Consider the following 57,671-nt stretch of genomic DNA (forward strand, 5'->3'; position numbering starts at 1 on the left):
CGCCTACCCCGCGCCCGCCGCAAGCGTGCCGGTGGGTATCTGATCGCCCCGCGCGCCCCGTCGGCCCCCCCCGCGACTGGGGGTCGCCGACGCGTTCAGTCGGTCTCGGCCGCCCGGGCCGCGAGATTGGCCGCGACCTCGGCCTGCCAGTTCTCGTTGGCGTGCGTGGTGTCGACCTCGAACTCGAAGCGCGCCGTCATATCCGGGGTGATGTCGGCGACGTCCACGTAGAACTGTTCGTACCAGCGGCGATGCTGGTACACCGGGCCGTCCTCCTGGGTCAGGAGGGGATTGTCGATGCGGGTCTTGTGTTTCCAGATCTCCACGTCCTGCAGGAAGCCGACGCCGAAGCTCTTGCCGAAGGCCTTGGCCAGCTTCTGCGACTTCTCCGGCGGCAGGCCCTCGATGCGCTGCACGCTCACACCCCACTGCAGCATGAACGAATCGTGGGTGACCGGATAGTGGCAGTTGATGAGCGCCACCTCCACGGTGTTCTCGCCGAAGTCGTTGTGCAGATAGTTGATCATGTACGACGGCCCGAAATACGAGGCCTCCGAACGCAGCAACTGCATCTCGGTCGAGTAATTCGAGGACGTGTGCACATCCGGGCGGCCCTTGGAATGCAGGAACTGGGTCGCCACGTGTCCTTCGAACACATTCTTGAAGAACACCGGGTACGCGTAGTGGATATAGAAGAAGTGCGCCATATCCACGTTGTTGTCGATGATTTCGCGGCAGTGCGCGCCCTCGATGAGCAGTGAGTTCCAGTCCCAGTCGCTCCACTGCTCGGTGCCCATGCCCTCGATGTGCGGGATGGCGACCTCCGGCGGCGGCTTGTTGCCCTCCGGGTCGTTCCAGACGAAGAACTGCCCGTTCTCCTCGCAGGTGATCCAGGACCTGGTCCGGGCCAGCGGCGGCACCCGGCGCGCGTAGGGGATCGCGTCGCATTTGCCGTCCCCGCGCCAGCGCCAATCGTGGAACGGGCAGGCGATGTTGTCGCCCTTCACGCTGCCGTAGGCGAGGTCCGCTCCCATATGACGGCAGTAACCGTCGAGCGCGTTGAGTTTCCCGGTGCTGTCGGCCCAGATGACGAGCTTGGTACCGAAGGCGTTGACGGAGTGCGGTTCCCCGTCGCGGAAACTCTCCGCCAACCCCAGGCAGTGCCAGCCGCGTGCGAAACGCGTCATCGGCTTGCCGACATCAATGGTCCGAACGTGCGCGGAGCCTGTCATTCCCCGAGATTAAGCATGTTCGCTTAAATAGACAAGGGGTGATGTCGGCCCCGCGCCGATCAGGCCGCGGGCTCGGTGAACCGGCGGACAACGACTTTCGCGGTCCGCAGCAGTCGCTCGGCCACGGCCAGCCCGGGTTCGATGACCGCGGCCACGGTCCGGTCCTCGGTCGCCGTCACGGCCGCGGTCACGTCCATCGCCTCCATGGTCAGCGCGTCGAAGGCGGTGCCGGGGGCCGGTTCCACGATGCGCCCGCCGCGACCGGCGACCAGGCGCTCCACCCGCGCGGCGAAGGCGTCGAAGGCCGCGCGCTCGGTGTCGGACTGCGCGGTGGCCGCGCAGGTGCGGGCATCGCCGTGCAGGGCGAACAGTTCCACCAGCAGCGGCACGTCCGCCCCGGCCCGCTCCCGCTGAGCGCGCGCCTTGGCGTCGTCGGCCAGGCGCTCGATGGTCCCGGCCTGCCGGGCGATCACCCGCGCGAGATCCTCGACGCGCTCGTTGATGCTCGCCACCGCGGGCTCGATCCCGGGGGTTACGGGCGGTGCGATATCGGCCGGCTGCTGCACGGGAAACTGATCGGTGGTGGGTTCGCTTGCGCTATCGGAATTCCCGGTCACGGCGGCGGGTTCGGTCATGCTCGAAACCTTAATCCCGGGTGTCGGCGGTGGCTGCTACGATCGCCGCCATGGGGGTCTTCGGTATTGACCTGGGCACAACGAATTCGGCTATCGCGCGGATCGACGCTGACGGCCGTCCTGATGTCCTGATCGGCATGAACGGGGAGCCAACGGTTCCCTCGGTGGTCCTGTTCGCCTCCGCGAACGATCATGTGGTGGGCGAGGGCGCGCGGCGCCAGGCCCGCCTCGATCCCGAGCACGTCTGCGCGCTGGTCAAACGGCGCATGGGCGACGCGGATTGGCGTTTCGTGGCACACGGGCAGACCTGGTCCGCGCCCGCGGTGTCCTCCCTGATCCTCAAGAGCCTGGCCGCCGACGCCGAATTCGGCGGCGGCGAGACAGTCTCACGCGTGGTCATCACCGTGCCCGCCTACTTCGGCGACGAGGAGCGGCGCGCCACCATCCAGGCCGGCACCTACGCCGGATTCGACGTGGCGGGCGTGCTGTCCGAACCCATCGCCGCTGCCCTGTCCTACGGTTTCGGCCGCCTCGACGGCAGCATCGACATCGGCAAGGGCGGCCCGCGCGAGACCGTCATGGTCTACGACCTGGGCGGCGGCACCTTCGACGCCACCGTCATCGAACTGTCCGACCGCCGCATCTCGGTGCTCTCGGTCGAGGGCGATCACCAGCTCGGCGGCGCCGACTGGGACGAGCGCATCGCCCTGCACCTGTCCCAGCAGTTCTGCGCCGCCAACCCCGACGCCGAGGATCCGCTCGACGATTCGGCCGGTTCGCAGATGCTGGTGCTGGCCGCCGAGCGCGCGAAGATGGAACTCACCGACGCCGAGAGCACCGAGGTCGTGGTGGCGCACGACGGCGTCCGCGCCGTCATCACCCTGACCCGTGCCGAGCTCGAGGCGATGACGGCCTCGCTCATGCGGCGCACCGTCGATCTCACCCGGGCGTGCCTGGCCGCGGCCGGGCAGCGCGGAGTCCACAAGGTCGACAGACTGCTGCTGGTCGGCGGATCCTCGCGCATGCCCATGGTGGCGCGCGAACTGCAGCGCGAACTCGGCCTCGTCGGCGAGCTGCGCGATCCGGATCTCTCGGTGGCCCGCGGCGCGGCGCTGTACGGGGAGAAGCTGGAGATGGAACGGCTCGTCCTGGCCGATCTGGTGACCCGCGGCCGCCTGCGCGACGGCTCGGAACTGCGCGAGGCCGATCCCCGGGAACTGGAGCAGTCCGTGGCGCGGGTCGCGGCCTCGTTCGGGCAGCCGGTGGCCCTGGTGCGGCGCATGCTCGAGATCCAGGTCGACACCGTGGTCTCGCGCGGGTTCGGCGTGCTGGCCCTGGACCCGTACAACGGGCTGGCCGCGAGCTGGCTGGTGCATCGCAATCAGACGCTGCCCATCAAGGTGCGGCGTTCGTACGGCACCGTGCGCACCGATCAGGACCAGATCGAGCTGACCATCGTCGAACAGCAGGGGCAGGCCGCCTCGACCCGCCCCGAGGATTCGAAGATCCTGGTGGAGGGCAAGATTCGCGATATCCCGCCCGGGTACGAGGCGGGTAGCGAAGTGCGGGTCACCTTCGAGATGGGTTTCGACGGCGTCCTGCACGTGACCGCGTACCACGTGGACGCCAAGATGCCGCTGGTGCTCTCGGTGCAGACCGGGGCCACGTTGTCCCAGGCCGACGTCGCACGGGAACTGGATCAGCTGCAGCGCACCCGCCGCCGGGCCGTCTGAACGACGAACCATGCACGCCTTCGACCCGAACGACTATCGCAAGCGAGTGCTGGCCGCGGTGGAACGCCGCGGCGGCATCGACTCCTCGGATCCCTTCGAGCTGTACGACATTCCGCTCGAGGAGGCCGAACAGCTCACCGACGCGCAGGTCGGCGCGCGCCTCGACGAGGTGTGGGCCTTCTGGCAGAAGCAGCGCGACCATCCCAAGTACCGGGTGCTGGTCGGGTTGCTGGTCGACGGGCACGAGGAGCGTTCGTATCCGCTGCTGAGCGCGGCCTCGCGGCGCGTGGAGGCCGAGCAGGTGCGGCGCACCCGCGACCGGCGCGACACCGAGCGCTACGAGATGCTCGACAGCGCCATCGAACGACTCGTGCAGCGGCACGGCGGAATTCCGGTCGGCAAGATCGCCGGGCTGGAGGATCTCGGCAAACTCGGCGGGCTGGACCCGAAGGAGATCGAGGCGCGCCTGCGCAGGCACCGCCGGATCGAGGACGCCGCCGCGCCCGCCCCGGCCGCGCGCACCAGCGAGATCAGTGCCCAACGGCGGCAACAGATTCGCAAGCTCCTGGCCGAATACGAGCGGCTGCTGCCGGGTGATCCGGTGCCGACGCTGCTGGTGCTGCTGCGCCTGGATTTCACCAAGGCGCACGAGACCGGCGAGATCCGCCTGCGCGCCGAGGCGTTGCGCAGCCGCACCCGGGAACTTCCGCCCGGGCGTATTCGCGTGGTGCTCGACGAACTGCTGGTGCACATCAGCGATGTGCTCGAGGCCGGCGGCGCCATCGTCGACGACTACCTGGCCGCGATCGTCGAGGACGTGACCGAGGCGCTGCGCCCGCAGGTGCGGGCGGCGGTACTGGTCGAAGACCATTTGGTGGCGGGCGATTTCGAGTACCTGGTGGGTGAGGCCATCACCGCCGGGCTGGACCGCGTCGCCGCCGAGAAGGTGATCATCGGTCTGGCGACCGAGCTCGGGACGACCGTGGAGGGTCGCGAGCGGGGCGTGGATTCGATTCCGGGACACCGGGGTTCGAGCTCCGCTGGATCCTCCGCCGGCACGGGCGCCGGTTCCGGGCGCTACACCCACCCCGGGCGCGGCACGGGTTCGGCGTCGCGCACCCCGATCACCCCCGCCAGCGGCAGAACGCCCACCGGCCCGCCCGTCCGGGCCTGGGAGGAGCCGCTCAAGGCCGCCCGCGCCGCCCTGCGCGCGGGCCGCCCGTACGAGGCGTCGCAGCGGGTGGACGAGGCCAAGCTCGCGGTCGGCGGCGACAGCGCCGGGAACACCGCGGTGCGCCCCGTCGCCGAGGAGGTCGACCGCATCCTGGCCGAGGCCGCCCTGCGCTGGCGCTCGGCCGCCTCCGGCTGCGGTGGCAGACGCTACGTCGACGCCCTCGAACACCTCGAGTACCTGACCCGCTCGGCCTCGGACGTGCCCAACCCGGACGGCCGCGGCCCCCGGCTCGAGCAGCTGCTCGCCCAGGCGCGCAACGCGATGGCCGAGGCCGACCGGCTGTTCGCCGCGGCTCCCGCCGCGCCCGCAGCCGCCCGCGTGCGCGCCCTGCTGTCGGTGCTGGACCTGTGCGCCGATCACACCGGCGCGACCGCGGCCCTGGCCGAGTTGCCGGTCGACGCCCCCGGCCGCGTGTCCGCGACCCGCAAGCCCGACGGCACCGTCGAGATCGCGTGGTCGCCCTCGGTGACCGAACAGGTCGAATACCGGGTCACCCGTTTGCAATCCGACGGTTCCTGGCGCGTGGTGGGCCGCACGCGCGGCACCGCGCTGGAGGACGGTGGCGCGGGCACCGGCCCGGTACCCGTCTACGGGGTGGTGGCCTCGATCTCCGGGCGCGCGTCGGAGATGAGCCGCTCGGACGGTCCGGCCGTCGAGCCGAACCGGTCGTCCACGGGATCGCACGCCTCGAACTCCGCTCGCACCGACGCCGCGCCGGCCACGGCGAACGCGTCGTCCCCCGCGGCGACGGCCACGCACCCCGGCCCGTCGCCCGCCGCCGCCCGGACGGGCGGGTTCGGCGCCGGTCCGCACGGTTCGCCCACCGGGTCCCCGTCCTCGGACACCCCGAGCGGCATGCCCGCCGTGCGCGGCCTGACCGCGAACGCGGGCCTGCTGACCTTCGAATGGCCCGCGGGCGTCACCGAGGTCATGGTGGTGGCCCGCGCCGATGCGCCGCCCACCGATCCCGACGATCCGGCCGCCGCGCGCAAGTGGAAGGTTACCAACACCCGCTACCAGATCGACGGCGGCGCGAAGCTCCCCGCTGACGTCCCCCGCCCCTGCCACGTCGCCGTGGCTTCCTGCCGCCGCGAGCCGACCGGAACCCTCACGGTGGCAGCCGGGTTCGCCCCCGCCGCGCGCGTCCACATCACCGTCTGAGGCGCGCCGGATCCGGGCGATCTCCGCGCGGGATGCTCCCTGCCCGCGAGTGCGCGGCGGGGGCGTGGGAATCTGTTCTGGATCGGTGCTGTTGCTGCGAGGACCGTTCGTGAACAGGAAGGCGGAGCTGGGTGATTCCGAAACTGGTTGCGGTGAGCGACATCCATGTCGGTCATCAGGGCAACAAGCCGGTGGTCGAGGGTATTCGCGCGGACTCACCCGAGGATTGGCTGATCCTCGCGGGGGACGTGGGGGAGAAGACCGACGACTTCCGGTGGGCCCTGGAAACGCTGCGCCGGCAGTTCGCCAAGGTCATCTGGGTGCCGGGTAACCACGAATTGTGGACCACCGCAAAGGATCCCGTGCAGATGCACGGCGCCGGGCGATACGACTACCTGGTCTCGATCTGCCGTGACGTGGACGTGCTGACCCCCGAGGACCCGTTCCCGGTGTGGACCGGCGCGGGCGCGGAGGAGTTCGGCGGCGCGGTCACGCTGGTGCCGATGTTCCTGCTCTACGACTACTCGTGGCTGCCGGAGGGCACCGTCACCAAGGCCGCCGGCCTGGCGCTGGCGCGCGAGCGCAACGTGGTGGCGACCGACGAGTTCCTGCTCTCGCCCGAGCCGTACCTGACCCGCGACGCCTGGTGTCACGCGCGGGTGCAGTACACCAAGCGCCGCCTGGACGCGCTGCCCGCCGACACCCCGGTGGTCCTGATCAACCACTTCCCGCTGCTGCGCGAACCCACCGACATGCTCTGGTACCCGGAGTTCGCCCTGTGGTGCGGCACCGACCTCACCGCCGACTGGCACACCAGCTACAACGTGGTCTGCTCGATCTACGGTCACCTGCACATCCCGCGCACCACCTACTACGACGGCGTCCGCCACGAAGAGGTCTCCCTCGGCTACCCCCGCGAGTGGCAGCGCCGCGGCCTCCCCGAGCAGCTCCTGCGCCAGATCCTGCCCGTCCCCGACTACGGCGACACCCTCAACGAGTGGGGTGGCCACTTCAAGATCACCCCCGAGATGGCCGAGGCCGCCGCCAAGATGCGCGAACAGGCCCAGCGCCGCCGCGGGCTCTGACGTCCGATCGCCGTGCCGGTCGGCTGCCCGATGTCCGCGTCGCCTTCGCGCCGGCGGCACGCGGCAGGCAAGGAGGACTCGATCCGACCACGTCCGGGGCCGCGTGACGGTCCGCGCGCGTGCCGCCGCCAACCGTGCCGGACGCCCCGCGTGAACGCGGACCCACGCGCGCACCTGTACACAGAGCACGCGCGGTGTGGCCGGCAGGGCCGGAGCGATCGGGATTGGCAGAGCGGCTGACTCTTGATCAGCGGGCTGGTCGGACCCGGCCGCAGTGGGCAAGGGGCTGCCGCGCAGCCGGTTTCGCGGCCCTGCTGTGCGATCGAGTGCCGGCCGCCGCCGGGCGTGATCGCGGCCCGGGTCGGCGATCACCGATGCCGCACGATTCGGTGGTGTTGCGGTGGTGTTGCCATCCGGTGCGGGGCCGTGCACGGGCCCTCATCAGCGGTGATGATGGGGAAATGCGGGATGTGCTCGAGGAACTGATCGACCGGGTCCGGGGTGGGCCGGTGGTCCTCGCGCGGGTCGTCGGGGTGACCGGGGCCGGGCCGCGGGCGGTGGGGGCGAGCATGGTCGTCACCGGGGACGGGGAGGTCATCGGGTCGCTGTCGGGCGGGTGCGTGGAGGCCGCGGTCGTCGAGTCGGCCGCCATGGTCCTGCGCGACGGGGTGGCGGTGCTCGAGCGGTTCGGGATCGCCGACCCGGACGGGATGGCGATCGGGCTGACCTGCGGCGGGGAGATGGAGGTCTTCCTCGAGCGGGTCGACGAGCATCGGCTCGCGCTGCTCGAGGCGCTGGCCCGGGAGATCGAGGCGTGCCGCCCGGTAGCGGTGCTGACTTCGCTTGCGGGCGAACCGGAATGGCGCCTGCTGTCAGATCTGCCCGAGTCCGACGGCGCACCTGAACCGCCCGGACCCCGGTCCATGCCGGCAGCCGTACCGCGCGACGCGATCAAGATGGCGCGGGCCGGGCGCACCGGGACCATCGGGTCGGACGAGTGCGAGGTCGGTGACCTGCCGTCGCGGGCGTTCGTGCAGAGTTTCGGGCCGCCCGCGCGCATGATCCTGGCCGGGGCCAACGACTTCGTGCGGGCGTTGAGCAGGCTCGGGAGCCAGCTCGGGTACCGGGTCACGGTGGTCGACGCGCGCGAAACCTTCGCCACCGCAGCGCGATTCCCGGCGGCGGCCGAGGTCGTCGTGGACTGGCCGCATCGGTATCTGCGGGCCGAGCACGCGGGCGGGCGGGTCGACGCCCGCACCGTGGTGCTGGTGCTCACCCACGACGCCAAGTTCGATGTGCCGCTGCTGGCCGAGGCGCTGAGCCTGCCGGACCTGGCCTTCGTCGGCGCGCTGGGCTCGCGGCGCACGCACGCCGACCGTACGGCGCGCCTGATCGCCGCGGGCGTCACCCCGGATCGCCTGGCGCGCTTGCGAAGTCCGGTCGGCCTGGACCTCAACGCCACCACCCCGGACGAGACCGCGGTCTCCATCGTCGCGCAGATCATCGCCGAGGCGGGCGGGGCGACCGGCCGCCCGCTGGGCGCGCTGGACGGTCCCATTCATCACTGAGCACGGTCGCGTCCAACCGCCGAACGGGCTCGCGCATCTTGGCGGGCAAGGCCCCGGTTCGGGGGTGCGCGGCGGTCCCGGCCGGGCCGGTAGGCTCGTCCGGGCAAGTAGCGGTGCGATCAGGAGGCGGTCATCGAAGAGCGGGCAGTCGCGGCGGAATCGGCGCGCATTCTCGGCAGGATCCTGCCCTCGGGCGTCGCGTCCGCCGAGCTGGTGGTGTATCCGGAGGATCTGAAGCCGCACCCGAGCGAAGAGCACCTCATCGCCAAGGCGGTGGAGAAGCGCCGGCGCGATTTCATCGGCGCCCGGCACTGCGCCCGCCAGGCGCTGACCCAGCTCGGTGAGCCCGCCGTGGCCATCGGCAAGGGCGAGGACGGCGGACCGCTGTGGCCGCGCGGCGTCGTCGGCAGCCTCACCCACACCGACGGCTACAAGGCCGCCGCCCTGGGCCACAGCCTGCGCTTCCGGTCCATCGGCATCGACGCCGAGCCGCACGCCGCGCTCCCGGACGGCGTGCTGGATTCGGTGAGCCTGCCCGCCGAACGCGCCTGGCTGCGGGCGGCGCTGCAGGCCACCGACCTGCATCTGGATCGACTGCTGTTCTGCGCCAAGGAAGCCACCTACAAGGCGTGGCGGCCGCTCACCGGCCGCTGGCTCGGCTTCGAGGACGCGCACATCACCTTCGTCGTCGACAACGAGAACGCCGACGGCGGCGCGGGCACGTTCCACACCGAACTGCTCATCCCCGGGCACACCACCGACGGCGGCGCGGCCCTGCAGACGTTCGACGGCCGCTGGGCGATCTCGGACGGTCTCATCCTCACCGCGATCGTGGAGGCCTGATGGGCGAGCGCAAGCCCCCGCTCGTCGACGCGCTGGGCGGACTGCTGATCGTGGACAAGGACGGTGGCTGGACGAGCCACGACGTGGTCGCCAAGAGCCGAAGGCTGTTGCGCACCAAGAAGGTCGGCCACGCGGGCACCCTGGACCCGATGGCCACCGGCGTCCTGGTGCTCGGCGTGGAACGGGCCACCAAGATCCTGGGCCAGCTCATCCTGACCACCAAGGCGTACACCGCCACGATCCGCCTCGGGCAGTCGACGATCACCGACGACGCCGAGGGCGAGGTCACCGACACGACATCGGCCGCGCACCTGACCGATGCCGACATCGCCGCGCGCGTAGCGGAATTGACCGGCGACATCCAGCAGGTCCCCGCCACCGTCAGCGCCATCAAGGTCAACGGCGAGCGCGCCTACGCCCGCGCTCGCGCCGGCGAGGACGTGCAGCTCGCGGCCCGCCCGGTCACCGTGAGCCGCTTCGACATCCTCGAACGCCGCGACATCGACACCGGCACAGAACAATTCGTCGACCTGGACGTGGAGGTGGAGTGCACCTCCGGCACGTACATCCGCGCCCTGGCCCGCGATCTCGGTGAAAAGCTCGGCGTGGGCGGCCATCTCACGGCCCTGCGCCGCACCCGCGTGGGCCCCTTCACCCTCGAACACGCCCGCACCCTGACCGCCCTGGAAGCTGCAGCCGAGGCCGGGCAACCTCTCCTGAGCCTGGACATCGACGCCGCGGTCCGCGCCGCCTTCCCCCTGCGCGAGGTCGAGGACAAGCAGGCCGACGACCTCCGCAACGGCCGCTGGCTGGACCCGGTCGGCATCCCCGGCGTCTACGCCGCCGTCGACGCGCAGGGCAACGCGATAGCCCTCCTCCAGGAGAGCGGCAAGCGCGCGTCGTCCGTCATGGTCGTCCGCCCGGCCAACCTCTGAGCCCGGCGCAACGCGACGGGGCGGGTCGCCCATCGTCTCCGAGGCGGCTCGCCGCCGCGTGCTCCAGGACCGCTTGCCCGACGGCCATGTGACCGCGCGCCGTCCCCGGGAAATTCCCTGTCATGCTGTGCGGCAGTGGATTACACCGCGCGCCCGACCCCGGTCGAGGCCCCGTCTCCGCCTGCCCGAGCCGGGGTGCCGTCTACTCCGGCGGTGCCGCGCGACGCGATGCGACGGAGCCTTCCCGGGAAGCGGTTCCGTGGGGCGCCGGGGCCTTCGATGTCAGGGCGAGCTGTCTGTGGCATCCGCGCGCAGCGGTTCGAGCGCCCCGAGCAGCGCGCCCACGCAGATGTCACGTAGCACCGGCCGGGGGCACGCCGGGGTCTCGAGCCACTCCACCGTCAGGACCCGCACGAAGGTCAGCCAGCTCATCAGGACCGTCGAAGTCAGTTGGCGGGCGGGGCCTTCCACGCCCAGCACGTCCAGCAGGCGTTCGCGCAGCTCGCTCAGTTCGCCGGTGATGATCGACTGAATCGTCGGGTCGGCGGCCAGCAGGCGGTTCGCCACGATCACCGTGCGGGCGTTGGCCTCGAAGTAGTCGAAGTGCACATCGAGGCCGGCGGCGAGCTGCTCGGTGAACGGCAGCGCCGGATCGAGAGTGGTGTCCACGAGCAGCTGTGCGGTGGCCTGCCGGTACACGGCCGCGAAAAGGTCGGGCTTGCTGGGGAAGTGGCGGTACAGCAGTGCCCGTGACACCCCGGCCGCGGCCGCCACGTCCTCCATGAGCACCGTCGGATAGTCGCGCTCGGCGAACAGTCCCGCGGCGGCGTCCACGAGCAGGCGGCGGCGTTCCTCGGGCGGCAGGCGGCGGCGGGTCATCGCGCCAGCTTAGTTGACGCGTGTCTACTAGCGTCGTAGCCTCGGTTAGTAGACGCACGTCTACTAACCACGTGGCGTCCACCCAAGCCCCGGAGGTTCGCATGAACGCAACGGCCGACACCGTCACGAACACCGCCCCCGCGTGGCCGCACGCGACCCTGAAGTGGATGAGCCTGATCGTCGGATACGCCTGCGTCGCAATCGGTCTGGCGCACCTGGCGATCGGGGAGGCGGCCGTGCCGGACATGGGCCCGGCGGCCGCGACGCCGGACAGTCAGAGCCGCTTCTTCGGCGCGGTCTTCGTCGGCTACGGACTGGCCTGGATATGGGCGGTGCGCGGCCCCGTCATCGATACCCGGGCGGTGCGCTGGCTCGCCGGCATCTTCCTGCTGGGAGCGCTCGGCCGCTTCCTGTCCGTGGCGGTGTACGGCTGGCCGCACCCGTTCATCCTGGCCCTGACCGCCCTGGAGGTGCTGCTGCCGCCGCTGTACATCCGGCTGGCCATACTCGAAGACCGCCGTTCGGCGCAATGATCTCCGAGCCACTGGAATTGGGGGCATCGCCCTCGTTGCGCAGAGCGCGCGCCATACAGATAACTCGGTATGAACAGCTATGGCAAGCGAATTATGCAGTCGGCGTTCGCGATCGGTGTCGTTCTCGCTGCCGCGGCCTGCGAGCCGGATACCGGCGGTGGCCCGGTCGTGGTGAGCACCCCGCCCGATTCCGCGCAGTCGGCCTGCGCGGTACAGAACGTCGTCAAGGACCTGACGATCGGTGACTGGCAACGCGATGCCACCGCCACGGTCAAGGACTGCGACGGCACGTGGGCGTTCATCAGCTGGGATTCCCCCGGCGACAGCGCTCGCATCGTCCACCGCGACAACGGCAAGTGGGCCGACTACGTGATCTTCCCGCACGACACCTGCTGGAGCGAGGCCGCCGCGGCCGGAGCGCCCGCCGAGACCATGCGGCAGTACTTCTCGGCCTGCTGACCCACCGGGAGTCCGCGCCGGCCTGCCCCCGCAAGGGCTTCCGGCGCGACGCGGGGGCGCGTTCGACGACGCCGCCCCATCGGCCCGCCGTTCGGCGTGGCGGGCCGATTCCCCGCGATCGCGATACACGCGCGAGCGTGCCCGTTCATCATGTCGATGACCATGTTCGGGCGAGTGTCGCTGTCGGAAAGGGGTATTGCCGAGGTAATTCCGGGTCCCCGGACCGGCGACGGACCGGCATCGGGGGCGGCTCCAAGGACGGTTGCGATGTACGTTTCCAGGTTTGTACAGGCAGTGCTCACTCTCGGTGTCGTGGTGGCCGCCACGGCCTGCGGCACCACGGACCCGCCGTCGGGTGACGGCACGACCTCGACGGTGAGCGTCACCGAGACGGCGCCGGTGACCTCGTCCGGCTCCGGCGCGCCGACCACGCCGGGGGCGCCCGGCGCGCCGAACACCTGGTCGCTCACCTCGGTCTCCAAGACCACTGCTCCGCCGGGCGGCCAGCCGACCACCCCGGCCAACGGCGCGGTCGCGATCCGCACCGCCACCCTGGGCGGCACCGCGATTCCCTATGTGCCGGTGCACCTGCGGCTCTACCGGCCCTGCGATCCGGCCACCCACGATCTGCCCGAGGGCACCCCGGAGAGCCAGCGCTGGGACGCGGTGACCGACATCGACGGCCAGGCCGTGTTCTCGGTTCCGGTGGGCTGCTACCGCTTCGGCATGGATCCGCCCGTGGGCACCAACCCCGCGCCGGAGGGGCTGCACACCCTGTTCGTGGAAACGGCCGGGCAGGTGGTGAACGGCCGCTTGCGATTCCAGGATCCCGCGCCGCAGCCGCTGTGCGCGTCCCAGGCCATCGTGCACGATCTGGCGGTGGAGGAGGGCCTGCGCAAGGCGACCCCGACGGTCACCGACTGCGACGGCTCCTGGGCGGTCATCTCCTGGAACGTGCCGGGCGACAGTCAGCGAATCGTGCACCGCGGCACCGATTTCGGCTGGAAGAACTACGTCGTCTTCCCGCACCAGGTGTGCCTGGACAAGGCCAAGACGGACGGCGTCCCCGCGCCGCTGCACAAGTACTTCTCACCCTGCTGACCGGCTCGGCCCCGAACCGACACCTGAGCCGCCTACAGTGCATGGGTGGTCGAATTGCGGCAGTTGCGGTACTTCGTTGCGGTGGCCGAGGAACTGCACTTCCGCCGTGCCGCGGAACGCCTGTTCATCTCGACCCCCACGCTGAGTCAGCAGATTCGGGCCGTGGAGCGAGATGTGGGCGGGCCGTTGCTGATTCGCGGTTCGCAGGGGGTCGAGCTCACCGCCGCCGGTGAGGTGCTGCTGAAGGCCGCCCGGGGCGTGCTCGAGGCCGCGGAGGCCGCGATGCGCGAGACCCGGGCGGTCGCCGATCCCGAACGCGCCCTGCTGCGCCTCGGACTGGTGAACGGGGCCCCGCGCTGGCTGGCCACGCGCATCGAGACGCTGCTCGAAACCCGCGAACCCGGTGCGCGCGTTCGGCTCACCGGGGGACCGGCCACCGATCAGCTACGCCTGCTCGACCGCGAGGACGTGGACGTGGCGGTGTTGCGCCTGCCGGTCCGCCTGCCCGATCACCTGGTGTCCACGCCGCTGGCGGCCGAGGAGCTCGGCATCATCATGTCGCGCGAACACCCCCTGGCCGCCGGTGCGCACATCGAGCCCGCCCAGCTGCGCGACCGTGAACTGATCATGTTCCCCCGAAACACCGCCCCCGAGTTGCACGACAGCCTGCTCGCCCAGTTGCGCGACCTCGGCGCGGCCGTGATGCTCAGCGCGCTGGCGGTCGGTCAGGCGCAACTGCTCGCCCTGCTGCCGCTGCGCCCCGCGGCGATCGGGCTCGGCTCGGCCCGCGCGGCCGCGGCGACCCCGGGCCTGGCCTGGCGACCGCTGCGCCCCCGCCCGCTGACCATCACCTACATCGCCGCCTGGCGTCCCGCCGCACGCAACTCGGTCCTGCACGCGCTCGCGGAAGCGCTCACCGGCGGCTGTCAGCCCGCCCCGTGATCCATTGTCGGGCAACGCGGTTCGGTTGACACCGGATCAAAAGGGGCGCGCGGGTGCAGGTGCTTGCCGCCCGGGTACCGGCGAATATCCCGCCGCGTGAGCAACGCGCGGGGGACTCAGTTCTCGCTGGTGAGCCAGATCGCCTCGGCCGCGATGCTGCCGAGGTCGATCGTGCGCTCCTGATCCACCCGCACCGCGATCGTTCCCGCGAAATCGCGCCGCTCCACCACCGCGATCGGGGTGTCCAGGGCGATCCCGAGCGAGTCGAAGTACCGCAGCATGGCCGGATCGGAATCGGAGATCCGCGCCACCCGGCCGGATTCCCCGTCGCGGAAGTCGCTGAGCTGGCGCGCGGGCGGGGTCGGCACCGCGCCGTCCACCGAGGGAATCGGGTCGCCGTGCGGATCCCGGTCGGGGTAGCCGAGTTTGGCGTCGATGCGCGCCATCAGGGTCTCCGACACCGCGTGCTCGAGCACCTCGGCCTCGTCGTGCACCTCGTCCCAGCCGTACCCGAGTTCGTTGACCAGGAAGGTCTCGATGAGCCGATGCCGGCGCACCATGGCGACCGCGGCCTTGCTGCCGTCCTCGGTGAGGGTGATCGCGCCGTAGCGCGCGTGCTCGACCAGACCCTGGTCGGCGAGTTTGCGGACGGCCTCGGAGACCGTCGAGGCCGACACGCCGATGCGCTCGGCCAGCAGTTTGGTGGTGACCTTCTCCTGCGGCGACCACTCCTGCGCGGTCCAGATCACCTTCAGGTAATCCTGGGCGACCGAGGACAACACGGGGGCGACGCTGTTCGCGGTGGCGGCGGTGATCGCGGCTTCGGAAGGCGCGGACGGATCGGCCAGCTCGCGGCGCGTGGCGATGTCTCGTTTTCCGGGCACGTACTCGAGCTTAGGCATACCTGGTCCGGTTTCACACATTGGCGCGCCCGCTGGTAGATCAGCTGCGAGGCGCGTGTGAACGGGCGGTGACGGGCGTGGCGTCCACGTGAACTTCCGGGCCGTCCGGGTATTCGACCGAGGCGAGAATACTGTCTGTGACGCGCTTTGCGTAGGCTTCCGGTGTGCAGAGATGGCGAAGTCTCGATGAGATGCCCGCGGAGTGGGGCCGATGCGTGCTCACGATCGGGGTGTTCGACGGCGTGCACCGCGGTCACGCCCAGCTCATCAGCCGTGCGGTGAAATCCGCTGCGGTCCGGGGTGTTCCGTCGGTGCTCATGACATTCGATCCGCACCCGCTCGAGGTGATCCGGCCGGGCTCGCATCCGGCGCAGCTCTCGACGCTGCCGCGCCGCGCGGAGCTGGCCCGGGAACTGGGCATCGACGTCTTCGTGGTCATGCCGTTCACCCGCGAGTTCATGAAGCTCACCCCCGAGCAGTACGTCGAAGAACTTCTCGTGAACAAGCTCCATGTCTCCGAGGTCGTGGTCGGGGACAACTTCACCTTCGGCAAGCAGGCCGCGGGCACCGTCGAGACCATGCGCGAGCTGGGCGGTCGCTACGGCTTCGACGTGGACGCGGTGCAGCTGCTCGGCGAGCACGCGGTCACCTTCTCCTCCACCTATATCCGTTCCTGCCTGCTCGCCGGTGACGTGGCCGCGGCCGCCGAGGCGCTGGGCCGCCCGCACCGGGTCGAGGGCGAGGTCGTGCACGGCGACGGGCGCGGGCGCGGGCTCGGTTTCCCGACCGCCAACGTGAACCCGGTCCCGCACAGCGCGATCCCGGCCGACGGCGTCTACGCCGGCTGGTTCACCGTGCTGGACGAGCCCGGCGCGGTCCGCCGCCCGGCGGCCATCTCGGTCGGCACCAACCCGACCTTCGAGAGCGGCCGAAACCGCACGGTCGAGCCGCACATCCTCGATTTCGAGGGCGATCTGTACGGCAAGCACGTCGCGGTCGACTTCGTCGAGCAGTTGCGCGGCATGCGCCGGTTCGAGTCCATCGAGGAACTCGTCGAGGCCATCGGCGCCGACGTGGACGAGGCCCGCAAGGTGCTCACCGCGGACGCGGCCGAGAACGGCGTCGCGCGGAACCAGGCCGCCGAGCGGTAGCTCGCGCCCGGACCCGATTTCCGGTCCAGGTCAGCGGTCCGGTACCCTGGCTCGTCGGGTTTGCTGCGGTCCGCGGCGGCGCCCGCCCGGGTTCGTCCCGGTCCTTCGAGCGCGGACTGAGAAATCAGGAGTGAATCAGTGGCGTTGACCACCGAGCAGAAGAAGACCATCCTGGCCGAGTACGGTCTGCACCCGACCGACACCGGTTCCCCGGAGGCGCAGATCGCGCTGCTGTCCAAGCGGATCGCCGACCTGACCGAGCACCTCAAGAAGCACAAGCACGACCACCACACCCGGCACGGTCTGCTCGCGCTGATCGGTCGTCGTCGTCGCCTCTCGAAGTACCTGCAGGCCAAGGACATCAACCGCTACCGTTCGCTCATCGAGCGTCTCGGCCTGCGTCGTTGATCGTCGCGACACCACGTCGCTGATCTTCGTGACACCCGTGTCGCACGTGTGCGACACGACGGGCAGTTTTCCCCGCCTGGGCGGGGACGAGCCCATGACTACCTCGGGTAGTTGACGAACCGGCCAGCGGGGAGGCATAGAATCTCCTCGTTGGCCTTTCGTGCATCTGGTGAACGCTGCCCGATGCACGCCAACAGAGCCGTATGCACCCGTCGCGTGGCGTCGGTCTTCGGTAGTGGCTTTTCGGCGCGCAAGCAAGAGGATGAACGAACGCGCCGCCGGAGAGCTTCGATCGATGACCGCCTCTGCGTCGCCGTTTCCAGCCCCGGAACAGCCGGGGGGAGACGGCCGGGTGTGCGCCCGGTGGCCAGGAGGGCCGCCGCGCGCCCGAGCCGGGTACTGCTCACCCCCTGTCAAGGGGACACAACAGCCGGGATCGCCCCTGTGCACGGCACGGGCGCTCGAACTCGGCGAAGACGAGAGGTTGAGAGAAGAGAATGACCGAAACAGTGACCAGTTCCGCCGCCGAGGTCGAGCCCGGCGTATTCGAGTCCGTCGCCCTGATCGACAACGGCAGCTACGGCACTCGCACCATCCGTTTCGAGACCGGCCGCCTGGCCAAGCAGGCCGCCGGCTCCGTCGTCGCCTACCTGGACGACGAGACCATGCTGCTGTCGGCGACCACCGCCGGTAAGCACCCCAAGGACCAGTTCGACTTCTTCCCGCTGACGGTGGACGTCGAGGAGCGCATGTACGCCGCGGGCCGCATCCCCGGCTCGTTCTTCCGTCGCGAGGGCCGTCCCTCCACCGACGCGATCCTGACCTGCCGCCTGATCGACCGGCCGCTGCGCCCGTCCTTCGTCGACGGCCTGCGCAACGAGATCCAGGTCGTCGTGACCGTCATGTCCCTGGATCCCAAGGACCTGTACGACGTCGTGGCCATCAACGCCGCCTCCGCCTCGACCCAGCTCGCGGGCCTGCCGTTCTCCGGCCCCGTCGCCGGTGTGCGCGTCGCCCTGATCGGTGACCAGTGGGTCGCGTTCCCGACCGTCGAGCAGCTCGAGGGCGCCGTGTTCGACATGGTCGTCGCCGGCCGCGTCGTCGAGGGTGACGTCGCGATCATGATGGTCGAGGCCGAGGCCACCGACAAGGTGCTCGCCCTGGTCGCCGACGGCGCCACCGCGCCGACGGAAACCGTTGTGGCGCAGGGCCTCGAGGCCGCCAAGCCGTTCATCGCCCGCCTGTGCAAGGCGCAGTCCGACCTGGCCGCGCTCGCCGCCAAGGAGACCGCCGAGTACCCGGTCTTCCTGCCGTACCAGTCCGACGTGTTCGAGGCCGTGCTCGGCACCGCCAAGTCGGAGCTGAACGAGGCGCTGTCCATCGCGGGCAAGCACGAGCGCGAGGATCGCATCGACGAGATCAAGCTCGATGTGCTCTCCAGCCTGGCCGAGACCTTCGAGGGTCGCGAGAAGGAGATCGGCGCGGCCTTCCGCTCGGTCACCAAGAAGCTCGTGCGCCAGCGCATCCTGACCGACGGCTTCCGCATCGACGGCCGCGGTCTGGCCGACATCCGCGCCCTGTCCGCCGAGGTCGCGGTCGTGCCGCGCGCCCACGGTTCGGCGCTGTTCGAGCGTGGCGAGACCCAGATCCTGGGCGTCACCACCCTGGACATGGTCAAGATGGCGCAGCAGGTCGACTCCCTCGGGCCCGAGACCTCCAAGCGCTACATGCACCACTACAACTTCCCGCCGTACTCCACCGGTGAGACCGGCCGCGTGGGCTCGCCCAAGCGTCGCGAGATCGGCCACGGCGCCCTCGCCGAGCGCGCCCTGATGCCGGTGCTGCCGTCGCAGGAGGAGTTCCCGTACGCCATCCGTCAGGTGTCGGAAGCGTTGTCCTCCAACGGTTCCACCTCGATGGGCTCGGTCTGCGCCTCGACCCTGTCGCTGCTGAACGCCGGTGTGCCGCTCAAGGCCCCCGTCGCCGGTATCGCCATGGGCCTGGTGTCGGACACCATCAAGAACGACAAGGGCGAGGACGAGGTCCGCTACGTCGCGCTGACCGACATCCTGGGCGCCGAGGATGCCTTCGGCGACATGGACTTCAAGGTCGCCGGCACCCCGGAGTTCGTGACCGCGCTGCAGCTGGACACCAAGCTCGACGGCATCCCGTCGCAGGTGCTGGCCGGTGCGCTGAACCAGGCCAAGGACGCCCGTCTGACCATCCTGGATGTCATGGCCGAGGCCATCAACACCCCGGACGACATGAGCCCCTACGCTCCCCGCGTCACCGCGATCAAGATCCCGGTCGACAAGATCGGTGAGGTCATCGGGCCCAAGGGCAAGGTCATCAACCAGATCACCGAGGAAACCGGCGCCAACATCTCGATCGAGGATGACGGCACCGTCTACGTCGGTGCGACCAACGGCCCCGCGGCGCAGGCGGCGATCGATCTGATCAACGCCATCGCGAACCCGCAGCTGCCGAAGGTCGGCGAGCGCTTCCTGGGCACGGTCGTCAAGACCACCGCCTTCGGCGCGTTCGTCTCGCTGCTGCCGGGCCGCGACGGCCTGGTCCACATCTCGAAGCTGGGCAACGGCAAGCGGGTCGCGAAGGTCGAGGACGTGGTGAACGTCGGCGACAAGATCCGCGTCGAGATCGCCGACATCGACAACCGCGGCAAGATCTCGCTGGTTCCGGTCGACGAGGACGCGGACACCGCGGACACCGCTGTCGCCGCCGAAGTCGCGGCCGAGTGATTGTCGGTTCTCTGACGTAAGGTTCTGTGGCCCCCTGCTCCGGAAACGGAGCAGGGGGCCACGAGCTTTCGCGGATTCGCGAAAATATCGGTCATCGCTCATGCGGGTTGGGAAGCATGGTTCGGAAGAAGGACACTCCACTGTCGGGTAAGAGTTCTGCGTTGGTCCGCTCCGCCGCCGAGGCGCCGTTCGCCGATACCGGCGTGCGGAAAACCGTGCTGCCCGGCGGGCTTCGGGTGGTCACCGAGCACGTGCCCGGGGTCCGCTCGGCCTCCATCGGGGTGTGGGTCGGGGTCGGTTCCCGGGACGAGGGTTCCTCGGTCGCGGGCGCCGCGCACTTCCTCGAACACCTGCTGTTCAAGGCCACGCCCACCCGGTCGGCGCTCGATATCGCGCAGTCCATGGACGCGGTCGGCGGTGAGCTCAACGCCTTCACCGCCAAGGAACAGACCTGCTACTACGCGCACGTCATCGACGAGGATCTGTCGATGGCCATCGATCTGGTGACCGACGTGGTGCTCAACGGCCTGTGCCGGGCCGAGGACGTCGCGGTCGAGCGCCAGGTCGTGCTGGAGGAGATCTCCATGCGCGACGACGACCCCGAGGACATGGTCGGCGACGCCTTCCTGAGCGCGCTGTTCGGCGATCATCCGATCGGCCGCCCGGTCATCGGCAGCGTGGAGTCCATCGAGACGATGGGCGCGGCCCAGCTGCGCTCGTTCCATCAGCGCCGGTACCGCCCGGACCGCATGGTGGTCGCGGTGGCGGGCAACATCGAACACGAGCACACGGTGGAGCTGGTGCACCGCGCCTTCGCCGCCCGGCTCGATCCGGTGCGCGAGCCCGCGCCGCGGCGCGAGGGCAAGTTCCGCCCGCGCGCCGATCCGGAGCTGATCCGCATGTACCGCGACAGCGAGCAGGCGCACCTGGTGTTCGGCACCCGCGCGTTCGGCAGGCACGAGGGCCACAAGCGCTGGCCGCTCTCGGTGCTCAACACCGTGCTCGGCGGCGGGCTGAGTTCGCGGCTGTTCCAGCGTATTCGGGAGGAGCGCGGCCTGGCGTACTCGGTGTACTCCAGCGTCGACACCTTCGCCGATACCGGCGCGTTCTCGGTGTACCTGGGCTGCCAGCCCGAAAACCTCGGCCAGGTGGCCAAACTCGCGCGCGATGTGCTGAAAGATGTTGCCGTGAACGGCATCACCGATGCCGAATGTGCCCGCGCCAAGGGTTCCCTGCGCGGCGGGCTGGTGCTGGGCCTGGAGGATTCGGGCTCGCGCATGAACCGCATCGGGCGCAGCGAACTCAGCTACGGCAATCACCGCAGCGTCTCGGAGACCCTCGCGCGTATCGACGAGGTGACCACCGACGAGGTGTCGCGGATCGCCGCCACGCTGCTGTCGCGGCCCTTCGGCGCGGCGGTGGCGGGACCGTACCGGCGCAACCGCGACCTGCCGGCCGTGGTCCGGCGGCTGGTCGAATAGCGCGTAAAGCGTGCAAAGGCCGTGTGCCGCAACCGGCTCGGGTTGCGGCACACGGCCTTTTCGGTGCGATGAGCCCGACGGGTTCGGGCTCGAATCCGACCGCGGCGACGGGGCCGTTGTGCGGCAGGTCGAGGCACATCGCGCGGGGTGACGTCCCAACCTCGCCACCCCGACGCGTTGGGCCGGGATCCCATCCGGCCCAACGGAACCCGGCGTCAGTGCACCTGGCGACCGGTGGCGTCCCAGTACTTCGCGCGCAGATCGCGCTTGAGGATCTTGCCCGCGCCGGACACCGGTAGGGCGTCGACGATTTCGATCGTGCGCGGGGCCTTGTAGCCCGCGATCAGGGCCTTCACGTGCTCGCGCAGGTCCTCGGCGGTCAGGCTCGCGCCCGGCTGGCACACGATCACCGCGTGCACCCGCTCGCCCCATTCCTCGTCCGGCACACCGATGACCGCGCAGGCCGCGACGGCGGGATGCCCGGCGACCGCGTTCTCCACCTCGGCGGAGTACACGTTCTCGCCGCCGGTGACGATCATGTCCTTGAGCCGGTCCACGATGTAGACGTAGCCCTCGGGGTCCATGTAGCCGCCGTCGCCGGTGTGCATCCAGCCGTCCCGCACCGCGGTCGCGGTCTCCTCGGCCTTGTTCCAGTAGCCGAGCATGACGTGCCCGCCGGCGACGGTGATCTCACCGACCGTGCCGCGCGGCACCTCCGCGCCGTCGGCGTCGACGATGCGAATCTCGCTGTGCGGCGCCGCGCGACCGGCCGAGCGCAGTTTGCCCGCGGCGTGATCGGCCGGGCCGAGCAGGGTGGCGATGGGCGCGAGCTCGGTCATCCCGTACGCCTGGGTGAAGCCGGCCTGCGGGAACGCCTTCATCGCGCGTTCGAGTACGGGCGCGGAAATCGGTGAGGCGCCGTACATCACGTGCTCGACGCTGGACAGGTCGTGGTCACCGATCGCGGGGTGGTCGGCCAGCACCTGGATCATGAGCGGCACCAGCACGGTGTCGGTGACGCGATGGGTCTCGATGGCGGACAGCACCGCGACGGGGTCGAACATCGGGATCATGACGTGGGTGCCGCCGAGCATGAGCGCGCCGTACCAGCCGGCCAGATCCGCGAGATGGAACATGGGCGCCACGTGCAGGAATCGCCCGCGCGGGGCGAACAGGAAGCCGCTGGACACCCCGCCCAGCGCGGAGGTCGCGAGGTTGTTGTGGCTGAGCATGACGCCCTTGGGGAAGCCGGTGGTTCCGCCGGTGTAGAACACCCCGGCCAGGGCCTCGCCGCCGCGACGGGCGTCGGGAATCGGGGTGGCGGCCGCGATCAGCTCCTCGTAGGCGAGCAGTCCCTCGGGGGTCGGCTGCGCGCCGCCGTGAATGACCGCGCGCAGTTCGGGACAGCGCTCGGTGATGGCGGGCACCATGGCCGCGAAGGCGTCGTCGACCACGAGCACCTCGGTGCCCGAATCCCGCAGCGAGTACGCGATCTCGTCCGGGCTCCAGCGGGTGTTGACCGGATTGAGCACGGCGTCGGCCCACGGCACCGCGAGCAGGTACTCGTGGTAGCGATCGGAGTTGAGCGCGAGCATGGCCACCCGGTCGCCGGACCCGACCCCCAGCTCACGCAGCGCGCCGGCGAACCGCGCGACGCGGTCCTTGGTCTCGGCGAAGGTGCGGGTGCGGTCGCCGCAGATGGTCATGGGCGCGTCGGGGTGCTGCTGGGCGCCTCGGTGCAGGCCCTGGGTCAAGTACATCGGGATCCTTCGTCGAACAGCGATGGTCGGTGTGACGAGTATCGCCGCGGGGGTGTGACCTGGGCCATGGAGAAGGAGCCGGACTATGACTTGTCCGTTTTGTTGGTTTTTCCAAAGGGTGGACGTAGCCTCGGCAGTGCTATGACAGCCGCCAGGGATGCCTCGAGATCGCCGGCCAAGCGTCGGCTGGCCGCGCACGTGCTCGGCCACTCCGAGCAGCTCGCCGCCCGGGTGGTCGCGCGCGCCCGCGCCGAGATGCCCGCCTACGCGGCCCTGCCCACCGCGTCGACGGTCACCGCGACCGTCGGCATCCTGTCCCGGCTGCTGATCGCGCTGCGCGACGGCGGCCCGCTCGGCGCGGACGACCTGCGCGCCATCCGCGAGTTCGGGGAAACCCGTGCCCGGCAGGGCATTTCACTGGCCGAGGTGCAGAACGGCTGGCGCATCGCGGTGCGCGAGCTGCTGGACGACTTCACCGAATCCGGCCGGACCGTGCGGGTCGGGCCGCGCGCGATGCTGGAGCTGACCCACGATCTGCTCGAGATCGTGGACGAGGCGGCCGGGCACTACACCGGCGGGCATCGCGACGTCGAGATCGAACTGGCCCAGCACGATCGGGATCAGCGCGCCGAGTACGCGCGCGGGCTCCTGCTCGGCGGGCTCGGTCCCGCCGACATCCATATCGGCGCGCAGAACTACGGTCTCGATGTCGAGCGCTCCTACCGGGCCTTTCGCGCGCGGCCGGACGATCGGGCCGCCGGGTCGGCCCTGCGCCTGGTGCTGCGCGGCGAGCCCCCTCGCGCCCTGCGCGGCCTCGACACCGTCGTCGACGGCGACCTGGCGGGCTTCCTGGAGAGCGGCCACCCGGTGGAGACGACCGGCCTGGTCGGCCTCGGCCCGCCGGTCCGGCTCGGCGAGCTCGACCGCTCGTTCCGGTTGGCGAGCCGGATGCTGTCCACCGCGCAGGTGTACGGCCGCACCGGCGCCGCGGACCTGGGCGCCCTCGGCGTGCTGCCCGCCGTGCTGGCCGACAGCGATCTCGGCGAGGAGCTGGCCCGCCGCTACCTCGATCCGCTGGGCGCCGGCGATCAGGCGCGCACCGTGATCGACACCGTGGAACGGTTCTTCGACCTCGGTATGCGCGTGGAGGCGACCGCCGACGCCCTGATCGTCCACCAGAACACCGTGCGCTACCGCCTGTCCCGCTTCGAGGAACTGACCGGGGCGGACCTGCGCACCCCCCACTCCGCCGTCCAGATCTGGTGGGCGATCCAGCACCGCCGCGCCCACCCCCGCCCCTGACGGGTCGCGTGCCGGGCTCGCGCCGCGCGACCCGATTCGCGCCGAGGGGTGTCGGCCGAGCGTGCGTCCGAACCGGCTGTGCGAGAAAGCCGCTCGCTCGGGCGCCACGTGGCGTCCGGCGTCGACTGGCGGTCGCTCTGGCACTCGGGCCGCTGCAGCGCCCGCCGAGCCCGCGCCGCCCTCCACTCTCGTTCTGCCTCGAGTTCGACACAGCATCTGCCGAGCAGGCGCGGTCTGCCAATCGAGTCAGGCGGCCGGCGCCCGCGGCGGTGCTCGCCGAAATGCCTGGCAGGCCAGGGCACGGCCACTCGGGTATGTGCCGGACCCGCGGTCTCGTGCCGACGACCGCCGGATGGTGCTGCCGACCGCCGAGCCGCTGCGCGAGGGGCCCCGCGTCCGGTCGGCGTCGCCGCTGCCCACGGGCCGGCGTGCTCGACCACGCCGTCCGTGTCGGCGGCGTGGGTGCCGTCCGCGAGTGGCCTAGGGCCGGAGATGTGTTGTGGGCGTACTGGTCCGGGTTACTGGCAGCCCTGCGCAGCCGGGACGCCGGCGAAGCGTTCGTCCAGGAAGTGCAGGGCGTCGGCGACGCCGCTCAGGGCCGAGACCAGGTGGGTGGGGGTGCTGGTGCGGACATAGCTCACGCGGGCGCCGGCGCCGCACCAGGCGGCTACCGCGGCGTCGGTGCCCGCGATCGGGAGGGAGTCGTCGCCGGTGGAGTGCCAGACGAAGGCGGGGGCGCCGGGGGTGTTGGCGTCGAGGCGGAAGCGGTTGGCCAGGGCGGTGATTCGGGGATGGGTGGCCAGGCCGGGGGCGGCGGCGTAGTCGTCGAGGTGGCTGAAGGCGTACTTGCTCCCGAAATCGTGGCCGCAGGCGCGCCGGTTCTGCGCCAGGGCCGTGCGGCCGCGCTCGTTGAGCAGGGCGGGGATGTTCGCCTCGGGCGCGATGCGATCCAGCGCGGACAGCGTCAGCAGGCCGAGCCCGGCGCTGTAGGTGCCGCTGGTGGATCGCAGCGCGCTGATCAGATCGGCGGGCAGCCCGCCCATGGCGACCCCGGCCACGGGGAGTTCGGGGGCGTACTCCGGCTGGGCCCCGGCCGCGAAGCTGGTGGCGTAGCCGCCGCCGGAGTAGCCGAGCAGGCCCACGGGGGAGGCGCCCAGACCGGCCGGGGCGAACGCGCGGGCCGCGCGGATGCCGTCCAGCACGCCGTGCGCGCCCTGCGGCCCATCCAGGAAGCGCTGGTCGGGGCCCTGGTAGTCCGGGAGCACGATGGCCCAGCCGCGGTGCAGCAGGGCGAGGGCGCCCAGGGCCTCGCCGTTGGTGTTGTTGAACCCGGCGGCGAACGCGGCTCGGACGGAATAGGAAGTGGTGCAGTCGATTCCGAGGCTGTCCTCGGCGACCTGGTAGCTCAGCAGCGGGCGCGCGCCGGGGCCGGTCCAGGGCACGATGGGCACCGCGATCGTGACGACGCCGGTGCTCGGCGCGCCGTTCGCGTCCGAGGATCTGTACTGCACCTGCCACACCCGCAGCAGCGGCGCCGCGTCCACGCCGTACGGATCCACGGTGCGAGACTTGAGCACCGTGCCGTTGGCGTACGTGCCTAGATTCGGCGGGGCGTCGTAGAAGGAGTCGTGATCCGGCGTCGGAATCCGTTCCGCGGCAGCTGTTCCCGTCGCGACGGCCACCCCGGCGAACGCGGTGATCGTGACGGCGATCGCGGCGAACCAGCGCCGGATGGAGCCTGCGGATGTGGGGTTCGGCCGGGCAGGGATCATGGTTTCCTTCGACTTGCCGGATCAATTCGCGCAGCAGACTATGTGCTGTTCGCGAGGACGGTGTCGGGATTCGCGGGAAGCGGGCAGACTGACACGGGTGACGAACCTCAGCAAAGGTGCGAATGTGCCCGTTACCGCGAGTGCGGTGCGAGCGGTCCTGGCGTGGTCGGGCGGGGCAGGGGTACCCGATGTAGATGTGTCGGCGCTTCTACTCGGTCAGGACGGGCGGGTGCGTTCGGACGCGGATTTCGTGTTCTACAACCAGCCCGGACACGCCAGTGGCGCGGTACGCCATCTCGGCAAGCGCGACACCGTCGACGGCCTGGACGTGAATCTCGCGGCGGTCGAACCGGTCGTCGACCGAATCGCGGTGTGCGCCTCCGCCGATGGCGGTTCCTTCGGGCAGGTGCCCGGTCTGCACCTGCGCCTGCTGGACGCCGCGGGCGCGGAGATCGCCCGCTTCGACATCGCCGCGGGCGCCGAGACCGCCATGCTCTGCGGTGAGCTGTACCGTCGCGGCCCCGGCTGGAAGTTCCGCGCGGTCGGCCAGGGCTGGTCCAGCGGCTTAGCCGGCCTGGCAACCGATTTCGGCATCAGCGTCGACAAGGAGGAACCGCCGGTCCCGGCAGCGCCCCAGCACCCGGCTCCCGGATTCCCGCCCCCGGGCCAGGGTTTCGCGCCCCCGCCTCCGGCGGGCCAGGTACCGCCGCCCGCGCCGGGATTCCCGCCGCCGGGGCAGGGATACGCCCCACCCGCGCCGGGGTACGCGCCTCCACCAGCCGCGCCGGGTTTCGCGCCCCCGCCAGCCGCGCCGGGCTTCGCGCCGCCGCCTCCCGCGCCGGGGTACGCGCCGCCGCCCGGCCCGGGGATGGCTCCCGCGCCGGCCGCCGCCGGTGCGCCCGCGCCCGGCGTGCGCCTGACCAAGGGGGAGGAGCGGCTGCCGGTCGACATGCGCAAGCGGCTGTCGCTGCGCAAGGAGCAGGTGGCGGTCTCGCTCGCCAAACACGGTGTGCCGCAACTGACCGCGCGGGTGATCATCGTGCTGGACGCGTCCGGTTCGATGGCCATGCTCTACAGCAAGCAGGTGGTACACCGTGTCGTGGAGCGCATGGCGGCGGTGGCCGCGCAGCTCGACGACAACGGCACCATGGCCGCCTGGACGTTCGCCAGCAATTGCGCGCGCCTGCCCGATCTCACCATCGCCGATCTGCCGCAGTGGCTTTCGCTGCACGTGCGCGGCGGTGAGTTCAAGATCCTGCCCGGCTCGGGCCGCAAGAAGCTGCAACCCGGCCAGATCGATATGCGCAAGATAGGCATCCAGAACGAGGAGCAGAAGGTCATCGCGGAGGTGCGCGCCCAGGTCCGGCACGAACCGCTGCCGCTGCCGACCCTGGTGCTGTTCTTCTCCGACGGCGGCGTCTACAAGAACAACGAGATCGAGGCCGAACTCCGTGCAGCCGTGGAGGAACCGATCTTCTGGCAGTTCATCGGCCTGGGCAGCAAGGCGGGCTACGGCGTCCTCGAGCAACTGGACACCATGGCGGGCCGCCGCGTGGACAACGTCGGCTTCTTCGCCGTCGACGACATCGACACGGTCAGCGACGGCGAGCTCTACGACCGCCTGCTGGGCGAGTTCCCGTCCTGGATCAACGACGCCCGCCGGGCGGGCATCCTGCGCTGAGCTGCACGGGTTTCGCCCCGCGCGGCGTTGCCGCGCGGGGCCCGGTGCGGTCGAGTACGCCCGGTCCTGCCCGGATCAGCTTGTGCGGTGGCAGGTGTGGCTTCGGTCGGATGGCCGGCGAACGTACCAGCGGTTGAAGGTCGCCGGCCCACCGGAATCGACCAGCACCGAGTTCAGCTCGGCTACGTCCACCAGAATGCCGGACAACCGCTGCGGCGTTCGGCCCCAATCACCAGCCACGGTGACCGGGTCTGCGGGGACCGCGCAGATCCCGGTGTTGTACGACTTCGCACGGGACCGGGCCCGGATCAGTTTGTGCGGTGGCGGGTGGTGTGCGATCAGGTCGCGGGCTCTGATTCGGGGGATGTCAGTCGTTCGGCCTCGTCGAGCCAGCTCATGTACCAGCGGGTGAAGGTCATCGGCGCGCCGGAATCGTCCAGTAGCGGGGTCATTTCGGCCCCGTCGACGCGGTCGTCGGACCAGATCCGGCCCGCGTGCGGGCCGGTGATCACCAGCCACTGGCGCATGGCGCAGCCCAGGTGGCAGATCGCGGCGGCGCCCGCGGTCAGATCGTCGCTCCACCACACGGCGGTGTAGCGGTTGTCCCAGGCTTCGTAGACGAGATCGAACTCGTCCTCATCGTCGAAGTCCGCTTCATCAGGCTCCTCGGCGCGCAGGCCGGCGAGCAATTCCCGGTCCGGCCCGCGCGCGGGGAACGGTTCGGCCAGCCTGCCGAGTTCGGTCAGATCCGCGCCGTCGCCGTCCCAGCACCAGCGGCCGTCGACCCGCCGCACCGGGAACAACCCGTAGGACGGACCCGCGCCGCCCGCGCCGACCTCGAGCAGGAAGGCGCGGTAGTCCGCGGGCAACGGCGTGCCGATCTGCGCCTCGAGTTCGGCGACCTCGCCGGGCGACAGCACCGGTTCGAGCTCGAACCGGTGGCCCTGCATGCCGAAAACCGAGCTGTTCGCACGCCCGAGTGCCGCGACGCGCTCGCGCACGCCGTCCCAAATCCGATCGCTCACCCGCCGCAGCCTAGCCGTGGGTGCGGACTGCCGGGGGAGTCGTTTCGCCGCCGGAGCGGGTCCGCGGCCCGTCGCCCGGCGGGCGCGGGCGCACTGCGAACGGCGCGGTGGCGGCCCGCACCGACCAAGCGGCACCCTCAGGATTCAGAGGTCGCGCCGCATGACCGTGCGCGGCCAGCGATCCAGCCCGTACTCCGCTTCGCGGGTGCGAATCTTGCTCAGGCCGGGCGTCAGGTCCTCGTCGTCGATGATCTGGAAGCCCAGGCGCTCGTAATACGGTGCGTTCCAAGGCACTTCGACGAACGTGGTGAGCGTCAGCGCGCCGAGGCCGGCGTCGCGGGCGAACTGCCCCGCGTGTTCGATGAGTTCGCGGCCGATGCCCCGGCGCGCGGCGTCGGGGTGCACCGAGACCTGGCCGATGTGCTCGGTCTCGTCCACTTCCTCGCTGATCAGGTAGGCGATCGGGGTGTCACTGTCGTCGTCCACGGCCACCCAGGCGCGCCCCGCGCGGCGGTGTTCCTCCAGCATTTCGATGGTGGGCGGATCATCCTCCGCGATCTCGGTCATGCCTACGGTCCGGAAGGGTTCTCCGGCCGCGGCCTCGATGTGCTGAAGGGTGGGGAGGTCGTCGGATCTCGCCGCACGAATGCGCATTTTCCGAAACTAGCGCACCCGGGCGGCGGAATCACTCCGATACCCGGTTCGCCGCCCCCAGAACGGCGGACAGCAGTCCGGGCAGGGCGGCGTCGACGTCGTCGAACCGCAGGCGCTGGCAGGTCTGGCCGTCGATCATCACCCGTTCGGTGAGCCCGGCCTCGCGCAGGATCTTGAAGTGATGGGCGGCGGTCGACTTGCCGATGGTCTCGTACAGTGCCGAACAGCGCAGCGGTCCGCCGGCGTTGCCCAGGCGGCGGAGCATTTCCAGGCGCACCGGGTCCTGGAGCGCGCCCAGCACGGTCGGCAGCGGCGCCACCGGCAGGACGGCGGGCAGGGGGGACTCGTAATGCAGCGCTTCGATGTCTGCCATGAGCTACCTCACTCGGATATCGGGTTTGACGACGATCGAACCAGGAGTAGCGTCAGGTTCGATCATTATCAAACTTACCTGATGGAGGGTTCGATGGCAGCGTCAGTGACGCACCCGGGCCGGGTCGACACACAGGGCAGCCAAACGTGGGCGTACGCGCTGGTGCTGGCCGCCAGCGGAGTCGCGCTCGGGGTATCCGGCGCGCCCGCCCCGCTCTACGGCCTGTACCAGCAGGAGTGGCACTTCTCCCCGCTGACCACCACCTTCGTCTTCGCGGTCTACGCCGTCGCCGCGCTGGCCGCGGTCCTGGTCTCGGGCCGCATCTCCGACGTCGTCGGCCGAAAGCCGGTGCTGCTCGGCGCTTTCGGCATCATGATCGCGGGCCTGGTGGTCTTCCTGCTCGCGGACAACGTGGCCATGCTGCTGATCGCCCGCGCCCTGCACGGCACCGCGGTGGGCGCGATCGTGGTGGCCGGCGCGGCGGCGCTGCTGGATCTGCGGCCCCAGCGCGGCGCGCGGTCGGGTCAGCTCTCCGGGGTGGCCTTCAATGTCGGTATGGCCGTGGCGATTCTGGGTTCGGCGGTGCTGGCGCAGTACGCCCCGCATCCGCTGCGCACCCCGTACGTCATCATCACACTGGTCTGCCTGATCATCGCCGCGGGCGTGCTGCTGCTGCGCGAACCGCACACCGCGCGCACCAACGGCCGCATCCGGATCGCCAAACCCGCCGTGCCGCAGGAGATTCGCGGTGATTTCTGGTTCTCCGCGCTGGGCGTGATGGCCGCCTGGTCGGTGCTGGGGGTGCTGCTGTCGCTGTATCCCTCGCTGGCCGCGGCCCAGACCGGCATCCACAACCTGGTCTTCGGCGGCGCGGTGGTGGCCTCCACGGCGCTGGCCGGTGCGATCACACAGTTGTTCGCCACCGACATCCCGGCGCGCCGGGCCGCGATCGCCGGTGACATCGGCATGGCGGTGGCGCTGATGCTGACCATTCCGGCGCTGTCCACCGGTCGCTGGGGCCTGGTGCTGCTGGCCGGATTCGCGCTCGGCGCGACCTTCGGCCTGGGCTTCGGCGGATCGCTGCGCCACCTGTCCAACGTTGTGCCGCACCACAAGCGGGGCGAGACCATGTCGGCCTACTACCTGCTCGCCTACTCGGCCATGGCGCTGCCGACGGTGCTCGCGGGCTGGGCGGCCACGACCTGGGGCATCGAGAACATCTTCCCGTGGTTCGTCGGCGCGGTGGCCGTGGCCTGCCTGGGAGCGGCCGGTCTCGGGCTGCGGCGGCGAGTGGAGACGATCCCGGTCGCGGCCGAGGTCACCGAACCGCAACTGCCCTAGCGGGCCGATCGCCGGAGCCGTCGTCCCGCGACGGCCCACCGGCGCGAACCACGGCCTCGCGAGCCGGCGCCGGCGCGAAACGTACTGCCCGAGACCGCGTATCGGTCCAAGCTGTGCGTTTCGCGAAGCCGATCGCTATCCTACCGCTATGCGGTGGTGGGCGAGGTTCGGTGGGTGGGTGAGCCGGACGGTCAATCGGTCGGCGCTGTTGTTCTCGGTGCTGGCCGCGATAGTGGCCGCGGTGGCCCTGCTCGGCGGCACCTGGTGGCTGCTGTGGAACCTGCTCGGCGCGCGGGACGAGACGCCGAATCAGGTGGAGCTCACCAAGATCGCGCTCGCCATCGCCGCCGGTATCGGGTTCGCGGTGGCGCTCGTGGTGGCGTATCGGCGGCAGCGCGATCTCGAACGCGGGCGCTTCGCGGACCTGTTCGGCGCCGCGGCCAAGCAACTGGGTGATTCCGATGTGGCCGTGCGCATCGCCGGGGTCTACGCGATGGCCGGGGTGGCCGACGAGTTCTCCCAGCGGGGCAGGCGCCAGCAGTGCGTCGACGTGCTGTGCGGGTATCTGCGGCTGCCGTACGCGCCGGACGAGGGCATCAGCCACCTGGTGTCCAAATCCCAGCGCATCGAGGATTCCGGGACCGCGGTGGAGCGGGTCTACCACTTCCGGCAGAACGACAGGCAGGTGCGTGACACGATCGTGCGGGTGATCGCGGACCGGATCCGGCGCAGCGCCGAGAGTTCGTGGTCCACCTGTGATTTCGACTTCTCCGACGCCGTGTTCGAGAACGCCGACTTCTCCGATGCCGTGTTCGCGGGCCGCAGCACCCGATTCACCAATGCCGGATTCACCGGGTCGCGCGTCACCAGCTTCGAGCGGGCGCGGTTCCTGGGAGCGCGGGTCACCTTCCGCGGGGCCATGTTCCGCGGTTCGGAGACCACCTTCGAGCACGCGGTGTTCGCCCACACCCATATCGCCGGATCCGAACGCGACAGCGCCGGAACGACCTTCATCGACGCCACCTTCGGTGGTTCGGTCACCTTCGACAACGCCGTCTTCGGCGGTGGGCGCACCGCCTTCACCGGCGCCCGGTTCGCCGGGGAGCGCACCGGTTTCGCCGGCGCGGAGTTCACCGCCGATCTGACCTCCTTCGAGCGCTGCATGTTCGACGGCGACCGCGTGACCTTCACCAGCGCCGAATTCACCGGCCCGCGTACGAGTTTCATCGCCACCCGGTTCTTCGCCGAGGCCACCGCGTTCGACTGCGCGCAACTCGGCGCGAAGTCCCGGTGGCGGGCCGGGCGCACCCGCGAGGTGTCCTTCGCCCGCGCCGAGCTGCACGGGCGCATCTCCTTCGCCGACGCGGTGCTGGGCGGGCGCGCGGTGGTCTTCACCGGCGGCGACTTCTTCGGCGAGATCTCCTTCCGCCGTGCGGTCTTCGAGGCCAAGGACATCAGCTTCGAACGACCCAAGGCGTGGGTCGGCGTGCAGGTCGACTGGGCCGGAAATCCGGGCGCGAAACCCGTCAACGTGCGGCCCGAGCAGTGGCCGCCGCCGCTGGCAGACACCCCCGCGGTGACGGCGGGCGCGGCGGCGAAGCTCGAGAAGGCGGAGTCCGCGGGCTGATCGTGCCGCCTGGGTGGCCGGGACGACGTGCGGCGAACCGGGCCGTGCGGCAGCCGAACTCGGCCGGGAGCTCAGCGGGCGGGGAAGCGGAGCAGTCGATCGTCTCCGGCGCGCGCGTCGCCGCGGCCGTCATGATTGGACGTGCCCAGCCACAGCGCGCCGTCCGGTGCGACGGCGACCGCGCGCAGCCGCCCGTAGCGATCGTCGAACCAGGCGCGCGGTTCACCGGTCCGCCCGTCGGTCAGCGGGACCGCCCAGAGCCGTTCCCCGCGTAATCCCGCCACGTACAGCGTGTTTCCGGCGATGGCGATACCGGAGGGGGAGGCGTCGGCCGGTTTCCACACCACCACCGGGTCGGTGAAGCGGCCGTCCCGGGTATCGCCGCGACCCTCCACCACGGGCCACCCGTAGTTGCGCCCGGGTTCGATCAGGTTGATCTCGTCGAAGGCGTTGCGCCCGAACTCGGCTGCGAACAACCGCCCGTCGCGATCCCACGCCAGCCCCTGCACGTTGCGATGCCCGAGGCTGTACACCGGTGATCCCGGGGTCGGATTCCCCGGGGCGGGCGCTCCGTCCGGGGTGAGCCGCAGGATCTTCCCGTCCGGATTCCCGGCGTCCTGGGATCGCTCGGCCTCGGCCGCGTCCCCGGTGCCCGCGTACAGCATCCCGTCCGGCCCGAACGCTATGCGACCCCCATTGTGATTGGATGCCTTGGCGATTCCGCTGAAGATCACCTCCGGCTGCCCGTCGAGCCGGAACCGCACGATGCGATTGTCCTCGGCCGCGGTGAAATACGCGTACAGGTACCCGTCCCGAGCGTAGTCCGGCGACACCGCCAGCCCCATGAGCCCGCCCTCACCCGCCGCCTCGACCCCCGGCACCTGGTACACCTGCTCCGGCGCGGCCCCGGTCACCACCCGCAGGATCCGCCCCGAATCCCGCTCGCTGACCAGCGCGGTCCCGTCCGGCAGAAACGCCAGCCCCCAGGGCGTCTCGAGCCCCTGCGCGATCTCCTGCCCGGCCTCCAGGTCCACGCTCCCCGCGGGCACGCTCGTCGCCGTGGTGACCGCGGTGGCCGCCGGTGGCGGCGACTCGTCCTCGGTACCGCAGCCGGCGGCCACCGCCAGCACCACCAATCCGGTCGCAAGTCGTGCGGGAACACCACCCATATCCCCATCCTCCGCGAAAACCGGCGCGAATGCCGCACGTGCCACGCGCGCCGCCCCGATACCGTGCCGTCGTTGCCCCGGCGGCTCCGAGGTCGTCGAACCGCGCCGGTGCCGATGACAGGCGCTATCCGAGCGGCCCGGGGTGGGCGGTGGCCACTCACGACCGGGCGCCACCGGCGTGGACTTCACCGCGACTTCTTTCTCGAGCCGCCCCGCTCGGATACCGCTCGGCTACAACCGGTTCGGGGTTCGTCACATTGCCCCGGTTCGGGAGGTGCGATAGCTTGCAGGCGCAGCGGGATGGAAAATTGTAGGCGATTCCACGTGTGGGGTGGGGAGTTTCGACGTGCAATCTGTGCTGATATGCACGGCCGTGGCGCTGTTGTGCGCGGCGGCCACCGGGGGCGGGTGGGCGATCGCGCGGGTGCGCCGGTCCGGGGGAGGCTCCGGGGCGCGGCGCGCGCTGTTCGTGGCGCGGGTGCTGGCGCCCGCCATGGCCGTGGTGGGCTGGGTGGTGTTGATCGCCACCATGATTCCGGTTCTCGGCCCGCCGACCGGCGACACCGTCGCGGGCACGGCCGTGCCCGCCGCGCCGGGGCTGATTCCGGCGGCGGCCGTCACGACCCCGACGAGTACGAAACCCGTTGCCCCCGATCCGATGTCACTGTTGAAGCCGGGGGACTGTGTCGAGGTGCCGATGGAGCGCACCACCGACGCGCAGGGCCGCACCGCGTGGCAGCCCGGCAGTCCCGTGCAGGCGGACTGCAACACGGTGGACGCGAATTACCGTGTCCTGCAGACCGGTCCGGGCGCGTGCACCGATCCGCTCTACAAACTCGAGTCCAGCCGCCGCGACCGCTCCGGCAATCTGATCTACCACCTGTGCCTCGGCTTCGACTGGCGCGCCGGATTCTGCTACGACACGGCCGACATGGACGAGCCCGCCAAGGTGGCGTGCGGCACCCAGGGCGCCAACGTCGTGCGGGTCACCGCCGTGCTGACCGACACGACCAGCGGCGCGAACTGCCCGCGCGACGATCAGGGCGCGGTCTGGGTCGTCTGGGACAAGCGCCGCATGACCGTGTGCTTCCGCGGCTCGGACACACCGGGCCACTGAACGCCCGGAGTTCGACTCACGCGGACCGCAGGCGGCCCACCGTGATCACGTCCGGGATCAGCCATTCCGGCATCGGCCGGCTCACCTTGCGCTGATCGACCACCTCGAATCCGGCGTCCCCCAGCAGCTTCCGGGTCTCACGCGGGGAGGGCGCGTGCGCGGGGAACAGCGGACTGCGGGTCAGGCGCTGGATCGGCCGCGCGGCGGGCGCGGCCGGATGCATCGTCGCGATGGCGATCAATCCGCCCGGCACCAGCACCCGCGCGAACTCGCGCAGCGCCACCGGATGATCGAAGAAGTGGAAAGCGCTGGTGGAGACGATCGCGTCGAGTTCGCCGGCCCCGAGCGGCAGCTTCTCCGCCGCCGCGGTGCGCCAGTGCACCGCCGCGGAGCGGGCCCTGGCCTGGTCGAGCATGCCGGTGGAGGCGTCGACCCCGTAGACCACCTCGGGGTGCAGTTCGCGGGCGATCCGCGCGGTGAGAATGCCGGTGCCGCAACCGATGTCGGCGATCCGTCGCGATCCGGACGCGCGCAGTTCGGTGATCACCTGATCCTGCGGCGGCAGATACACCGCGCGTTGCAGGGCGGCGGTGTCGTAGGCGCGGGCGACGTTGCCGAAGAACCGGGTCACCACGCTGTTGAGGCCGCGGTTGCCCGCGGTGTGGGACGTGCTGTTCATGGGTGCTCCTATCCGGTCCCATCGAAGCAGATTCTCGACTGTCTGGGAAGGTTCATCCGCTGCGTATCCGCGGGCCCGTGGAGTAGCGTCTGGCGCATGAGGATTCGTGGGGCCGTACTGGAACGAATCGGGCAGGCTGCGCCCTTTGCGAAGTCGAAGCCGATCAGCGTGAGCGAACTCGACCTGGGTGATCCCGGTCCCGGCGAACTGCTGGTGCGCATCGAGGCCGCCGGTCTGTGCCACTCGGACCTGTCCGTGGTGGACGGCAATCGGGTGCGCCCGGTTCCCATGCTGCTCGGGCACGAGGCCGCCGGCCGGGTCGAGGCGGTCGGCGATCCGGAGAGCGACATCGCCGTCGGTCAGCGCGTGGTCATGACCTTCCTGCCGCGCTGCGGGGAGTGCTCGGGCTGCATGAGCGAGGGCCGCACGCCCTGCCTGCCGGGCAGCATGTCCAACAACGCCGGTGAACTGCTCGGCGGCGGTCGCCGCCTGCTGCGCGACGGCGAGCCGGTGCACCACCACCTGGGCGTCTCCGCCTTCGCGACCCACGCCGTGGTCGACCGCCGCTCGGTGGTCCCGGTGGACGACGACGTCCCCGCCGACGTCGCCGCGGTGCTCGGCTGCGCGGTGCTGACCGGCGGTGGGGCACTGCTGAATTCGGCGAAGCCCGGCCCCGCGGACCGCATCATGGTGGTCGGGCTGGGCGGGGTCGGCATGGCCGCGGTGCTGGTGGCCGCCGCCCTGCGCGAGGGCACCGGCCGCGAGGTCATCGCGGTGGACACCGTGGGCGACAAGCTCAAGGCCGCCCTCGAACTGGGCGCGAGCGAGTCCTACACCCCGGCCGAGGTCGCCGAGCAGGGCATCACGGCCGAGGTCGTGATCGAAGCCGCGGGCAACGTGCGCGCGTTCGAGACCGCGGTGAACGCCACCGCGCCCGGCGGCACCACGGTCACCGTCGGACTGCCAGCGCCGGACGCGCGGGCCAGTATCTCCCCGCTGGCGTTGGTGGCGCAGGGCCGGTCCATCATCGGCAGCTACCTGGGTTCCGCGGTGCCCGATCGCGATATTCCGGAGTACGTGCGCCTGTGGCGCGAGGGCAAACTCCCGGTCGAGCGCCTGATCTCCGCGCGCATCCGGCTCGAGGACATCAACGGGGCCATGGACGACCTGGCCGCGGGTCACGCCCTGCGTCAGGTCATCATGTTCGACTGAACACCGCCGCCGGGCAGCGATCGCGTTCGGCGCGATCGCTGCCCGCCCGGTCGTGGCCGGCCGGTGGTCCGGCGTGACCCGCGGTGGTTCAGCGCACCTCGATGCTGATGGTCGCGGTCTGCGTCCGCGCCGGCAGCTTGCCGGTGTCCACCAGCAGAATCTCACCCGAATCCTGCACCCCGTTGGGCAGCGTCTTGGCCTCGAGCCCGTACGGCGGCTTGTCACCGGTGGAGCCGCCGAGCCCGAAGTCGCTGTCGTTGGCGATGTACAGGGTCTTCCCGCCGTCGGTGGTGGCCACGCCCTCGATCTTGTCGTGGCCGAAGAACTTCCCGTCGGGGTTCAGTCCCGACAGCAGCGCCGACAGGTCGAGATTCGACTTCTTGGCGACCGCGGTGATCCCGGCCTTCTGCAGCGCGGCGATGCCGTCGGCGGTCGGGACCGCGCCCACGTAGGTCTCCAGGGCCTTGTCGTCGATCACCAGTCCCCGCGCCGGATCGTACTGTGCCCCCGGCACCTTCGAGTCCGGCCCGACATCGGTGGCGCCGGTGATGTCGACGGTCCACAGCTTCTTGTTCGCCTTCGGCGCCTTGTTGCCGTCCCGCTCGTCGACCAGGAAGACGGTGTTGCTCAGCGCGGTGATCTCCGAGACCGCCAGCTTCTCCTTGGGATCGTGCAGCGGGTACACGAATTCCTTGACCGCCTTGGTCTTCAGGTCGACCGTCACGATGCGGGTCATCGGCACCTCGCGCGCAGAGGTCAGCCCCGGGGTGGTGAGCCCGCTCTGCACGATGCCGACCAGGGTGCTGCCGTCGGGGGTGACGGTCAGGCCCTCCATGCCCTGGTTGGGGGTGCGCAGCGACAGTTCCTTCGGCAGTCCGCGCCCGGGGGACAGCCGCTCGAGTTCCACGCCTTTGGCATCGAAATGCACCAGGAACGGCCCGTATTCGTCCGAGACCCAGAAGGTGCCGTCGGCCAGGGCGACCAGGCCCTCGCTGTCGATGCCGTGATCGGTGGGCGCGAGGGCGTTGCCGTTCAGATCGCGCATGGTCTCGCCGGTGTCGGCGGACAGGTCGACCAGGCCGTTGAAGGGCTGCCCGGCCGGATTCTTCAGCGGGATGGTCGATTCCACCGTGGCCCGCGTCCCCGAGAGCTTCAGCTTGGCGATGGTCGGCGTGAAATCCGGTGTGACGGCCAGCTTCTCGTTCTTGCCCTTGCCGTCCACGTTGGGTCCGCGGTCGGTGAGCCCGTAGAACTCGTCCGTGGACCCGGGCACCGGGACGAACGCCGAGCCGAAGGCGCTGCCCTGCACGGTGACCCCGCCGAACTGGCCCAGCGGCGCGATATCGGTGGTGAACAGCCGTACCGCGTCGGTGGTGGTGACGGTGATGCTGTCGCTTCCGGTGTACCCGGCGGCCGGGGTGTAGACCAGCGCGCCGTCGGTGCGGCGGGTCAGGCTGCCGTGCTGCGGATCGGCGAGCGCGACGGCCGCGCTGCCGCCGGTCTTGCCGAGCAGCTCGTCCAGGGAGATCACCAGCGGCTGATCCTTGGCGGCGGTGAAGTCGGCCCCGGCGTCGGCGGAGCAGCCGGCGGTGACGGCGGCGGCGCACACGGCGGCTGCCACGAGCGCGGTACGGGTATTACGGCGAATTCTCACCCGCGATGCCTATCGCGCCGAATCGTCCGCCAGTTGACCGCACGCTGAACAGTTGCCCGCACCCCGGGAGTGACACCGGTCATGCCGGTCAAGGGGGTCCGACCGCACCGGACGCCGGGAGGATAGGCTCGATCGGCACCCGTGTGGGTGCGCAGGCGATGTAGGTGAAGAGGAGACCAGGTGACCACGAACCGGATCCGGGTGGGTGTGCTCGGGGCGCGCGGCAAGGTCGGGCAGGCTATCTGCGCCGGTGTCGAGGCGGCCGCCGATCTGGAGCTCGTGGCCCAGGTCGACAAGGACGACGCGCTGGCGGCGTTCGTCGAATCCGGCACCCAGGTCGTCGTCGACTTCACCCACCCCGACGTGGTGATGCCCAACCTGAAGTTCCTGGTGGAGAACGGCATTCACGCCGTGGTCGGCACCACCGGCTTCGATGCCGACCGCCTCGAGCAGGTGCGCGGCTGGCTCGCGGGCCGGCCCGAGACCGGCGTGCTCATCGCCCCCAACTTCGCGATCGGCGCGGTGCTGTCCATGCGCTTCGCCGAACAGGCTGCCCGATGGTTCGACTCGGTCGAGGTCATCGAACTGCACCACCCCAACAAGGCCGACGCGCCGTCCGGCACCGCCTTCCGCACCGCCGGCATCATCGCCGCGGCCCGGGAGAAGGCCGGGGTCGGCCGCAGCCCCGACGCCACCAGCCAGGAACTCGAGGGCGCGCGCGGCGCGGATGTGGACGGTGTGCGCGTGCACTCGGTTCGCCTGGCCGGGCTGGTCGCGCACCAGGAGGTGCTGTTCGGCACCCAGGGCGAGACCCTCACCATTCGCCACGACTCCATGGACCGCACCTCGTTCGTGCCCGGCGTGCTGCTGGGCGTGCGCAAGATCTCGCTGCTGCCCGGTCTGACGGTGGGCATCGATCCGCTGCTCGACCTGTGAGCGCCGCCGACCCGAAGAAAGTCAACCGGGACGTCCTCAAGGTCGTCGCGTTCATCGGCGTCATGGCGCTGGTCCTGGTCTTCTACTTCCTGAGCCTGGGCCACCGCGCGATCTTCCTGCTGACCACCGACGACGAGCAGTACAACGGGATCATCTTCCGGGTCGTCGGCGTCGGCATCCTGATCCTGCCGTTCGTCGGGCTCTGGGCGCTGTCCTCCACGCTGCGCGCGGCCTGGGACCACCAGCGCCTGGCCCGGCGCGCCCGCGAGGAGGGCTTCGAGGTCGACGTGTCGGACCTGCCGCGCCGCCCGTCGGGCCGGCTCGAACGCGCCGCCGCCGATCAGCTCTTCGAGACGGTCAAGACCGAGTTCGAGGCCGATCCCGACAACTGGCGCACCAACTATCGCGCCGCCCGCGCCTACGACTACGCGGGCGACCGCACCCGCGCCCGCGAGATCATGCGCCGGGCGGTCGACCTCGAACGCGCGGAACGCACCGCCGCGCAATCCTGAGGGCGATCGCCCGCCGCCGAGTCACTCGGCGGCGGGCGATCCTCGTCAGCGCGGCGGATGCGTGCTGCGCCAGTGGTCGGCGATGTCGATCCGCCGGGTCAGCCACACGCCCTCGTGGGAGCGCACGTAGTCCAGGAAGCGGGCCAGCGACGCTGCGCGCGCGGGCTTGCCGACGATGCGGCAGTGCAACCCGACCGACAGCATCTTGGGCGCGCCGGCCACCCCCTCGGCGTACAGCACGTCGAAGGCGTCGCGCAGGTATGCGAAGAATTCCTCGCCGTTGGCGAAGCCCGCGGGGGAGGCGAAGCGCATGTCGTTGGTCTCCAGGGTGTACGGAATCACCAGGTGATCGGTGTCCGCGACGCGCACCCAGTAGGGCAGATCGTCGGCGTATGAGTCCGAGTCGTAGGCGAAGCCGCCGTGCGCGACGAGCAATTCACGCGTGTACGGCGAATCGCGGCCGGTATACCAGCCGCGCGGCGGCGCGCCGAACAGCCGGGTGATGATGGCGACGGCCTCCGCCATGTGCGCGCGCTCGGTGTCGGGATCGCTCATCTGATAGGAGATCCAGCGCAGCCCGTGACAGGCGATCTCGTGCCCCAGGCGCTGAAAAGCCGCCACCACCTCGGGATTGCGCTCCAGGGCGCGCGCGACCCCGAAGATCGTCAGCGGGATGTCGCGCTCTTCGAACAGCCGCAGCACCCGCCAGACCCCGGCCCGCGAACCGTACTCGTAGATCGTCTCCATGGACTGGTGCCGATTCGGAAACGCCTGGGCGGGAACGATATCGGAGAGGAAGGTCTCCGAGCCCGTGTCGCCGTCGAGCACATTGTTCTCCCCGCCCTCCTCGTAGTTGAGGACGAAGTTCACCGCGATGTTCGCGTTGCCGGGCCAGTGCGGATGCGGGGGATTCGGGCCGTACCCGACCATGTCCCGAGGGTAGTCGAGATCGAAATCGCTCACCGGTGTCCCTCCTGTCCGTCCGCGAAGTACTGCGCGCGCAGGCGATCTCGCGCGTCGGCGGTGAGATTCCCGATCAGCCGCAGGCGCGCCAGCCCGCCGTCGGGGAAGGCGTCCAGGCGCACCGCGGTGACCGGCGTCGCCGGCTCGATCGCGAAGCGATGCCGGGTGTCGGGCTGCAGGGCGGTGCGCGGCAACAGTTCCACTTCGGCCCCGTCGGCCGTGATTCCGGTCAGCGCGGCTGCCCCGGGACTGTTGAACAGGAAGTACGAGGTGTCGATCTCGGCCAGGGTGAGAACGCCCGCCCCGGCCAGGCGCACCAGCACCCAGTCGTTGCTGTCGCGGTCGCGCCGCCGCGCGGTCTCCCAGCCCTCGCCCATACTGCGTGCCGGACCGGGCATGAGCAGTTGCTGCGGATGCGAGTAGAACCGATTCGAGCAGTCCTGCACGAGACCGCCGTGCTCGAGCGCCGCCAGGTCGAAGGGGCCCGAATCCAGCAGCAGCGGATCGGGTGTCGCGATGCCGTGCACCCGCAGCCGGGCGACGCCGCCGTCGGGGAAGATACGCAGGCGCACGTGGGTCCAGCGCCGGGCGGACTCGACCGGGAACGGATTGCGGACATCACCGAGCACCTCGGAGCGTTCCACGATGGTGGTCCAGTCGGTGCGCGCGGCCAATTCGTCGGCGGACGGATAGCCCTGCACCGCAAGAGCTTCCACCGATATCTCGGGGGGATAGTTGCCCTTGAACCACGCGGTGTCCACCACGATCCCGTGAATGATCCCCGGCACGCCCAGTCGCACGATCGCGGTGTCACAGTCGGACTTCGCGGGGGCGGCCCCGTCCGCGCCGCGCCGCCGCCGGGTCTCCCACCCGTCGTACACCTGGCCCTTGTGCCCGAAGGTCGCGGGCGCGTAGGTGGATTCCTGTGCCCGGACGAGATTCTCCTTCTCCGCGAACGATTCGTCGTTCGCCCACACCACCGCACCGCCCAGGGTGCGGACCGCCAAATCGGGTAGCAGCGTGAAGTCAGCGTCGCTCATAGCGCGGGAATCTTCCTCTCTCGCAATTGATGTAGTACCTCGACGGTGGCCGCCGGCGTGCGCGCGGTGACCTCCCCGGCCTCGAACGCGCCGCAGTCCAGCCCGCGCAGCACGACGGTGGCGAGCGCCTGCGCGGTGGCGGGCTCGTCGACGACCGCGCCGCCCTGGCGGTCCAGGTAGCGCCCGATCCGGGGCGCGGCCGCCTCCAGCGCGGTGCGATAGAAGCCGATGGTGGCCAGCCACCGGGTGACGAGATGTCCGGCCCCCATGTCCCAGCCCTGGTAGTAGCCCCGCTCGAGGGAGCGGGTGACCAGGCGGTAGTGCCGCGCCAGCGCCTCGCGCACCTGCACCTCCGAACCGATCGGCAGCACCTGGGTGGATCCGTCGCACACCCACACCCCGGTCTGCGCGGCCGCGGCCTGCATGACGGCCTTGGCGTGATCGGCGACGGGATGCTCGAGCGTCTGGAACTGCGGCGAGATTCCGCACGCGGCGCTGTAATCGTAAGTGCCGTAGTGCAATCCGGTACACCGCCCGGCGGAGAGCGCGATGGCCCGCGCCACCGTGGCGGTGCCGTCGGCGGCCACCACCGCCTGCGGGCTCTCGATCTGCAGTTCGAAGCGCAGCGACCGCTCCGGCAGCCCGTGCGCCGATTCCATGGCCTGGCACAGCAGCACGGCCGCCTCGGCCTGTTCGGCGGCGCGAATCTTGGGCAGGGTGAACACGAACCCCGGCGGCACGCCGCCCGCGCCCTCGAGCACCTTCTCCAGGGTGCGGACCATACGCCCCCATTCCCCGGGCGTCAGTCCCTTGGTGCGGATTCCGCGCGAGCGGACCTGCTCGGGCAGCGCGGCCAGTATCGCGCCCGCCCGCAGCGCGTCGCTGTCCTCGGTCTCGTCCGCCCGGGTGCCGTAGCCGTCCTCGAAATCCAGCCGCAGATCCTGAATCGGCCGGGTGCGCAGCACCGTCCGGGTGCGCGCCAGCGCGTCGGCCCCGCCCAGTTCGGTGAGCAGTTCGCCGTGGCCGTCGGCCAGCGCGCTCGCCTGCGCGCCCCAGCGCGCCGGCAGCTCGGCGTCGGCGTCCGCCGCGCTCACGTACACGGTGTGCACGGGCTGCCCCGCCCGGTCGCCCGGATACCGTTGCGTCAGTTCGGCATCGATGGCGCGGACCCGGGTCTCGAGATTGCCCAGCACGTACGATGGCACACTCACGCCGGCAGCTCCTTGTCCTGGGTGGAGAACTCCGTCAGCAACCCGGTATACCTTTTGGGCGGCGGCGCGGCGTATTCGCCGCGCCCGGATTTGCGCAACCCCATGGTGATCAGCGACTGCGCGGTCAGGGTGGCGGCCGCGACCCCGTCCACCACCGGGACCCCGATCTCGCGGCTCAGGTACTCGCACAGATCCGCCATACCCGCGCAACCGAGCACGATCGCGTCAGAGTCGTCGACGTGCACCGCCTCCCGGCAGGCGTCCGCGATCACCGTGCGCGCCTTGGGATCCTCCAGCTCCAGCACCGGGATCTCGCACGCGTGGATGCCCAGGCAGAAGCGGGCCATCCCGTAGCGCTCGGCCAGTTCCGCCGCCCGCCCTCGGGTCCGGGACAGGGTGGTGACCACGCTGAACCCGCGCCCCAGATGACTGGCGGCCTGCATGGCCGCCTCCGCGATGCCGATCACCGGCCCGCGCGCCGCCTCGCGCGCCGCGTCCAGGCCCGGATCGCCGAAACACGAGATGACGTAGCCGTCCACGCCCTCGGCCTCACCGCGCGCGATCTCCGCGAGCAGTCCCGGCACCGCCAGCGCCTCGTCGTAGTGGCTCTCGATCGAGACCGGGCCCATGGTGGGATTGACGCCCTCGACCACGGTGCCCGGTGCGGCGACCGCACGCGCCGCCGCGGCGGCCATGACTGTCATGGCCGCCGTGGTATTGGGATTGATCACTCGAATTCGGATGTGTCTCACCGGCTTTCGGTAGGGGTCGGGGTCAGGCGCAGTGGGCCGCGGGTGGCGAGCAGGTAGTAGCAGGCCAGGCCGATGCCGCAGCCGATGAACCAGCTGTACTGCGCCGCGGTGTACATGCCGGTGATCGAGCCCGAGGTCAGGACCGGGAAGACCGCGACGAGCGCGCCCGCGGCCGTCGCGGCGATCGCGGCCGGGTTGTATCCCCCGCGGTACCAGTAGGTTCCGTGCTCGGACATGGTGAACAACTCGTCCACGATCACCCGCTGCTTGCGCACCAGGTAGTAGTCGGCGATCAGGACGCCGAACAGCGGTCCGATGAACGCGCCCAGCGTTTCCAGGGTGTAGTGGATGACGTCGGGATTGTTGTAGAGGTTCCACGGCGTGATGAGCACCGACCCGATCGCCGCGATCATGCCGCCCATGCGCCAGCTGATGCGCTGCGGGCTCACGTGAGAGAAGTCGAAGGCGGGGGAGATGAAGTTGGCGACGATATTGATGCCGATCGTGGCGATGGTGAACGTCAGCGCGCCCAGCACGATCGCGAAGGTGTTGTCGATGCGCGCCACCGTCGCCACCGGATCGGTGATGAGCTCGCCGTAGACCGGGATGGTCAGCGACGCGGTGACGACCACGAGCAGGGAGAACACCAGGAAGTTCACCGGCAGCCCGAGCAGGTTGCCGCGCTTGACCGCCGCGAAGGTGCGCCCGTAGCGGGAGAAGTCACCGAAGTTCAGCATCGGCCCGGAGAAGTACGACACGACCAGCGCGATCGCGCCCAGCATGACCGGCACCGCCGACCAGCCCGTCAGGGTGGCCGTCTGGCCCATGTTCAGGTCGATCCCGCTCCACCCGGCCTTGTAGATGAGGTATCCGCACAGGATGAACATGACCACGTAGACCGCCGGCCCGCAGAAGTCGATGAACCTGCGAATCGATTCCATGCCGCGCCAGAACACCGCCGCCTGTAATACCCACAGAATGAGATAGCTCACCCAGCCGAGTGCCGAGAGCCCCAGGAATCCGTAGTCGTCGACCACCGCGTAGGGCGCCAGATCCGGAAAGAGTTTGATCAATGCCACATTCAGCGCGGCCGAGGCGAGGAATGTTTGAATTCCGTACCAGGCCACCGCGATCAAGCCGCGAATAATGGCCGGGATATTCGCGCCTATCACGCCGAACGAGCTGCGGCACATGACCGGATACGGCACGCCCGTCACCTGGCTGGGTTTGGCCACCAGGTTGCAGAGCCCGTACACGATCGTGATGCCCACGACCAGCGCGATGAGCACCTGCCAGCTGTGCAGTCCGAGTGCGAACAGGCTGCCCGCGGTGACGTAGCCGCCGACCGAGTGCACATCCGACATCCAGAAGGCGAAGATATTGTAGGTGCCCCACGTCTGCTTTTTCAGCGGCGCGAGGTCGTCGTTGACGAGCCTGGGATGGTAAGCCGGATCGATGGTCGCCGCGGGCGGCGGCGGTGATTCCGGCGCAACGGTATCGGTCATGTCGCACATCCGATCTCGAAAAGTCCCGGCATTCGGAACGTCGTGTGCGAAACGGTATCGAGCGGGTATTGCCCCGGCGTTGCGAAAACTATATATCTTTCGGCGTCTGCGAATCGGCGAACAATCCGGTGTCGGTGGGCAGTCGCGACAGCACCCCGTGCAGGCGGGTGTGGTGCGCGGCGGTGGCGGCCAGCAGCGCATCCGCGTCCCGGGCCAGGAATGCCGCGAGCTGGCGGCTGTGATCGGCGTGCAGGACCACCCGGTCGCCCGCGCTGGCGTGCACCATCGGCTGCACGGGTTCGGTGATGTTCCAGGCGTATTCGAGCATGTGCAGCACCCGCGGCATGCCGGACGCGCGCACCAGAGCGAGGTGGAAGTTACGGGTCTCGCGGTGGTAGGCGACGGCGTCCTGCGCCAGGGCGGCCTGTTCGAGCCGGGCGTGGGTCGCGGTCGCCAGTTCGTGGTCGGCCGCGGTGGCCCGCCGCACCGCCGCCGCGAGCGCCGCGGTCTCGAGGCTTTCCCGCACCACGTACAGCTCGCGCAGTTCGGCCGCGGTCAGCAGGGTGACCTGATATCCGAAATTGGCCCGGTGCTCGACGAGACCCTCGCCGATGAGCACCTGCAGCGATTCCCGGACCGGGATCACGCTCACCCCGAACACCCGCGCCAGCTCACCCAGCGGCAGCCCGGTCCCCGGCGGCAGGTTGCCCTCGCGGATCAGCCGCCGCAGTTCGGCCAGGATCTCCGGCTGCGAATATCCGCGGCGGGCGTCGTCGGCGGGGGTGAGCTGCGGCAGCGCGGGCAGCCGCGGTCGGGAAGGCATCGGCCCACGGTAGCGGTCCGGCGCCCGGTTCACAGCTCGGAGGCGTCGTATCCCAGTGCCTTGAGCGCGAGCTCGTGCAGCGTCGCGCGTTCGCTCGGGCTGAGCCGATACAGCAGCTCGTCGGTGGCCTCGGCGAGGCGCGCGTCGGTCTCGTGCCGTTTGCGATCGCCGGCGGGGGTGAGCGCCAGCCGGTATTTGCGCCGGTCGTGGGAGTCGCGGGTCCGGCTGACCAGGCCCGCCTTCTCCAGGGTGTCGACCAGCCGGACCACCTCGCTGCGGTCGATGGCGAGCGCGCCGGCCATGTCCTGCTGGGTGATCTCGGTGTACTCCGCGAGGTAGGTCAGCACCCAGTGCTCGCGCAGCTCGGTGCCGAGCCGGGTGTGCACGCCCTTGTGCAGCTTGCCGAACGCGTACGTCGGGTATCGCAGCAGGCCCCGGGGGTGGTAGTCGCGGTCTTCGGTCACCCGCCGAGTATATCTATTGTTGAGTTGCTCAATCATTGTTATCGTCAGCAGTTGAAGTACTCAATCACTATCCGTAGGAGATTCCGATGACGCGTATGCGTTCGGATGCCAACGCCCCCAACACTTTCGATGCCACCGAGCCGATTCCCGCGCACGTCTGGCGCACCGCCGCCGTGGTCGTGTTCGGGGCGGTCATGGGCATGCTCGACACCTCACTGGTGAACATCGGCCTGCATACGATCGGCGCGGACCTGGGCGCCGATCTGGCCACGATCCAGTGGGTGGCCAGCGGTTATCTACTCGCCCTTGGCGTTTCGCTCACCCTGTGCGGCTGGCTCGCGCGCCGGGTCGGCGTCGGGCGGCTGTGGGTGCTGGCGCTGGCCGGGTTCACGCTCACCTCGGCGGCCTGTGCCGTCGCGCCCACGGCCGGCTGGCTCATCGCGCTGCGCATCGCGCAGGGCCTGGCCGCCGGGATCATGATTCCGGCCGGGCAGACGATTCTCGGCCAGGCCGCCGGTCCCCCGCGCATGGGCCGGGTCATGGGCGTGGTCGGTATCGCGGTGGTCGGCGCGCCCGCGCTCGGGCCGACCGTCGGCGGGCTCATGCTGGCCCATTGGAGCTGGGAATGGCTGTTTCTGATCAACATCCCGTTCGGGCTCGTCGGGATCGCCCTGGGACTGCGGTATCTGCCGCTGGACAGGGGCGCGCCGGTGCAGCGGCTCGATATCGCCGGCCTGGCCATGGCGGCGGGCGGCGTGACCGCCGTGGTCTACGGGCTGTCCGAACTCGCCGTCTCCACGTCCTCGGTGCTCACCGTGTGGCTGCCGATCGCGCTCGGCCTGGCCGCGCTCACCGTTTTCGTGGTGCGCACCGCGCGCAGTGCCCGCCCGCTGCTCGATGTGCGGATGTTCGCCGATCGGGTGTTCGCCGCGGCCAATGTCGCCGGCTTCTTCGCGGGCGCGTCCATGTTCGGGGTCATGGTGTTGCTGCCCCTGTACTTTCAGGTTCTGCAGGGCGACGGACTGATCCGCACGGGCCTCTCGCTCCTGGCGTTCGGGCTCGGCGGCGTGGTCACCGCGCCGCTCGGCGGGCGGCTCGCCGATCGGTTCGGCGGCGGGGTCATCGCGGTCGGCGGCAATCTCGCCGTCGCGGCCACCATGGCGCCGTTCGCGTTCCTGCCCGCGGACGCCAATGTGGTGCTGGTGCAGGCGCTGCTGTTCGCGGCCGGCGTGGCGACCGCGCTGGCCGGGTTCCCGCTCATCGCCGCCGCCTACGCGGCCGTGCGGCCGGATCAGCTGCCCGACGCCGCGGCCTTCGTCAATATCCTGCAGCGCGTGGGCGGCGCGGTCGGGGTGGCCGTGATCGCGGTAATCCTGTCCCGCGCAACGGCATCGCACTGGACCCTGGTTTCGGGCTATCACCTGGCCTTCGGCGCGGTCGCGGTGATGTCGGTAGGCTCGGCGGTGGCGTCGACCGTCCTGCGCCGCCATCAGCGACGCTGATCACGATCGCGGTCGCCGCGCCCGGGACTTTTCGGGCGAGGCGACGGGTTCTACCGAAGCCGAGAAAACACTCTTCATGAAGGAGGCGGCGTGAGCGACACGCGCAAGGCGATTCTGGCCGGCGGCTGTTTCTGGGGCATGCAGGATCTGATCCGCAAGCAGCCCGGGGTGCTCGAGACGCGAGTGGGGTACACCGGCGGCAGCAATGACCGCCCGACCTACCGCAACCATCCGGGCCACGCCGAGGCCGTGGAGATCGTCTACGACCCCGCGGTCACCGACTACCGGGCGCTGCTGGAGTTCCTGTTCCAGATCCACGATCCGACCACGAAGGACCGCCAGGGCAACGACATCGGCTCGAGCTATCGCTCCGCCATCTTCTACCTCGACGAGGATCAGAAGCGCGTAGCCCTCGAGACCATCGTGGATGTCGAGGATTCGGGCCTGTGGCCCGGCAAGGTGGTGACCGAGGTGACCCCCGCGAGCACCTTCTGGGAGGCCGAGCCCGAGCACCAGGACTACCTCGAGCGCTACCCCGAGGGGTACACGTGCCACTTCCCGCGCCCGGGCTGGAAGCTCCCCAAGCGCCAGACCACCGCGAACTGAGATAACCCGATGAGTCGGTGGGACCGGAGAATCCGGCCCACCGATTCGTCGTTTGACCGGCCGCTTCGACGCCAAGCCGCCCGCTCGGCGTCCCCGCGACAACCCGGCGCCCCAGATCGGACGTGCCATCGGCGGTCGGCGCTAGGCTCGTTCCCGTGCCCACGCTGCTGTTGATCCATCACACGCCATCCCCGCACATGCAGGAGATGTTCGAGGCGGTGGTGGCCGGCGCCACCGATCCCGAGATCGAAGGCGTGGAGGTGGTGCGCCGGGCGGCCCTGTCCGTGACCGCGAGCGATGTCCTGGCCGCCGACGGCTATCTACTCGGCACCCCCGCCAATCTCGGCTACATGTCCGGCGCGCTCAAGCACGCGTTCGACACCTTCTACTACCCCTGCCTGGACTCGACCGGCGGCCGACCGTACGGGCTGTACATCCACGGCAATCAGGGGACCGAGGGCGCCGAGCGCAGTGTGCTCGCCGCCGCGACCGGGCTCGGCTGGGAGCCGGGGGCCGCGCCGGTGATCCTGTCCGGGCCGCCCGGCAAGGCGGACCTGGAGCGCTGCTGGGAACTCGGGGCGACGCTCGCCGCCCAGCTCATGCCGTGATCGCCACCGCGGCGGCCATCTTGGTGGCGGGGGCGCTCATCGCCGGGGCGCTGCTGGCGTGGCCGCGCACCCGGCGGTCGGTCACCACACCCGCCGAGCGTGCGGTGCACGCGGCGCTGCACACCGCCGCGCTGGCGGCTAAACCGTTGCGGCGCGGGCTCACCGAGGAATCGGCCGAGGCCGCCGCACCGCATCTGCGGGCGCTCACCGGGGCCGAGGCGCTCGGTATCGCCGGGCCCGGCGGGGAGTTACTGGCTTGGGACGGAACGCATTTCGGGCTCTCGGAGGTGTTCGGGGACGCCGCGCGGCGCGCCATCGCGGGGGAGCGGCCGGTGTTGATCGCCGGGGACGACGGGTACACCCTCATCGCCCAGCCGCTGGTGAGCGAGCACAGCGGCATGGTCGGCGCGCTCGGCGCGGTGACCCGTGAGCAACCCGGTCCGGGGTTGCTGGGTGCGGTCGCCGAGGTGGCCCGATACGCCTGCGGGCAGATCGAATTGGCCGAACTCGACGCCTCGCGCGCGCGGTTGGATCGCGCCGAGGTGCGGGCGCTGCGGGCCCAGATCAGCCCGCACTTCATCTACAACGCGCTCAACACCATCGCCTCGTTCGTGCGCACCGACCCGAGCCGAGCCCGCGAACTCATTCTCGATTTCGCGGACTTCACCAGGTACTCCTTCCGCACCGCGGGCGAATTCACCTCCCTCGCCGACGAATTGGGCAATATCGACCGGTACCTGGCGCTCGAGCGCGCCCGCTTCGGCGACGCCCTGCGCGTGCGATTGCAGATCGCGCCCGAGGTGCTGACCGTGGTCCTGCCGTTCCTGGCCCTGCAACCCCTGGTGGAGAACGCCGTGCGGCACGGCCTGGCGAGCAAACCCGGTGGCGGCACGCTGAGCATTCTGGCCGAGGACGCCGGCGCGGACTGCGTCATCAGCGTCGAGGACGACGGCGTCGGCATGGACCCCGAACTGCTGCGCTCGGGCGCGCTGGACGCCATCGAGACCGGCTCGGGCACCGCCGAATCCGCGCACGTCGGCCTGGCCAACGTGGACGACCGGCTGCGCGCGGCCTTCGGCAACGACTACGGCCTCGTGGTGGAGACCGCGCCCGGCTCGGGCACCAAGGTCAGCATGCGGGTGCCCAAGTTCCGCGCGGGCATCAGCGCCTGAATCGTCCGTATCATCCGGGCCGAACCGTTCGCTGCCGTTACTATGGACCGACTGTGACCAGGACCAGCGAAAACTCGGACGCCGCACTGCGCGTGCTGGCCGTCGACGACGAATCCCCGGCCCTGGACGAGTTGGTCTACCTGCTGCGCGCCCAGCCCGGCATCGGCGAGATCCACGCCGCCGGCAACGCCACCGGCGCCCTGCGCCTCTTGCGCGCCCACCAGATCGACGCCGTCTTCCTCGACATCAACATGCCCGGCCTCGACGGCCTGGAACTGGCCGGCATACTCACCGAGTTCGCGCGCCCGCCCGCCGTGGTCTTCGTGACCGCGCACGAGGACCGCGCCGTGGCCGCCTTCGACCTGGGCGCGGTTGACTACCTGCTCAAACCCCTGCGCGAAGCCCGCCTCGCCGAAGCCGTCCGCCGCATCCAGGCCGCCCGCGCCCTGCCCGCCCCCGCCGAAAACCGGGCCGATCCGCACGAGGTCATCCCCGTCGAACTCGGCGGCGCGACCACCCTGGTCCCGCGCGCCAGCGTCAGCTGGGTGGAGGCCGACGGCGACTACTCCCGCCTGCACACCACCACCGGCTCCCACCTGGTCCGGATTCCGCTCTCCGAACTCGAATCCCGCTGGCAGGAGGCGGGTTTCGTCCGCATCCACCGCTCCTACCTGATAGCCCTGCGCCTGGTGACGGGCCTGCGGACGGTAGGCACCGGCACCGTCGTCTGCCTCCAGGCCGAAGGCACCGCCCGCGCGGTGGAACTCCCCGTCAGCCGCCGCCAGGTCCGCGACCTCAAACAGCGCCTCCTGCACCCCAGGCCCGGTCGATGACGTCCCGCCGCATGCCGAGAGCGGCCCTCCGCTCAGGTGGAATGGGCTGCGGCGCAGTGGAAGCCGCTGTCGAGCAAGCCCCGCTGCTCTCCCATGCCGAGCTCGATCGGCGGTCCGATACGAGGCTCGGCGCAGGCGTGCGGCCACGACGGCGGGTCGACCGGGCCCCGCGGTGTGCGCCCGGAGCCCGGCGATGACCGGCGAACAGCGCCCGCGCGAGCGCGTCGTGCTGGCGCAGCGGCGGGGCGCGCGGCTCGTGCGGACGCGGGTCGAGGTCGCCGAGCAGACCGAGATCGGGGCGGCCATGATCGGCGGGCTGATCCGGGCGCAGTTCGGGTTGGCGGTGCGGGTCGCGCTGGTGGTCGTGGGGGTGCTGGGGGCACTGCCGCTGCTGTTCACGCTGGGGCCGCTCGGGGCGGCGACGGTGTTCGGGGTGCGGGTGCCGTGGCTGCTGCTGGGGGTCGCGGTGTATCCGCTGCTGTACGCGGCGGGCCGGGTGTTCGTGCGGCTCTCGGACCGCAACGAGCAGGACTTCGGCGAATTGACCGGGGACTGAGGTGAACTCGCAGCCGGTATCGGGGCTGACCGTCGCGGCGCTGCTGCTCGCCGCGATCACCAGCATCGCCATCGGCGTCTACGGCGTGCGCCTGGCCCGCACCACCTCGGACTTCCTGGTCGCCTCGCGCTCGGTGGGGCCGCGCTGGAACGCCGCCGCCATCTCCGGTGAGTACCTCTCGGCCGCATCATTTCTCGGCGTCGCCGGACTGATCGCCAAATACGGGGCCGACGCCCTGTGGTACCCGGTCGGTTTCACCGCCGGATACCTGGGCCTGCTGCTGTTCGTCGCCGCGCCGCTGCGCCGCTCCGGGGCCTACACCATGCCGGACTTCGTGGAGTTCCGGCTCGGATCGCGCCCGGTGCGCAAGCTCGCCGCGCTGGTCGTGGTGCTCATCTGCGCGGTCTACCTGATCCCGCAATTCCAGGGCGCGGGACTGACATTGCGCATTCTGCTGGGTGTGCCCGGCTGGGTGGGCGCGGTCGCGGTGGGCGCCATCGTCATCGGCACGGTGGCGGGCGGCGGCATGCGCTCGATCACCTTCGTGCAGGCGTTCCAGTACTGGCTCAAACTGACCGCCATCGCGATTCCCGCGCTGGTGCTGCTCGCGCATTTCCTCGGTGCGGATCGCGACATCGGTTCGCCCGCACCGCCGACCGTGGCCCAGCGCACCAGCGTCGACATCACCACCGACGTCGTGGTGCGCCTGGACGAGCCGCAGAGCATGTGGGTCAGCGGCACCCTGGACGACGCCCCGACAGAGCGCACCGTGCGCCTGCTGCCGGGCGAACACGAACTCGGCGCCGGCAGCACCCTGATCCTGGACGCGGGCGCCCGCGTCCCGGTGGTCGTCGGCGCACCCGACACCGGTGCGGACTGGCTCGCCCCCGGCAGCGGACTCGGCGGCCCGCACCCGCTCTACCAGGTCTACTCCCTGATCATCGCGACGTTCCTGGGCACCATGGGCCTGCCGCACGTCCTGGTGCGCTTCTACACCAATCCCGACGGACGGGCCGCGCGCACAACGGCTTCCGCTGTCATCGGCCTGGTCGGGTTCTTCTACCTCTTCCCCGTGATACTCGGCGTCTGCGCCCGCCTGTACGTGCCGCAGCTGCTGATCACCGGCGCCTCGGACGCCGCGGTGCTGCTGCTGCCCGGCTCGGTGCTCTCCGGCCTGCCCGGTCAACTGCTGGGCGCGCTGGTCGCGGCCGGAGCCATCGCCGCGTTCCTGTCCACCTCCTCCGGCCTGCTGGTCAGCATCGCGGGCGTGCTCGGCACCGACGTGCTGCGGGGCCGCATTCGCGACTTCCGCCTGGCCGCGGTGGTTGCGGGCCTTGTCCCCCTGGGGCTTTCGCAGGCCGTCACCGCGCTGGACCTCTCGCGCTCGGTCGGCCTGGCCTTCGCGGTCGCCGCCTCCACCCTGTGTCCGCTCCTGGTGCTGGGCATCTGGTGGCGCGGGCTCACCGCCGCGGGCGCCGCGGTGGGCCTGTTGGTCGGTGGCGCGCTCGCGGGCGGCGCGACCGTGGTCTCGGTCCTGGGCGGCGTCCCGGAAGATCTCGCAGGCGGCTGGCTCGCGGCCGTGCTGAGTTATCCGGCCGCGGTGAGCGTTCCGCTGGCCACGGCCGCCATGATCGGGGTCAGCCTGCTCACCCGCCGCCAATCCGCCCGCACGATCGGCCGCGTCTTCATCCGCATGCACGCCCCCGAACCGCTCGGCATGGGCGCGGATCGCGAGCGCGGCCTGCGCTCGGCCTGAGCCCCGATCACCCGCTCGACCGGGTGATCATCGGCGAACCGTTCGTCGCGCGAACCCGACCGTTCACCGCACAGCCCGGCACCTTCACCGAGTGAGCCAGGCCACACCATGTTTCGCGCACCCCGTCCTCGATACCGTCACCGGGAGTAAGCCACATCACACGCTAGGAACTCCGATGAGCAGTATCGAACTCGGGAAGGGTGAGCCCCCGCGCACCCCGACCGCAGCGGACTTCGTCGCCGCCCAAGCCAGTCCGCAGTTCCAGGAGTTACGAAACAGGTTGCGCCGCTTCGTGTTCCCCATGACCGGCCTGTTTCTGGCCTGGTACGTGGTGTATGTGCTGCTCGGCGCGTACGCCCACGACTTCATGGCCACCGAGGTGGTCGGCAACATCAACGTCGGACTGCTGCTCGGGCTGGGCCAGTTCGTCTCCACCTTCGTGATCACCGCGCTCTACGTGCGCTTCGCCGATCGCGAACTCGACCCCCGGGCCGCCGCCCTGCGCGCCGAGCTGGAAGGGACCGCGGAATGAACCTCCTGGCCAGCGGAGAAACGGTCGGCAGCCCGATCGCCAACATCTCCATTTTCGCGGTCTTCGTCGCGGTCACCATGGTCGTGGTGATCCGAGCCAGCCGCAACAACTCCACCGCCGCGGACTTCTTCACCGCCGGCGGCGGCTTCTCCGGCCCGCAGAACGGCATCGCCATCGCTGGCGACTACCTCTCGGCGGCGTCCTTCCTCGGCATCGCCGGGGCCATCGCGGTCTACGGCTACGACGGCTTCCTCTACTCCATCGGCTTCCTGGTCGCCTGGCTCGTCGCCCTGCTGCTGGTCGCCGAAATGCTCAGGAACACCGGCAAATTCACCATGGCCGACGTGCTGAGCTTCCGGCTCCGGCAGGGCCCGGTCCGCACCGCGGCCGCCCTGTCCACGCTCACCGTCTCGCTGTTCTACCTGCTCGCGCAGATGGCGGGCGCCGGCGGTCTGGTGGCACTGCTGCTCGATATCGATTCGCGCGCCGGGCAATCGGTGGTCATCGCGGTCGTCGGCGTGCTCATGATCCTGTACGTGCTCATCGGCGGTATGAAGGGCACCACCTGGGTGCAGATCATCAAGGCGGTGCTGCTGATCACCGGCGCGGCCGTCATGACCTTCATGGTGCTGGCCAAGTTCGGCTTCAACCTGTCCGAAATCCTCGGCTCCGCACAGCAGCACGTCTCCGAGTCGACCAACAAGGCGGTCGCCGCCCGCGACGTGCTCGCCCCCGGCGCGCAGTACGGCGGCAGCGAGATGTCCAAGCTGAACTTCGTCTCCCTGGGCCTGGCCCTGGTGCTCGGCACGGCCGGCCTGCCGCACGTGCTCATGCGCTTCTACACCGTCCCGACCGCCAAGGAAGCCCGCCGCTCGGTGGTGTGGGCCATCGGCCTGATCGGCGCGTTCTACGTGTTCACCCTGGTGCTGGGCTACGGCGCGGCCGCCATCGTCGGCCCGGACAAGATCCTGGCCGCGGCCGGCGGTCAGAACTCCGCGGCCCCGCTGCTGGCCTTCGAACTCGGCGGCGTGGTGCTGCTCGGCATCATCTCCGCGGTCGCCTTCGCGACCATTCTCGCGGTGGTCGCGGGCCTGACCATCACCGCGTCGGCCTCCTTCGCGCACGACATCTACGCCGGAGTCATCAAGCGCGGCAAGGTCGGCGAGTCCGAACAGGTGCGGGTCTCACGTATCACCGCGGTGGTCATCGGCCTGCTCGCCATCGGCCTGGGCATCCTGGCCAACGGCCAGAACATCGCCTTCCTGGTGGCGCTGGCCTTCGCGGTGGCGGCCTCGGCGAACCTGCCGACCATCCTGTACTCGCTGTTCTGGAAGCGCTTCAACACCTCCGGCGCGCTCTGGAGCATGTACGGCGGCCTGATTTCCACCATCGTGCTGATCGTGTTCTCCCCGGCGGTCTCGGGTTCCAAGACCGCCATGATCCCGAGCCGCGACTTCGACTTCTTCCCGCTGTCGAACCCGGGCATCGTGTCGATTCCCCTGGCCTTCGTGCTCGGTATCGCCGGCACGCTGCTGAGCCGGACCCCCGAGGACCCGGACAAGGCCGCCGAGATGGAGGTGCGCGCCCTCACCGGCGTCGGCGCCGAGAAGGCCGTCTCGCACTGAAACACCCCGCCCCGCCGCCCTTTTCGAATGGAGATCCCAGCAATGACCAGCATGATGGAACGCGACCACGACGACCGGGCCGCCTATCCGCCCAGCGCCGAGTTCGCCGCCTCCGCCAATGCGAACCAGGCTCTCCTCGATCGGGCGGCGGCGGACCGGGAGGCCTTCTGGGCCGAACAGGCGAGCCGCCTGCACTGGGCCGAGCCGTGGACCCGCGTATTGGACTGGGACGACGCGCCCTTCGCGAAATGGTTCGTGGACGGCAAGCTGAACGTCGCCTACAACTGCGTGGACCGGCACGTGCTGGACGGTCACGGCGAGCAGGTCGCCATCCACTGGGAGGGTGAGCCCGGCGATTCCCGCGCCATCACCTACGCCGAACTGCTGGCCGAAGTGTCCAGGGCGGCCAATCAATTCACGGCCCTGGGCCTGCAGGCCGGTGACCGGGTGGCGGTGTACATGCCCATGGTCCCCGAAGCCATCGTCACCATGCTGGCCTGCGCGCGACTGGGCCTGGTGCACTCGGTGGTCTTCGCCGGCTTCTCCGCGGGCGCGCTGTGGAACCGGATCGAGGACGCGCAGGCGCGCCTGGTGGTGACCACCGACGGGCAGTGGCGGCGCGGCAAGGCCGCCCCGCTGAAGGAATCGGTCGACGAAGCGCTTGCCGGGCAGGAGAACTCGCCGGTCGAGCACGTACTGGTGGTACGGCGCACCGGGATCGAGACGCCGTGGACCGAGGGTCGCGATCTGTGGTGGGACGAGACGGTTTCCGCCGCGTCGCCGGTGCACGAGGTGCGGGCGTTCGATGCCGAGCACCCGCTGTTCATCCTGTACACCTCCGGGACCACCGGTAAGCCCAAGGGCATCCTGCACACCTCCGGCGGCTACCTGACCCAGACCTCGTACACGCACCACAACGTGTTCGACCACAAGGCCGGCACCGACGTGTACTGGTGCACCGCCGATATCGGCTGGGTGACCGGGCACTCGTACATCGTGTACGGGCCACTGTCCAACCGCGCGACCCAGGTCGTGTACGAGGGCACCCCGAACTTCCCCGACGAGCACCGGCACTGGCAGATCATCGAAAAGTACGGTGTCAGCATCTATTACACCGCCCCGACCCTGGTGCGCACGTTCATGAAATGGGGCCGCGAGATCCCCGACGCCCACGACCTGTCGAGCCTGCGCGTGCTGGGCAGCGTCGGCGAGCCGATCAACCCCGAAGCCTGGCGCTGGTACCGGGATGTGGTGGGCGCCAACAAGACCCCGGTCGTGGACACCTGGTGGCAGACCGAGACCGGCGCGATCATGATCTCCCCGCTGCCCGGAGTCACCGCCACGAAACCGGGCGCGGCCATGACTCCACTGCCCGGTATCTCGGCCACGGTGGTGGACGAGGAAGGCAACGTGGTGCAGCTGGGGGAGACCGAGGCCAACGGCTACCTGGTGCTGGATCAGCCGTGGCCGTCGATGCTGCGCGGGATCTGGGGCGACAACGACCGGTACCGCGAAACCTATTGGCAGCGTTACGCCGAGCAGGGTTGGTACTTCGCCGGTGACGGCGCGAAACTCGACACCGACGGCGACCTGTGGGTCCTGGGGCGCGTCGACGACGTCATGAACGTCTCGGGCCACCGCATCTCCACCGCCGAGGTCGAATCGGCTCTGGTGGGCCATTCGGGTGTGGCCGAAGCGGCGGTGGTCGGCGCTTCGGACGACACCACGGGTCAGGGCATCGTCGCCTTCGTCATCCTCACCGCCGAGGCGAAGGACACCGGCGACGACCTGGTCGCCGAGCTCAAAGCCGAAGTCTCGAAAGAGATCTCCCCGATCGCCCGGCCCCGGGAGATCCACGTGGTCCCGGA

At 70.4% G+C, this 57,671-nt stretch carries 51 protein-coding genes (1 of these 51 cut by a window edge); 32 read left to right on the forward strand and 19 right to left on the reverse strand.

From position 1 onward, the window contains the following. Positions 1 to 95: 95 nt before the first annotated feature. The gene (locus tag ACWIGI_RS20255; RefSeq protein WP_454203955.1) at positions 96 to 1,232 is read right to left on the reverse strand and encodes a Rieske 2Fe-2S domain-containing protein; all 1,137 of its coding nucleotides are present in this window, start codon (positions 1,230 to 1,232) and stop codon (positions 96 to 98) included. Positions 1,233 to 1,291: 59 nt separating this feature from the next. Next, positions 1,292 to 1,867 (reverse strand): nucleotide exchange factor GrpE, encoded by a 576-nt coding sequence (gene grpE / locus ACWIGI_RS20260; protein WP_454203956.1) that lies wholly within the window; start codon positions 1,865 to 1,867, stop codon positions 1,292 to 1,294. 50 nt (positions 1,868 to 1,917) lie between these two features. Here grpE and ACWIGI_RS20265 point away from each other — a divergent pair, with 50 nt between their 5' ends. The 6 genes from ACWIGI_RS20265 to truB all read left to right on the forward strand — a co-directional run bounded on the left by ACWIGI_RS20265 (position 1,918) and on the right by truB (position 10,426). Then, on the forward strand, positions 1,918 to 3,600 hold the full coding sequence (locus ACWIGI_RS20265) for an Hsp70 family protein (RefSeq protein ID WP_454204157.1): 1,683 nt from the start codon (positions 1,918 to 1,920) through the stop codon (positions 3,598 to 3,600). A gap of 10 nt (positions 3,601 to 3,610) precedes the next feature. After that, the gene (locus tag ACWIGI_RS20270) at positions 3,611 to 5,995 is read left to right on the forward strand and encodes an Ig-like domain repeat protein (RefSeq protein WP_454203957.1); all 2,385 of its coding nucleotides are present in this window, start codon (positions 3,611 to 3,613) and stop codon (positions 5,993 to 5,995) included. A 131-nt stretch (positions 5,996 to 6,126) separates the two neighbouring features. Continuing rightward, positions 6,127 to 7,080: a metallophosphoesterase family protein gene (locus ACWIGI_RS20275; protein WP_454203958.1), complete on the forward strand. Its 954-nt coding sequence runs from the start codon at positions 6,127 to 6,129 to the stop codon at positions 7,078 to 7,080. Between the two features lie 461 nt (positions 7,081 to 7,541). Beyond that, positions 7,542 to 8,648 (forward strand): XdhC family protein, encoded by a 1,107-nt coding sequence (locus ACWIGI_RS20280; protein ID WP_454203959.1) that lies wholly within the window; start codon positions 7,542 to 7,544, stop codon positions 8,646 to 8,648. Between the two features lie 168 nt (positions 8,649 to 8,816). Further along, entirely contained in the window at positions 8,817 to 9,491 is a 675-nt protein-coding gene (gene npt / locus ACWIGI_RS20285) for a 4'-phosphopantetheinyl transferase Npt (RefSeq protein WP_454204158.1), read from the forward strand. After that, positions 9,491 to 10,426, forward strand: coding sequence for a tRNA pseudouridine(55) synthase TruB (gene truB / locus ACWIGI_RS20290; RefSeq protein WP_454203960.1), 936 nt, complete (start codon positions 9,491 to 9,493; stop codon positions 10,424 to 10,426). Before npt ends, truB begins: the two co-directional genes overlap by 1 nt. 282 nt (positions 10,427 to 10,708) lie before the next feature. Here truB and ACWIGI_RS20295 read toward each other — a convergent pair whose 3' ends face one another. Then, positions 10,709 to 11,305, reverse strand: coding sequence for a TetR/AcrR family transcriptional regulator (locus ACWIGI_RS20295; protein WP_454203961.1), 597 nt, complete (start codon positions 11,303 to 11,305; stop codon positions 10,709 to 10,711). 101 nt (positions 11,306 to 11,406) lie between these two features. Here ACWIGI_RS20295 and ACWIGI_RS20300 point away from each other — a divergent pair, with 101 nt between their 5' ends. From ACWIGI_RS20300 to ACWIGI_RS20315, 4 genes are all read left to right on the forward strand, one after another. Further along, the gene (locus tag ACWIGI_RS20300; RefSeq protein WP_454203962.1) at positions 11,407 to 11,838 is read left to right on the forward strand and encodes a DUF4345 domain-containing protein; all 432 of its coding nucleotides are present in this window, start codon (positions 11,407 to 11,409) and stop codon (positions 11,836 to 11,838) included. A 69-nt stretch (positions 11,839 to 11,907) separates the two neighbouring features. Next, positions 11,908 to 12,297 (forward strand): hypothetical protein, encoded by a 390-nt coding sequence (locus ACWIGI_RS20305; RefSeq protein ID WP_454203963.1) that lies wholly within the window; start codon positions 11,908 to 11,910, stop codon positions 12,295 to 12,297. A gap of 294 nt (positions 12,298 to 12,591) precedes the next feature. Then, positions 12,592 to 13,398 carry a hypothetical protein gene (locus ACWIGI_RS20310; RefSeq protein ID WP_454203964.1) on the forward strand — a complete coding sequence of 269 codons (807 nt, stop codon included), beginning with the start codon at positions 12,592 to 12,594 and terminating at the stop codon, positions 13,396 to 13,398. Positions 13,399 to 13,443: 45 nt separating this feature from the next. After that, a complete protein-coding gene (locus ACWIGI_RS20315; protein WP_454203965.1) occupies positions 13,444 to 14,340 on the forward strand; it encodes a LysR substrate-binding domain-containing protein in 897 nt (298 codons plus the stop codon). Positions 14,341 to 14,456: 116 nt separating this feature from the next. Here the strand turns inward: ACWIGI_RS20315 and ACWIGI_RS20320 are convergent, their stop codons facing one another. Then, positions 14,457 to 15,242: a metal-dependent transcriptional regulator gene (locus ACWIGI_RS20320; protein ID WP_454203966.1), complete on the reverse strand. Its 786-nt coding sequence runs from the start codon at positions 15,240 to 15,242 to the stop codon at positions 14,457 to 14,459. Positions 15,243 to 15,406: 164 nt separating this feature from the next. Here ACWIGI_RS20320 and ACWIGI_RS20325 point away from each other — a divergent pair, with 164 nt between their 5' ends. The 4 genes from ACWIGI_RS20325 (at position 15,407) to ACWIGI_RS20340 (ending at position 21,041) form a co-directional block, all read left to right on the forward strand. Beyond that, complete coding sequence (locus tag ACWIGI_RS20325; RefSeq protein WP_454203967.1) at positions 15,407 to 16,393, forward strand: bifunctional riboflavin kinase/FAD synthetase; 987 nt, start codon at positions 15,407 to 15,409, stop codon at positions 16,391 to 16,393. 138 nt (positions 16,394 to 16,531) lie between these two features. Continuing rightward, positions 16,532 to 16,801 carry a 30S ribosomal protein S15 gene (gene rpsO, locus ACWIGI_RS20330; protein WP_454203968.1) on the forward strand — a complete coding sequence of 90 codons (270 nt, stop codon included), beginning with the start codon at positions 16,532 to 16,534 and terminating at the stop codon, positions 16,799 to 16,801. A gap of 497 nt (positions 16,802 to 17,298) precedes the next feature. After that, positions 17,299 to 19,560, forward strand: coding sequence for a polyribonucleotide nucleotidyltransferase (locus ACWIGI_RS20335; protein ID WP_454203969.1), 2,262 nt, complete (start codon positions 17,299 to 17,301; stop codon positions 19,558 to 19,560). A 116-nt stretch (positions 19,561 to 19,676) separates the two neighbouring features. Next, positions 19,677 to 21,041 carry a M16 family metallopeptidase gene (locus tag ACWIGI_RS20340; RefSeq protein WP_454203970.1) on the forward strand — a complete coding sequence of 455 codons (1,365 nt, stop codon included), beginning with the start codon at positions 19,677 to 19,679 and terminating at the stop codon, positions 21,039 to 21,041. Between the two features lie 215 nt (positions 21,042 to 21,256). Here the strand turns inward: ACWIGI_RS20340 and ACWIGI_RS20345 are convergent, their stop codons facing one another. Continuing rightward, on the reverse strand, positions 21,257 to 22,801 hold the full coding sequence (locus ACWIGI_RS20345; protein ID WP_454203971.1) for an acyl-CoA synthetase: 1,545 nt from the start codon (positions 22,799 to 22,801) through the stop codon (positions 21,257 to 21,259). A gap of 141 nt (positions 22,802 to 22,942) precedes the next feature. Here ACWIGI_RS20345 and ACWIGI_RS20350 point away from each other — a divergent pair, with 141 nt between their 5' ends. Further along, positions 22,943 to 24,103: a PucR family transcriptional regulator gene (locus ACWIGI_RS20350; protein WP_454203972.1), complete on the forward strand. Its 1,161-nt coding sequence runs from the start codon at positions 22,943 to 22,945 to the stop codon at positions 24,101 to 24,103. 518 nt (positions 24,104 to 24,621) lie between these two features. Here the strand turns inward: ACWIGI_RS20350 and ACWIGI_RS20355 are convergent. Next, entirely contained in the window at positions 24,622 to 25,875 is a 1,254-nt protein-coding gene (locus ACWIGI_RS20355) for a lipase family protein (RefSeq protein ID WP_454203973.1), read from the reverse strand. A 97-nt stretch (positions 25,876 to 25,972) separates the two neighbouring features. Here ACWIGI_RS20355 and ACWIGI_RS20360 point away from each other — a divergent pair, with 97 nt between their 5' ends. Beyond that, entirely contained in the window at positions 25,973 to 27,556 is a 1,584-nt protein-coding gene (locus ACWIGI_RS20360; protein WP_454203974.1) for a VWA domain-containing protein, read from the forward strand. 338 nt (positions 27,557 to 27,894) lie between these two features. On the opposite strand, the gene ACWIGI_RS20365 is transcribed toward ACWIGI_RS20360, so the two are convergent. From ACWIGI_RS20365 to ACWIGI_RS20375, 3 genes are all read right to left on the reverse strand, one after another. Next, positions 27,895 to 28,581, reverse strand: a complete 687-nt coding sequence (locus tag ACWIGI_RS20365; protein ID WP_454203975.1) for an SMI1/KNR4 family protein — start codon at positions 28,579 to 28,581, stop codon at positions 27,895 to 27,897. Between the two features lie 144 nt (positions 28,582 to 28,725). Continuing rightward, on the reverse strand, positions 28,726 to 29,235 hold the full coding sequence (locus ACWIGI_RS20370) for a GNAT family N-acetyltransferase (RefSeq protein WP_454203976.1): 510 nt from the start codon (positions 29,233 to 29,235) through the stop codon (positions 28,726 to 28,728). 31 nt (positions 29,236 to 29,266) lie between these two features. Then, entirely contained in the window at positions 29,267 to 29,608 is a 342-nt protein-coding gene (locus ACWIGI_RS20375; RefSeq protein WP_454203977.1) for an ArsR/SmtB family transcription factor, read from the reverse strand. Positions 29,609 to 29,701: 93 nt separating this feature from the next. Here ACWIGI_RS20375 and ACWIGI_RS20380 point away from each other — a divergent pair, with 93 nt between their 5' ends. Then, complete coding sequence (locus ACWIGI_RS20380) at positions 29,702 to 30,949, forward strand: MFS transporter (protein ID WP_454203978.1); 1,248 nt, start codon at positions 29,702 to 29,704, stop codon at positions 30,947 to 30,949. 178 nt (positions 30,950 to 31,127) lie between these two features. Further along, on the forward strand, positions 31,128 to 32,576 hold the full coding sequence (locus ACWIGI_RS20385; protein ID WP_454203979.1) for a pentapeptide repeat-containing protein: 1,449 nt from the start codon (positions 31,128 to 31,130) through the stop codon (positions 32,574 to 32,576). A 71-nt stretch (positions 32,577 to 32,647) separates the two neighbouring features. On the opposite strand, the gene ACWIGI_RS20390 is transcribed toward ACWIGI_RS20385, so the two are convergent. Continuing rightward, positions 32,648 to 33,745 (reverse strand): PQQ-dependent sugar dehydrogenase, encoded by a 1,098-nt coding sequence (locus tag ACWIGI_RS20390; protein WP_454203980.1) that lies wholly within the window; start codon positions 33,743 to 33,745, stop codon positions 32,648 to 32,650. A gap of 346 nt (positions 33,746 to 34,091) precedes the next feature. Between ACWIGI_RS20390 and ACWIGI_RS20395 the strand changes: the two genes are divergently transcribed. Then, positions 34,092 to 34,862 (forward strand): hypothetical protein, encoded by a 771-nt coding sequence (locus ACWIGI_RS20395; RefSeq protein ID WP_454203981.1) that lies wholly within the window; start codon positions 34,092 to 34,094, stop codon positions 34,860 to 34,862. Between the two features lie 16 nt (positions 34,863 to 34,878). On the opposite strand, the gene ACWIGI_RS20400 is transcribed toward ACWIGI_RS20395, so the two are convergent. Further along, positions 34,879 to 35,541, reverse strand: a complete 663-nt coding sequence (locus ACWIGI_RS20400) for a class I SAM-dependent methyltransferase (protein ID WP_454203982.1) — start codon at positions 35,539 to 35,541, stop codon at positions 34,879 to 34,881. Positions 35,542 to 35,637: 96 nt separating this feature from the next. On the opposite strand from ACWIGI_RS20400, the gene ACWIGI_RS20405 reads away from it, so the two are divergent. After that, on the forward strand, positions 35,638 to 36,753 hold the full coding sequence (locus ACWIGI_RS20405) for an alcohol dehydrogenase catalytic domain-containing protein (RefSeq protein ID WP_454203983.1): 1,116 nt from the start codon (positions 35,638 to 35,640) through the stop codon (positions 36,751 to 36,753). Positions 36,754 to 36,841: 88 nt separating this feature from the next. On the opposite strand, the gene ACWIGI_RS20410 is transcribed toward ACWIGI_RS20405, so the two are convergent. Further along, complete coding sequence (locus tag ACWIGI_RS20410) at positions 36,842 to 38,407, reverse strand: esterase-like activity of phytase family protein (protein WP_454203984.1); 1,566 nt, start codon at positions 38,405 to 38,407, stop codon at positions 36,842 to 36,844. Between the two features lie 180 nt (positions 38,408 to 38,587). On the opposite strand from ACWIGI_RS20410, the gene dapB reads away from it, so the two are divergent. Both dapB and ACWIGI_RS20420 read left to right on the forward strand, forming a co-directional pair. Continuing rightward, positions 38,588 to 39,343 (forward strand): 4-hydroxy-tetrahydrodipicolinate reductase, encoded by a 756-nt coding sequence (gene dapB / locus ACWIGI_RS20415; protein WP_454203985.1) that lies wholly within the window; start codon positions 38,588 to 38,590, stop codon positions 39,341 to 39,343. Positions 39,344 to 39,405: 62 nt separating this feature from the next. Next, positions 39,406 to 39,855, forward strand: coding sequence for a hypothetical protein (locus ACWIGI_RS20420; protein WP_454204159.1), 450 nt, complete (start codon positions 39,406 to 39,408; stop codon positions 39,853 to 39,855). A gap of 45 nt (positions 39,856 to 39,900) precedes the next feature. Here the strand turns inward: ACWIGI_RS20420 and puuE are convergent, their stop codons facing one another. From puuE to ACWIGI_RS20455, 7 genes are all read right to left on the reverse strand, one after another. After that, positions 39,901 to 40,785, reverse strand: a complete 885-nt coding sequence (gene puuE, locus ACWIGI_RS20425) for an allantoinase PuuE (protein WP_454204160.1) — start codon at positions 40,783 to 40,785, stop codon at positions 39,901 to 39,903. A 29-nt stretch (positions 40,786 to 40,814) separates the two neighbouring features. Further along, complete coding sequence (gene alc, locus ACWIGI_RS20430) at positions 40,815 to 41,858, reverse strand: allantoicase (RefSeq protein ID WP_454203986.1); 1,044 nt, start codon at positions 41,856 to 41,858, stop codon at positions 40,815 to 40,817. Next, positions 41,855 to 43,069, reverse strand: a complete 1,215-nt coding sequence (locus ACWIGI_RS20435; RefSeq protein ID WP_454203987.1) for a DUF6986 family protein — start codon at positions 43,067 to 43,069, stop codon at positions 41,855 to 41,857. The genes alc and ACWIGI_RS20435 overlap by 4 nt, the downstream gene beginning before the upstream one ends. After that, complete coding sequence (locus tag ACWIGI_RS20440) at positions 43,066 to 43,812, reverse strand: aspartate/glutamate racemase family protein (RefSeq protein ID WP_454204161.1); 747 nt, start codon at positions 43,810 to 43,812, stop codon at positions 43,066 to 43,068. Before ACWIGI_RS20440 ends, ACWIGI_RS20435 begins: the two co-directional genes overlap by 4 nt. Positions 43,813 to 43,817: 5 nt before the next feature. Further along, positions 43,818 to 45,326 carry an NCS1 family nucleobase:cation symporter-1 gene (locus ACWIGI_RS20445; RefSeq protein WP_454203988.1) on the reverse strand — a complete coding sequence of 503 codons (1,509 nt, stop codon included), beginning with the start codon at positions 45,324 to 45,326 and terminating at the stop codon, positions 43,818 to 43,820. Positions 45,327 to 45,414: 88 nt separating this feature from the next. Beyond that, positions 45,415 to 46,149, reverse strand: a complete 735-nt coding sequence (locus tag ACWIGI_RS20450; RefSeq protein ID WP_454203989.1) for a GntR family transcriptional regulator — start codon at positions 46,147 to 46,149, stop codon at positions 45,415 to 45,417. A 29-nt stretch (positions 46,150 to 46,178) separates the two neighbouring features. After that, a complete protein-coding gene (locus ACWIGI_RS20455; RefSeq protein ID WP_454203990.1) occupies positions 46,179 to 46,613 on the reverse strand; it encodes a MarR family winged helix-turn-helix transcriptional regulator in 435 nt (144 codons plus the stop codon). A gap of 86 nt (positions 46,614 to 46,699) precedes the next feature. Between ACWIGI_RS20455 and ACWIGI_RS20460 the strand changes: the two genes are divergently transcribed. The 10 genes from ACWIGI_RS20460 to acs form a co-directional block, all read left to right on the forward strand. Next, positions 46,700 to 48,115, forward strand: a complete 1,416-nt coding sequence (locus ACWIGI_RS20460) for a DHA2 family efflux MFS transporter permease subunit (protein ID WP_454203991.1) — start codon at positions 46,700 to 46,702, stop codon at positions 48,113 to 48,115. Between the two features lie 90 nt (positions 48,116 to 48,205). Next, complete coding sequence (gene msrA / locus ACWIGI_RS20465) at positions 48,206 to 48,721, forward strand: peptide-methionine (S)-S-oxide reductase MsrA (protein ID WP_454203992.1); 516 nt, start codon at positions 48,206 to 48,208, stop codon at positions 48,719 to 48,721. A gap of 155 nt (positions 48,722 to 48,876) precedes the next feature. After that, positions 48,877 to 49,329, forward strand: a complete 453-nt coding sequence (locus ACWIGI_RS20470; RefSeq protein WP_454203993.1) for a flavodoxin family protein — start codon at positions 48,877 to 48,879, stop codon at positions 49,327 to 49,329. Continuing rightward, the gene (locus tag ACWIGI_RS20475) at positions 49,329 to 50,501 is read left to right on the forward strand and encodes a sensor histidine kinase (RefSeq protein ID WP_454204162.1); all 1,173 of its coding nucleotides are present in this window, start codon (positions 49,329 to 49,331) and stop codon (positions 50,499 to 50,501) included. The genes ACWIGI_RS20470 and ACWIGI_RS20475 overlap by 1 nt, the downstream gene beginning before the upstream one ends. Positions 50,502 to 50,554: 53 nt before the next feature. Next, entirely contained in the window at positions 50,555 to 51,334 is a 780-nt protein-coding gene (locus ACWIGI_RS20480; RefSeq protein ID WP_454203994.1) for a LytR/AlgR family response regulator transcription factor, read from the forward strand. 193 nt (positions 51,335 to 51,527) lie between these two features. Then, positions 51,528 to 51,890 carry a hypothetical protein gene (locus ACWIGI_RS20485; RefSeq protein WP_454203995.1) on the forward strand — a complete coding sequence of 121 codons (363 nt, stop codon included), beginning with the start codon at positions 51,528 to 51,530 and terminating at the stop codon, positions 51,888 to 51,890. 1 nt (position 51,891) lies between these two features. After that, positions 51,892 to 53,646 carry a sodium/solute symporter gene (locus ACWIGI_RS20490; protein WP_454203996.1) on the forward strand — a complete coding sequence of 585 codons (1,755 nt, stop codon included), beginning with the start codon at positions 51,892 to 51,894 and terminating at the stop codon, positions 53,644 to 53,646. A 175-nt stretch (positions 53,647 to 53,821) separates the two neighbouring features. After that, positions 53,822 to 54,178, forward strand: a complete 357-nt coding sequence (locus tag ACWIGI_RS20495; protein ID WP_454203997.1) for a DUF485 domain-containing protein — start codon at positions 53,822 to 53,824, stop codon at positions 54,176 to 54,178. Then, positions 54,175 to 55,803, forward strand: a complete 1,629-nt coding sequence (locus ACWIGI_RS20500; protein ID WP_454203998.1) for a solute symporter family protein — start codon at positions 54,175 to 54,177, stop codon at positions 55,801 to 55,803. Before ACWIGI_RS20495 ends, ACWIGI_RS20500 begins: the two co-directional genes overlap by 4 nt. A 42-nt stretch (positions 55,804 to 55,845) precedes the next feature. Next, positions 55,846 to 57,671: the 5' portion of an acetate--CoA ligase gene (gene acs, locus ACWIGI_RS20505; protein WP_454203999.1), read on the forward strand. The gene runs 127 nt beyond the window's last position; the window shows 1,826 of its 1,953 coding nt (coding positions 1-1,826); its start codon is at positions 55,846 to 55,848; the stop codon falls past the right edge of the window.

The organism is Nocardia sp. NPDC055321 (assembly GCF_053645575.1).

Bases quoted from the DNA above. Each gene is read 5' to 3' on its own strand.
- ACWIGI_RS20255 (WP_454203955.1), bottom strand. From the start codon at position 1,232: ATGACAGGCTCCGCGCACGTTCGGACCATTGATGTCGGCAAGCCGATG.
- grpE (WP_454203956.1), bottom strand. From the start codon at position 1,867: ATGACCGAACCCGCCGCCGTGACCGGGAATTCCGATAGCGCAAGCGAA.
- ACWIGI_RS20265 (WP_454204157.1), top strand. From the start codon at position 1,918: ATGGGGGTCTTCGGTATTGACCTGGGCACAACGAATTCGGCTATCGCG.
- ACWIGI_RS20270 (WP_454203957.1), top strand. From the start codon at position 3,611: ATGCACGCCTTCGACCCGAACGACTATCGCAAGCGAGTGCTGGCCGCG.
- ACWIGI_RS20280 (WP_454203959.1), top strand. From the start codon at position 7,542: ATGCGGGATGTGCTCGAGGAACTGATCGACCGGGTCCGGGGTGGGCCG.
- truB (WP_454203960.1), top strand. From the start codon at position 9,491: ATGGGCGAGCGCAAGCCCCCGCTCGTCGACGCGCTGGGCGGACTGCTG.
- ACWIGI_RS20295 (WP_454203961.1), bottom strand. From the start codon at position 11,305: ATGACCCGCCGCCGCCTGCCGCCCGAGGAACGCCGCCGCCTGCTCGTG.
- ACWIGI_RS20300 (WP_454203962.1), top strand. From the start codon at position 11,407: ATGAACGCAACGGCCGACACCGTCACGAACACCGCCCCCGCGTGGCCG.
- ACWIGI_RS20305 (WP_454203963.1), top strand. From the start codon at position 11,908: ATGAACAGCTATGGCAAGCGAATTATGCAGTCGGCGTTCGCGATCGGT.
- ACWIGI_RS20320 (WP_454203966.1), bottom strand. From the start codon at position 15,242: ATGCCTAAGCTCGAGTACGTGCCCGGAAAACGAGACATCGCCACGCGC.
- ACWIGI_RS20335 (WP_454203969.1), top strand. From the start codon at position 17,299: ATGACCGAAACAGTGACCAGTTCCGCCGCCGAGGTCGAGCCCGGCGTA.
- ACWIGI_RS20340 (WP_454203970.1), top strand. From the start codon at position 19,677: ATGGTTCGGAAGAAGGACACTCCACTGTCGGGTAAGAGTTCTGCGTTG.
- ACWIGI_RS20345 (WP_454203971.1), bottom strand. From the start codon at position 22,801: ATGTACTTGACCCAGGGCCTGCACCGAGGCGCCCAGCAGCACCCCGAC.
- ACWIGI_RS20350 (WP_454203972.1), top strand. From the start codon at position 22,943: ATGACAGCCGCCAGGGATGCCTCGAGATCGCCGGCCAAGCGTCGGCTG.
- ACWIGI_RS20355 (WP_454203973.1), bottom strand. From the start codon at position 25,875: ATGATCCCTGCCCGGCCGAACCCCACATCCGCAGGCTCCATCCGGCGC.
- ACWIGI_RS20370 (WP_454203976.1), bottom strand. From the start codon at position 29,235: ATGCGCATTCGTGCGGCGAGATCCGACGACCTCCCCACCCTTCAGCAC.
- ACWIGI_RS20375 (WP_454203977.1), bottom strand. From the start codon at position 29,608: ATGGCAGACATCGAAGCGCTGCATTACGAGTCCCCCCTGCCCGCCGTC.
- ACWIGI_RS20380 (WP_454203978.1), top strand. From the start codon at position 29,702: ATGGCAGCGTCAGTGACGCACCCGGGCCGGGTCGACACACAGGGCAGC.
- ACWIGI_RS20390 (WP_454203980.1), bottom strand. From the start codon at position 33,745: ATGGGTGGTGTTCCCGCACGACTTGCGACCGGATTGGTGGTGCTGGCG.
- ACWIGI_RS20400 (WP_454203982.1), bottom strand. From the start codon at position 35,541: ATGAACAGCACGTCCCACACCGCGGGCAACCGCGGCCTCAACAGCGTG.
- ACWIGI_RS20405 (WP_454203983.1), top strand. From the start codon at position 35,638: ATGAGGATTCGTGGGGCCGTACTGGAACGAATCGGGCAGGCTGCGCCC.
- ACWIGI_RS20420 (WP_454204159.1), top strand. From the start codon at position 39,406: ATGGCGCTGGTCCTGGTCTTCTACTTCCTGAGCCTGGGCCACCGCGCG.
- puuE (WP_454204160.1), bottom strand. From the start codon at position 40,785: ATGGTCGGGTACGGCCCGAATCCCCCGCATCCGCACTGGCCCGGCAAC.
- alc (WP_454203986.1), bottom strand. From the start codon at position 41,858: ATGAGCGACGCTGACTTCACGCTGCTACCCGATTTGGCGGTCCGCACC.
- ACWIGI_RS20445 (WP_454203988.1), bottom strand. From the start codon at position 45,326: ATGACCGATACCGTTGCGCCGGAATCACCGCCGCCGCCCGCGGCGACC.
- ACWIGI_RS20450 (WP_454203989.1), bottom strand. From the start codon at position 46,149: ATGCCTTCCCGACCGCGGCTGCCCGCGCTGCCGCAGCTCACCCCCGCC.
- ACWIGI_RS20460 (WP_454203991.1), top strand. From the start codon at position 46,700: ATGACGCGTATGCGTTCGGATGCCAACGCCCCCAACACTTTCGATGCC.
- ACWIGI_RS20485 (WP_454203995.1), top strand. From the start codon at position 51,528: ATGACCGGCGAACAGCGCCCGCGCGAGCGCGTCGTGCTGGCGCAGCGG.
- ACWIGI_RS20495 (WP_454203997.1), top strand. From the start codon at position 53,822: ATGAGCAGTATCGAACTCGGGAAGGGTGAGCCCCCGCGCACCCCGACC.
- ACWIGI_RS20500 (WP_454203998.1), top strand. From the start codon at position 54,175: ATGAACCTCCTGGCCAGCGGAGAAACGGTCGGCAGCCCGATCGCCAAC.